This is a genomic window from Ramlibacter aquaticus (genome assembly GCF_015159745.1).
Classification (GTDB): domain Bacteria; phylum Pseudomonadota; class Gammaproteobacteria; order Burkholderiales; family Burkholderiaceae_C; genus Ramlibacter; species Ramlibacter aquaticus.
Genome location: NZ_JADDOJ010000001.1, coordinates 53682 through 108084, shown reverse-complemented (window position 1 = coordinate 108084; position 54403 = coordinate 53682). Strand labels below are relative to the sequence as shown.

The following is a 54403-nucleotide window of genomic DNA, read 5'->3' as shown; positions in this document are numbered from 1 at the left end:
GTCGCAATGGAAACTGCCCGCCAGGCGGGGGGCCGGCATGAAAAAAGGCCCGCCGGTGGGCGGGCCTTTCGGGGCCGGAAGGGGCCGTTCAGCGTTGGGCGAGCGGCTGCACGTCGCGGCGGGCGGAGCCGGTGAACAGCTGGCGCGGGCGGCCGATCTTGTACTCCGGGTCGCCGATCATCTCGTTGAGCTGGGCGATCCAGCCCACGGTGCGGGCCAGCGCGAAGATCGCGGTGAACAGGCTGACCGGGATGCCGATCGCGCGCTGCACGATGCCGGAGTAGAAGTCCACGTTCGGGTAGAGCTTGCGGGAGACGAAGTATTCGTCTTCCAGGGCGATCTTCTCCAGCGCCTGGGCCAGCTTGAGGATGGGGTCGTTCTCCACGCCCAGGTGGCCCAGCACCTCGCGGCAGGTCTCCTGCATCAGCTTGGCGCGCGGGTCGTAGTTCTTGTACACGCGGTGGCCGAAGCCCATCAGCTTGACGCCGGAGTTCTTGTCCTTGGCCTGCTTGATGAAGTCGCCGATCTTGTCAATGCCGCCGTTTCGCTGGATGTCCTCCAGCATGTTCAGCGCGGCTTCGTTGGCGCCGCCGTGGGCCGGGCCCCAGAGGCAGGCCACGCCCGCGGCGATGGCCGCGAAGGGGTTGGTGCCGGAGGAGCCGCACAGGCGCACCGTGGAGGTGGAGGCGTTCTGCTCGTGGTCGGCGTGCAGGATGAAGATGCGGTCCATGGCGCGCACCAGCACGTCGTCGGGCTCGTAGTCCTCGCAGGGCGTGGCGAACATCATCTGCATGAAGTTGGCCGTGTAGCTCAGCTTGTTCTTGGGGTACATGTACGGCTGGCCGGCGCTGTACTTGTAGGCCATGGCGACCAGCGTGGGCATCTTCGCGATCAGGCGGATCGCGGAGATCTCGCGGTGCTCGGGATTGTTGATGTCCGTGCTGTCATGGTAGAAGGCCGACAGGGCGCCCACCAGGCCGGTCATGACGGCCATCGGGTGCGCGTCACGGCGGAAGCCGCGCAGGAAGAACTGCATCTGCTCGTTGACCATGGTGTGGTGGGTCACGCGGCTGACGAATTCGGTCTTCTGCGTCTCGTTGGGCAGTTCGCCGTTGAGCAGCAGGTAGCAGGTCTCGAGGAAGTCGCACTGGGTCGCCAGCTGCTCGATCGGGTAGCCGCGGTACAGCAGTTCGCCCTTGTCGCCGTCGATGTAGGTGATGGCGGACTGGCAGGAGGCCGTCGACATGAAACCCGGGTCGTAGGTGAACATGCCGGTCTGTGCATACAGCTTGCGGATGTCGATCACGTCCGGGCCGATGCTGCCTTGATAGACCGGCAGGTCGACGCTGGGGCCGCCGTTGCTGAACGACAGCGTGGCTTTGTTGTCGGCGAGTTTCATCTCAGTTTTCCTCAAAAATCAGGGGCCAGGTGGGCGAGCCGCGGGCTCCCGCAGCATCGCCAGCACTTGCAGTACGTCACCCGTGGCCAACTCGCCCTCGGGCTCCCGGCGGCGCAGCAACAGGTCGAGCAGGTCGTTGTCCGCCAGGTTCATCAATTCATTCAGGGCCGCCGCCTGCCTGACGCTGAGGCTGGCGGTGTGCCGCTCGAAAAAGCGCTCGATGAACAGGTCATTTTCCAGCAAACCGCGCCGGCAGCGCCAACGCAGCTTGCTGAGCTCCCGCTCGCCGATGAGCTCCGCGTCCATCGGCCCTCAGACGGCCCGGCGGACCATCAGCTCCTTGATCTTGCCGATCGCCTTGGTCGGGTTCAGGCCCTTGGGGCAGACGTCGACGCAGTTCATGATCGTGTGGCAGCGGAACAGCCGGTACGGGTCTTCCAGGTTGTCCAGGCGGTCGGCGGTGGCCTCGTCGCGGCTGTCGGCGATGAAGCGGTAGGCCTGCAGCAGGCCGGCCGGGCCGACGAACTTGTCCGGGTTCCACCAGAAGCTGGGGCAGCTGGTCGAGCAGCTGGCGCACAGGATGCACTCGTACAGGCCGTTCAGTTCCTCGCGCTCCTCGGGCGACTGCAGCCGTTCCTTCTCGGGCGGGATGTTGTCGTTGACCAGGTAGGGCTTGATCGAGTGGTACTGCTTGAAGAACTGGGTCATGTCCACGATCAGGTCGCGGATGACCGGCAGGCCGGGCAGGGGCTTGAGGACGATGGGGTCCTTCAGCGTGCGCATGTTCGTCAGGCAGGCCAGGCCGTTCTTGCCGTTGATGTTCATGGCGTCGGACCCGCACACGCCTTCGCGGCAGGAGCGGCGGAAGGACAGGCTGGGGTCCTTGGCCTTGAGCTTCATCAGCGCGTCGAGCAGCATGCGCTCGTTGCCCTCGAGTTCGATCTCCACCGTCTGCATGTACGGCTTGGCATCCTTCTCGGGGTCGTAACGGTAGATCTGGAAAGTGCGTTTTTGCATGGAAGTGCTCGATTCGAATCTAGTCGCAGGCGATGGTTCGGGCTAGTACGTACTAGAACGTACGCACCTTGGGCGGCACGCTGTCCACCGTCAGCGGCTTGAGCTTGACGGGCTTGTAGTCCAGGCGGTTGCCCTCGCTGTACCAGAGCGAGTGCTTCATCCAGTTGGCGTCGTCGCGGCCCAGCGGTGCGACCGGGTCGTCGGCCGGGCGCTCGTAGTCGCTCACGGTGTGGGCGCCACGGCACTCCTTGCGGGCGGCGGCGGACACCATGGTGGCCTGCGCGCACTCGATCAGGTTCTCGACTTCCAGCGCCTCGATGCGGGCGGTGTTGAACACGCGGGACTTGTCCTTGAGCGCGATGGAACCCACGCGCTCGCGGATGTCGGCGATCTTGGCCACGCCCTCGTCCATGCTGGCCTGGGTGCGGAACACGCCCGCGTGGCGCTGCATGGTGGCGCGGATGTCATTGGCGACGTCCTGTGCGTACTCGCCGGAGTTGCCGGCTTCCAGGCGGTTCAGGCGCTCCAGCGAGCGGTCGGCGGCGTCGGCCGGCAGGGGCTTGTGGTTCTTGCTGCCCTTGGCGAACTCGACGATGTGGTTGCCGGCCGCGCGGCCGAACACCAGCAGGTCCAGCAGCGAGTTGGTGCCCAGGCGGTTGGCGCCGTGCACCGACACGCAGGAGCACTCGCCCACGGCGTAGAGGCCGTTGACGATGGCGTTGTTGTCGCCGCCCTTCTGGATCACGACCTGGCCGTTGATGTTGGTCGGGATGCCGCCCATCTGGTAGTGGATGGTGGGCACCACCGGGATCGGTTCCTTGGTGATGTCCACGTTGGCGAAGTTCACGCCGATCTCGTACACCGAGGGCAGGCGCTTGTGGATGGTCTCCGCGCCCAGGTGGTCGAGCTTGAGCAGCACGTAGTCCTTGTTGGGACCGCAGCCACGGCCTTCCTTGATCTCCTGGTCCATGGAGCGGGAGACGAAGTCACGCGGGGCCAGGTCCTTCAGGGTGGGCGCGTAGCGCTCCATGAAGCGCTCGCCATTGCTGTTCAGCAGGATGGCGCCCTCGCCGCGGCAGCCTTCGGTCAGCAGCACGCCCGCGCCGGCCACGCCGGTCGGGTGGAACTGCCAGAACTCCATGTCTTCCAGCGGGATGCCGGCGCGCGCCGCCATGCCCAGGCCGTCACCGGTGTTGATGAAGGCGTTGGTGGAGGCGGCGAAGATGCGGCCCGCGCCGCCGGTGGCCAGCAGCGTGGTCTTGGCTTCCAGGATGTGCAGGTCGCCGGTTTCCATCTCCAGGGCCGTCACGCCCACCACGTCGCCGTCGGCGTCGCGGATCAGGTCCAGCGCCATCCACTCGACGAAGAAGGAGGTCTTGGCCTTGACGTTCTGCTGGTACAGCGTGTGCAGCATCGCGTGGCCGGTGCGGTCGGCCGCGGCGCAGGCGCGCTGCACCGGCTTCTCGCCGTAGTTGGCGGTGTGGCCGCCGAAGGGGCGCTGGTAGATGGTGCCGTCCGGGTTGCGGTCGAAGGGCATGCCCATGTGCTCCAGGTCGTACACGACCTTGGGCGCTTCACGGCACATGAATTCGATCGCGTCCTGGTCGCCGAGCCAGTCGGAGCCCTTGACGGTGTCGTAGAAGTGGTAGTGCCAGTTGTCCTCGGACATGTTGCCCAGCGAGGCGCCGATGCCGCCCTGGGCAGCCACGGTGTGCGAGCGGGTCGGGAAGACCTTGGACAGCACGGCGACGTTCAGGCCGGCACGGGAGAGCTGCAGCGAGGCGCGCATCCCGGAGCCGCCGGCACCGACGATGACGACGTCGAACTTGCGGCGGGTGATGGAGTTGGCGGTGTAGGACATTCGGTTCAAAGCCTCCAGAGCACCTGGATGGCCCAGCCTGCGCAGCCGACCAGCCAGACGATGGTGAAGACCTGGGCAGCCAGGCGGATGGCGACGGGCTTGATGTAATCCATGAAGACGTCCCGCATGCCGACCCACACGTGCCACAGCAGCGCGGCGATCACGGCAAAGGTCAGGACCTTCATCCACTGGGCGGCGAAGATGCCGGCCCACTTGTCGTAGCCGATGGGGCCGCGCGAGAGCAGAACCTGCGCCAGCACCACGAGGGTGAAGAGCGCCATCAGGATGGCGGTGACGCGCTGGCTGAGCCAGTCGCGCAGGCCGTAGTGCGCGCCGACGACGATGCGCTTGGAGCCGTAGTTGACGGACATGGTGTTGTTGCCTTCTCGGGTTCTCGTTGTCAGTACAGGCCGAACAGCTTGGCGCCCAGCACCAGGGTGAGCAGCACGCTCAGGGCCAGCGTCGCCTTGGCGGTGTTGGCGCCGAATTCCTTGTTCACCGCATCGTGGCTCATGTCCATCCAGAGGTGGCGAACGCCGGCGATGATGTGGTGCAGGAAGGCCCAGATCAGGGCCAGGGCCACCAGCTTCACCAGCACGCCGGGCACGAAGCCCAGGCCGCTGTTGAAGGCGGCGCGAAAGCGCGCGAACGAGATCTCGGACGACAGCGAGGTGTCGAACATCCAGATGATGAAGGGCATCAGCAGGAACATCAGCACGCCGCTGACGCGATGCAGGATGGAGACCCAGCCGGCCGCGGGAAGGCGGTAGCTCGGCAGGTCGGAGATCGCGTTGATGTTGCGGAATTCAGGCCGCTTCGTGGCTGGGGTGGCAGTGGTCATGGAAGGCTTTCGATTCGGAAGGCTCGTGTTCTTGTTGCGCGGACAGCCCAAAATTCTATTGCAACGCAACAAGCTGACACCAGCTTTGCAGCATTCTTTCGGTTCGCGCTCGGGTTCAACTCAGCTCATTGCGGTAATGGTGTGTCTCCGTGCGGTAGAGGCCACGGCGCAGTTCCATGGGCGTGTCGTTGTACGTGTACGCGATGCGTTCCACCGACAGCAGAGGCGTGTGCTCGGCCACCCCGAGCAGCGCGGCCTGCTGCGCATCGGCCGCCACCGCGCGGATCTTCTCTTCCGCGCGCACCATGCGCACGCCGAATTCGATCTCGAACATCGCATAGGTCGGGCCATGGTAGCCCGCCATCTGCTCGGCGCTCAGGCCCTTGAACGCGACCCCTGGCAGCCACAGGTCTTCCAGGATGGTGGGCTCGCCGTCGAAGGAGAGCACGCGCCGCACCTGCACCACCGGGTCGCCGGTGCGCAGGGCCAGCGCGCGCGCCACCTCGGCGCCGGCGCGCACGCGCTTGCACTCGACCACGTTGCGCTGGGCCGGGCCCTCGGCATCGCGGTCGCCGGCATCGGGCACCAGCTTCAGGAAGCGGTACTGCACGTGCTGCTCGGCATGGGTGGCCACGAAGGTGCCCTTGCCCTGGCGGCGCACCACCAGGTTCTCGGCCGCCAGCTCGTCGATCGCCTTGCGCACGGTGCCCTGGCTCACGCGGTAGCGCGCGGCCAGGTCCATCTCGCTGGGAATGGCTTCGCCCGGCTTCCATTCGCCGGCCTGCAGGCTTTGCAGGATCAGCCCCTTGATCTGCTGGTACAGCGGGCTGAAGGCGGGCGTGCCGGCCTCCGGGAAGGACGGCTGCTCGGGCGGGGCGGAGGGCGGGACGGCCATGGTGCGAAGCCGCCAATCATATCTTATATAAGACATAAGACAAATTGACCCGCGAGGGTTTTCACGGGTACACTCGAGGGCTGTCACCCGTGGTGTCGCAGCACCCTGCACGCGGCCTGCACCCGACCCGTTTTCCAACCTTTCCATTCGGAGATTTCCATGAGCAAGAAGCCCGTCCGCGTTGCTGTCACTGGCGCCGCCGGCCAGATCGGTTATGCCCTGCTGTTCCGCATCGCCTCCGGCGAAATGCTGGGCAAGGACCAGCCGGTGATCCTGCAACTGCTGGAGATCCCCGACGAGAAGGCCCAGAAGGCGCTCAAGGGCGTGATGATGGAGCTCGAGGACTGCGCATTCCCGCTGCTGGCCGGCATGGAAGCCCACGCCTCGCCCGAGACCGCCTTCAAGGACACCGACTACGCCCTGCTGGTGGGCGCCCGCCCGCGCGGCCCCGGCATGGAACGCGCCGACCTGCTGGCCGCCAACGCCCAGATCTTCACCGCCCAGGGCAAGGCCCTGGACAAGGTCGCCAGCCGTGACGTCAAGGTGCTGGTGGTCGGCAACCCCGCCAACACCAACGCCTACATCGCGATGAAGAGCGCGCCCAGCCTGCCGCGCGAGAACTTCACCGCCATGCTGCGCCTGGACCACAACCGCGCCGCCTCGCAGATCGCTGCCAAGACCGGCGGCAAGGTCGGCGAGATCGAGAAGCTGACGGTGTGGGGCAACCACTCGCCCACCATGTACGCCGACTACCGCTTCGCCACCATCGGCGGCAAGAGCGTCAAGGACCTGATCAACGACCAGGTATGGAATGCCGACGTGTTCCTGCCCACCGTGGGCAAGCGCGGCGCCGCCATCATCGAGGCGCGTGGCCTGTCGTCCGCCGCCTCCGCGGCCAACGCCGCCATCGACCACATGCGCGACTGGGCCCTGGGCTCCAACGGCAAGTGGGTCACCATGGGCGTGCCCTCCAACGGCGACTACGGCATCCCCAAGGACGTGATGTTCGGCTTCCCGGTCACCACGGCCAACGGCAAGTACGAGATCGTCAAGGGCCTCGAGATCGACGCCTTCAGCCAGGAGCGCATCAACAAGACGCTCAAGGAACTGCAGGACGAGCAGGCTGGCGTCGCCCACCTGCTGTAAACCGAGCAGCACGCGCCACCCGCGCCCATGGCCGACTGGAACCCCGCGCTCTACCGCCGCTTCGAGGACGAGCGCACGCGGCCGGCGCGGGACCTGCTGGCCCGGGTGCCGCTCACGGCACCGGCGCGCGTGGTCGACCTGGGCTGCGGCCCGGGCAACTCCACCGAACTGCTGGTGGAGCGCTTTCCCGGCGCCCAGGTCCTGGGCGTCGACAATTCCCCCGCCATGCTCGAAGCCGCCCGCAAGCGCCTGCCGGGCGTGCGCTTCATGCTGGGCGATGCGCAGGAGTGGGTGCCCGAGGCGGCGCCCGACCTCATCTACAGCAATGCCGTGCTGCACTGGGTGCCGGGGCACGAGGCCCTGGTTCCGCGCCTGTTCTCGCTGCTGGCCCCCGGCGGCGTGCTCGCGGTGCAGGTGCCCGACAACCTGGCCGAAGCCAGCCACCGGGCCATGGCCGAGGTGGCCCGCCTGCCGCAATTCACGGCGTCTGCCGCCCGCGGCGATGAGCGCGCGGCGCTGCTGGGCGTGGACGGCTACTACGACCTGCTCGCGCCGGTCGCGGCCGCCGCCGATGTCTGGCGCACCGCGTACCAGCACCCCATGGAATCCCCGGCCGCGATCGTCGAATGGCTGCGCAGCACGGGCCTGCGGCCGCACCTGGACGCGCTGCCCGACGACGCCGCCCGCGCCGCCTACATCACCGAGTTCGAGCGCCGCATGGACGCCGCCTACCCGGTGCGCGCCGACGGCAAGCGCCTGCTGGCCTTCCCCCGTCTCTTCTTCGTCGCCCGCAAGGCCGCATGAGCACCACCGTCCATCCCCGTGAAGCCCTGATGGGCGCCCAGGGCGGGGCCATCGCCCTGCCCGTGTGCGACCACTACAGCGGCGTCGAGGCGCGCATGCGCAAGAGCCTGCAGTTGCAGGCCGAGATGGCCCAGGAATTCGGCGCCTGCGTGTTCGACGTCACGCTCGATTGCGAGGACGGCGCCCCCGTGGGCGCCGAGGCCGAGCACGCGGCGCTGGTGGTCTCGCTCGCGCGCGGCGCGGCCCTCGGCATGCGGGTGGCGGTGCGCGTGCACCCGGTGGACCACCCCGCCTTCGAGCAGGACATCGCCACCATCGCCGGCCAGGCCGGCGACCGGCTCTGCCACATCATGCTGCCCAAGGTGGAGACGCCCGCCGACGTGGAGCGCGCGAGCCGTGCCCTGCACGCGGCCGGCGCCCGCCAGCTGCCGCTGCACGCCCTGATCGAGTCGCCGGCGGCGGTGCACCGGGCGTTCGACATCGCCGCGCACCCACGCATCGAGTCGCTCAGTTTCGGGCTGATGGACTTCGTCTCCGCCCATGGCGGCGCGATCCCGGGCGAGGCCATGGGCGTGCAGGGCCAGTTCACGCACCCACTGGTGGTGCGCGCCAAGGTCGAGATCGCCTCGGCCTGCCATGCGAACGGCAAGGTGCCCTCGCATGGCGTGGTGACCGAATTCAAGGACCGTGAGGCCTTCGCCGCCGCGGCGCGACGCGCCAGCCGCGAGCTGGGCTTCACGCGGATGTGGAGCATCCACCCGGACCAGATCCGCACCATCGTCGAGGTGTTCGCACCCGGCGAGGGCGAGATCGAGACCGCAACAAGAATCCTCGAGGCGGCGGCGCAGGCCCAGTGGGCGCCGATCAGCTTCGGGGGCAAGCTGGAGGACAGGGCCAGCTACCGTTACCACTGGCAGGTGCTGGAGAGGGCGCACCGGACCGGAAGGCGGCTGCCCGACACCGCGCGCGCATGGTTCGCGACGACAACGACCCCGGAGACAAGCAGTACATGACATCCCGCATCCGCATTCTTTCCCTGTTGCTGGCCCTGCCCGCCGTGGCGCTCGCCCAGCAGGCCACGGCACCGGCCCAGCCCGCGTCCGCGGCCCGGCATGCCGCGCCCCACGCGACGGCCAAGAGCACCCATTCGAAGTCCAGGAGCACCCTGCACCCCGCCGCGCGCAAGGCGGTGGAGGAGGCCACGCCCATCGAGGACGATCCCGACATGATCCTCACCGACGAGGAGAAGGCGCTGGCGCGCGAGGTGTTCGTGGGCGAGATGCCCTGCGAGCTCGGCGCCAAGGTCAGGATCCGCCCGGGCCGCCGCGAGGGCATCTTCGTGGTCACCACGAAGAACTACCGCTTCATCATGCACCCCGTGGCCAGCCGCACCCACGCCGTGCGCCTGGAAGACCCCCGCCGCGGTGCGATGTGGCTGCAGCTGGGCAACAAGTCCATGCTCATGAGCCAGAAGCTGGGCCAGCGCCTGGCCGACGAATGCCAGAGCCCGGAGCAGATCACCTTCGCCGACGCCCTCAAGAAGCACCCGCAGCCCAGCATCCTGGACCCGCTGCCCGCAGCCTCCGCCACGGCGACCGCGACGGCCGCCACCGCGAACACGCCCGCGCCTGCGCCGGCCGCCCCGGCATCGGCCGGCGCCCCGGCCGCAGCCGCATCGGCCGCACCCCCGAGCACCCCATCCAAGGCCCCCTGAGGAGGGGACCGCACACGCGAATTTGAACGGAGAAAGCCATGTTGCAAGCCTATGTTGACCATGTCGCCGAGCGCGCCGCGCAAGGCATCCCGCCGCTGCCCCTGTCGGCCAAGCAGACCGCTGAGCTGATCGAGCTGCTGAAGAACCCCTCCACCGGCGAGGCCGACTTCCTGGTCAACCTGATCACGCACCGCGTGCCGGCGGGCGTGGACGATGCCGCCAAGGTCAAGGCCAGCTACCTGGCCGCGGTGGCCCATGGCACCGAGAAGTGCATGGTCATCAGCCGCCAGAAGGCGACCGAACTGCTGGGCACCATGCTGGGCGGCTACAACATCAGCCCGCTGGTCGACCTGCTGGACGACCCCGAGGTCGGCCAGGTCGCTGCGGACGGCCTCAAGAAGACGCTGCTGATGTTCGACCAGTTCCACGACGTCAAGGAAAAAGCCGACAAGGGCAACGCCAACGCCAAGGCCGTGATCCAGAGCTGGGCCGATGCCGAGTGGTTCACCAGCCGCCCCGAAGTGCCGCAGAGCATGAAGCTCACGGTGTTCAAGGTGTCCGGCGAGACCAACACCGACGACCTGTCGCCCGCGCCCGACGCCTGGAGCCGCCCCGACATCCCGCTGCACGCGCTGGCCATGCTGAAGAACCCGCGCCCGGGCATCGTGCCCGAGGAAGAGGGCAAGCGCGGCCCGGTCAAGCTGCTGCAGGAGCTCAAGGCCCGCGGCAACATCGTTGCCTACGTGGGCGACGTGGTGGGCACCGGCTCCTCGCGCAAGTCGGCCACCAACAGCGTGCTGTGGTGGACCGGCGAAGACATCCCCTTCGTGCCGAACAAGCGCTTCGGCGGCGTCTGCCTGGGCTCCAAGATCGCTCCCATCTTCTACAACACCATGGAAGACGCGGGCGCGCTGCCCATCGAGCTCGACGTGAGCCAGATGGAGACCGGCGACACCATCGAGCTGCGCCCCTATGAAGGCAAGGCCCTGAAGGACGGCAAGGTCATCGCCGAGTTCAAGGTCAAGAGCGACGTGCTCTTCGACGAGGTGCGCGCCGGCGGCCGCATCCCGCTGATCGTCGGCCGCGGCCTCACCGCCAAGGCGCGCGAGGCCCTGGGCCTGCCCGCCTCCACGCTGTTCCGCCTGCCCCAGGCCCCCAAGGACAGCGGCAAGGGCTTCTCGCTGGCGCAGAAGATGGTCGGCCGCGCCTGCGGCCTGCCGGAAGGCCAGGGCGTGCGCCCGGGCACCTACTGCGAGCCGCGCATGACCTCGGTGGGCTCCCAGGACACCACCGGCCCCATGACCCGCGACGAGCTGAAGGACCTGGCCTGCCTGGGCTTCTCGGCCGACCTGGTGATGCAGTCCTTCTGCCACACGGCCGCCTATCCCAAGCCCGTGGACGTCAAGATGCACCACGAGCTGCCGGACTTCATCTCCACCCGGGGCGGCGTCTCGCTGCGCCCGGGCGACGGCGTGATCCACAGCTGGCTGAACCGCTTCCTGCTGCCCGACACCGTGGGCACGGGTGGCGACTCGCACACCCGCTTCCCGATCGGCATCAGCTTCCCGGCCGGTTCCGGCCTGGTGGCCTTCGCGGCCGCCACCGGTGTGATGCCGCTGGACATGCCCGAGTCGGTGCTGGTGCGCTTCAAGGGCCAGATGCAGCCTGGCGTCACCCTGCGTGACCTGGTCAACGCCATCCCGCTGTACGCGATCAAGCAGGGCCTGCTGACGGTGGAGAAGAAGGGCAAGAAGAACATCTTCTCCGGCCGTATCCTCGAGATCGAGGGCCTGCCGGACCTGAAGGTGGAACAGGCCTTCGAGCTCTCCGACGCCTCGGCCGAGCGCTCCGCCGCCGCCTGCACCGTGAAGCTGAACAAGGAACCGATCATCGAGTACCTCAACAGCAACATCACGCTGATGCGCTGGATGATCGCCAACGGCTACGCCGACGCCCGCACCCTGGGCCGCCGGATCGCCGCGCAGGAAGCCTGGCTGAAGAACCCGCAGCTGCTGGAAGGCGACAAGGACGCCGATTACGCCGCCGTGATTGAGATCGACCTGGCCGAGATCCACGAGCCCATCGTGGCCTGCCCGAACGACCCCGACGACGTGAAAACCCTCTCCGACGTCGCCGGCGCCAAGATCGACGAGGTCTTCATCGGCTCGTGCATGACCAACATCGGCCACTTCCGTGCCGCGTCCAAGCTGCTGGAAGGCAAGCGCGACATCCCGGTCAAGCTGTGGGTCGCGCCGCCGACCAAGATGGACCAGCGCCAGCTGACCGAGGAAGGCCACTACGGCGTGCTGGGCACCGCCGGTGCGCGCATGGAAATGCCGGGCTGCTCGCTGTGCATGGGCAACCAGGCACAGGTGCGCGAGGGCGCGACGGTGATGTCCACCTCCACCCGCAACTTCCCCAACCGCCTGGGCAAGAACACCAACGTGTACCTGGGTTCGGCCGAGCTGGCCGCCATCTGCTCGCGCCTGGGCCGCATCCCGACCAAGGAAGAGTACATGGCCGACATGGGCGTGCTCAGCGCCAACGGCGACAAGATCTACCAGTACATGAACTTCGACAAGATCGAGGACTTCAAGTCCGTGGCGGACACCGTGCTGGCCTGACGCCGCGCACGCGAGCAACGAGAAGCCGGGCTTGCCCGGCTTTTTTCATGGGGCGCCGCTTGCTCGTCCGTGCGACGGCCGGACCATGGCCCCCGCACGGATGGGCAGAGGCCCACGGCGGGTGTTCTCCGGCATCAAGCATAGGCGTCTTCCTATGAACGCCAGCCTGCCCCAGGCGTAGCGTCGGCGACTGCTCGGCATCAGGCGGCATGGAACTGACTTCGATCTACGACACGGCCCCGGTTGGCTTGGCCGTGCTCGACACGAACCTGCGGTTCCTGCGCATCAACCAGCGGCTGGCCGAAATCAACGGCCTGTCGGTCGAGAAGCACATCGGCCGCACGGTCGCCGAGGTCATTCCCGACATCGCACCGCAGGCCGAGCAGATCCTGAAGACCATCCTGCGCACCGGCGAGCCCCTGCACGACGTCGAGGTGCGCGGCTCGGTGCCCTCCCAGCCGGGGGTCGAACGCATCTGGCTGGAGCAATTCAGCCCGCTGCTCGACGAGGCGGGCGGCATCGTCGGCATCAGCGTGGTGGCCGAGGAGATCACCGAGCGCCGGCGGCTGGAGGAGGCGGTGCGCAGCGGGCAACGGCGGCTGGCGCTCGCGCTGGGCGCCGCACGCATCGTGATGTGGGAGTGGAACATCGCGAGCGGCGAAGTCCGCTTCACCTTCGGCGACTGGCTGAGCCCGGCGCCGGGAACCCGGCAGGTGACGATCGAGGACATCCGGGACAGCATCCACCCGGACGACCGGGAGCGCGCCAGCGCAGCCCTGGACACGCACCTTGCGGGCGGCACCCCGGTGTTCGAGTGCGAGCTGCGCATACGCGCACCGGACGGGGCCTACCGCTGGAGCCTGACCCGCGGCAGCGTGACGGCGCGGGACGCGCACGGCCTGCCGTCCGTGTTCACCGCCTTCCACCAGGACATCACGGAACGCCGCCAGGCCGAGGCCGACCGGCGCGAGCAGGCCCAGCTTCTGGAACTCGCCTCCGACGCCATCTTCGTCTGGGCCCTGGACGGCGGCATCGAGCGCTGGAACCGGGGCGCGGAACTGCTCTACGGCTACGCCGCCGGTGAGGTGCGCGCCGTGCCCACGCATACCCTGCTGCAGACCGAGTTCCCCACGCCCTGGGCGCGCATCCTGGCGCAGCTGGAGGGCCACGGCCAGTGGCGCGGCGAGCTCGTCCACCGGACCAAGGACGGGCGCAGGCTGCGCGTGCAGGCCCTGATGCAGCGCGTCGAGGGCCAGCCCGGGCGCATCCTCGAGATCACGCGCGACGTGACCGCCGAACGGCTGGCCCAGGACCGGCTGGCCGACCGCGAGCACCAGCTGCGCATCTACAGGGACCGGCTGGAGGTGGCGCTGGCAGCGGGCCGCATGGGCGTGTGGGAGTGGCGGCCCAAGGACGAGACCGGGTACTGGAGCCCGCAGATCTTCGACCTGCTGGAAGTCGAGCGGGCCGCCGACGGGCGCGGCAGCATCAACGATTTCATGGCCCGGGTGCTGGTGCAGGACCGCGCCGCACTGGATGCGCAGATCGCGCGCGTGCTGGAGCGCGGCGGTGATTTCGAGGCGCAGTTCCGCATCCGCACCGCCAAGGGCCGCGAGCGCTGGATCCTCAGCCGCGGCTGCGTCATCCACGACGAGCGCGAGCAGGTCTCCCGTCTCGTGGGCGTGAACCTGGACATCACCGACCACAAGCGCCTGGAGCAGGCCTTGCGGGAGACCGACACCCGGCGCAACGAGTTCCTCGCCATGCTGGGCCACGAGCTGCGCAATCCGCTCGCGCCCATCACGAACGCGGTGCGCCTGCTCGAGAAGGCCGGCCACGAGGAGGACCGCCGTGCCACGGCCGTGCAGATCATCAAGCGCCAGGCCCAGCACATGGCCCGCCTGGTGGACGACCTGCTGGAGGTCAGCCGCATCACGCAGGGGCGCATCGAGCTGCGCATGCAGAACGTGCTGGTCGCCACGCCCGTCTACGCCGCTATTGAAGCCTCGCGGCCGCTGGCGCGCGACAAGCAGCAGCACATCGACGTCCACATCGAGCCCGGCGATCTCGACGTGGTCGCGGACCCCGCCCGCCTGACGCAGATCATCTCGAACCTGGTGATGAACTCGGTGAAGTACACCCCCCGGGACGGACGCATCCAGGTCAGCGCCCGGGCGGCGGAGGATGGCCACCTGGAGCTCAAGGTCGAGGACAACGGCGTGGGCATCTCGCAGGAGCTGATGCCCGAGGTCTTCGACATGTTCACGCAGGACAAGCGCACCATAGACCGTTCGGAGGGCGGGCTGGGCCTGGGGCTGGCGCTGGTCAAGCGCCTGGTGGAGCTGCACGGGGGCACGGTGGACGCGCAGAGCGCAGGCTCCGGGCGCGGCGCCACCTTCACCGTCCGCCTGCCGCAGCACGGGCGGCGGCAGGAGCTGCGGCCCACGGCCCTGCGCAAGGAGGCCGTGGACCTCACGCCCCTGTCCATCCTGGTGGTCGACGACAACCGCGACGCCGCCGACACCCTGGCCGCGCTCCTGGCCATCGACGGCCACCGGCTGTCCGTCGCCTATGACGGCACGCAGGCCCTGGACATGGCCAGGCGCGAGGCGCCGGAGGTGGTGTTCCTGGACCTGGGCCTGCCGGGCATGGACGGGTTCGAGGTGGCCCGGCAGCTGCGCAAGATGCCCGGCGCCGGGTCCGCCCTGCTGGTGGCCCTGAGCGGCTACGCCCAGGCCGCCGACCGGGCCGCTACCCAGGGGTCCGGCTTCGACGACCACCTGGCCAAGCCGGCCGACCTGGGCCAGGTCTATGCGGTGCTCGCGCGCAGGTCGGTTCGTTGAAGGCCGGGCCGGGGCCGTGGCGGATGCCGCCGCGAACCGCGCTCAGGCCGTCTCGGTGACCAGCCGGTAGCCCACCCCGGTCTCCGTGAGCAGGTGGCGCGGCTGGGCGGGGTCGGCCTCCAGCTTCTGGCGCAGGTGGCCCATGTAGATGCGCAGGTAGTGCGCCTGCCCCGCATGGCTGGGGCCCCACACCTCCTGCAGCAGGTGGCGGTGCGTCAGCACCCGGCCGGCGTTGGCAATGAGCAGGGCCAGCAGGCGGTACTCGATGGGCGTCAGGTGCACCTCGGCGCCGGCCCGGCGCACCAGGCGCGCGCGGGTGTCCACGGCCACGTCGCCGAAGCGGAACAGGGCCTCGGTGCCGGCTTCGTCGGCGGCGAGGCGGCGCGGCCGGCGCAGGTTGGCGCGCACACGCGCCATCAGCTCGGCCACGCCGAAGGGCTTGGTCAGGTAGTCGTCGGCCCCGGCGTCCAGGGCCTGCACCTTGTCCGACTCGCCGACCCGGGCCGACAGCACCAGGATGGGCACCGAGGACCAGGTGCGCACGGCGCGTATCAGGTCCAGCCCGTCGCCATCGGGCAGGCCCAGGTCGAGCACGATCAGGTCCGGCTTGCGGGTGCCGGCTTCGATGCGGCCGCGCTGCTGCGTGCCCGCCTCGTGCACCTGCCAGCCGCCGGCCTCCAGCGCATCCCGCACGAAGCGGCGTATGGTGGGCTCGTCCTCGACGATGAGCGCGACGGGCATCTGGCTCATTCCACGTCCGTGGGCAGGGGCGGGGGCTCGCGCCGGGGCAGGCGCAGTTCGAACAGCGCGCCACCGCCTTCGGCATTCGCCGCGCGGATGCTGCCATGGTGGGCGTCGGCCACCGCCTTGCAGATCGCCAGCCCCAGGCCCACCCCGGGCGTGGCCGATTCGCTGGCGCCGCGCGTGAACTTGCCGAACAGGTCCTGGTCGGTCGCCGGCAGGCCGGGCCCGTGGTCCCGCACGGTGATCGCCAGCCACCCCGGTTCGGTGCGGACGCGTATCACCAGCGGCGGCGCACCGTGCCGCACGGCGTTCTCCAGCAGGTTGGCCAGCGCGCGCTCGACCAGCGTGGCGTCGAAATCGGCCAGCGGCAGGGCCGCGGGCACGTCGACCTCCAGCGGCCAGCCGGCCAGGGCGGGCCGCAGCAGGCGCAGGGTGCTGCCCACCACCTCCTCGACCGACTGCCAGTCGGTCTGCAGCGGCCGTTCGCCGCTTTGCAGCCGCGCCATCTCCAGGAGCTTGTTGACCAGCGTCGCCAGCTCGCGCGCCTGCGACGCGAGGGCGAGTGCGGTGCCGGCCTGCGCCGGCGCGAGCGGCGGCGCGGAGGCGGCGAGCGATTCGGCCAGGCCCACCAGGGCGGTGAGCGGCGTGCGAAGGTCGTGCGAGATCGACGCCAGCAGCGTGTTGCGAAGCCGCTCGGAGGCGATCGAGAGCTGGGCCTCCTGTGCCACCTCCACGTAGTGCACCCGCTCCAGCGCGATCGCGACCTGCCGCGCCAGGGTCTGCAGGTGCTGGGCCTGCTCGGGCAGGGCCAGCCAGCGCGCGTCGGCCGGCCGCAGCGCCAACACGCCGCGCACGCGCACCGGCGCCTGCAGGGGCAGGTAGTGCCAGCCCGGCTGCGCACCGTGGGCGTGCAGCGGTGGGGCGCCGGCGGCCACCGGAAGCGCGAACGCCGCCTCGGCGGCGGCCCGTTCGTAGCCGGCGGCGGGCTGTACGGGATGCTGCAGGTGGTCGTCGCGGCCGCTCACCACCACTTCGGCCTCGCCGCCGAAATGCTGGCGCACCGCCTGCCGGCCGATGGCCGCCACCTGGTCGGCCAGCAGGGCGCCCGAGAGTTCGCGCGAAAGCTCGAACAGCGACTGCGCCCGCCGCTCGCGGGCCGCCGCCACTTCAGCCTGGAAGCGCAGGCCGGCGGTGAGCTGGCCGGTGATCAGGCCCACGCCCAGCATGACGCCGAAGGTGAGCAGGTACTGCAGGTCGGTGACCGCGAACGAGAGCTGGGGCGGCACGAACACGAAGTCGAAGGCGCCGACGTTCAGCACCGCCGCCAGCGCGGCCGGCCCCCGGCCGTGGCGCAGGGCGACCAGCACCACCACCAGCAGGTACAGCATCACGATGTTCGCCAGCTCCAGGCGACCGCGCAGGGGCAGGGCGGCCAGGGTGAACGCGGCCGCGGCGACCGCCGCCACGGCGTAGCCCAGCCACGGCGGGGGCGTGGCGGCGGACGAGGCCGGACCGCCGGGCGGCGGCGCGGCGAGGGCGGGGAAGGCAGGCGGGGCAGGCACGGCCGCAGGTTACAAGCCTGGCCATAAAGAATCCATAAAAAGCGCACAGCACCCACACGGCGCGCCCGTGGCTGGTCACAGAATCCGCCGCATGAACACTGCCACCCACGACCTCGTCGCCCCGCCGGCCCGCGGTGCCCGCGCCGCCCTCGCGCTGGCCGCGCTCGGCGTGGTCTACGGCGACATCGGCACCTCGCCCCTGTATGCCCTGCGCGAATGCCTGAGCCCCGCCCACGGCGTCACGCTGACGCCGGCGGCCGTGCTGGGCATCCTCTCGCTGATCTTCTGGGCGCTGACCCTGGTCGTGACGGTGAAGTACGTGGTCTTCGTGCTGCGGGCCGACCACGACGGCGAGGGCGGCATCATGGCGCTGCAGGCCCTGGCCCGGCACGCCGTCGACGCGCCCGGCTGGCGCCGCCTGCTGCCGCTGGTGGCGGCCATGGGGCTGACCGGCTCGGCCATGTTCTACGGCGACAGCCTGATCACGCCCGCCATCTCCGTCATGTCGGCGGTGGAGGGCCTGAACGTGGTGACGCCGGTCTTCGAGCCCTACGTGGTCCCGCTCACGCTGGTCATCCTGGCCGGCCTGTTCGCGGTGCAGAAGCTGGGCACGGGCGCGGTCGGCAAAGTGTTCGGCCCGGTGATGCTGCTGTGGTTCGCGGTGCTGGCCCTGCTCGGGCTGTGGCACATCGCGGACGCACCGCAGGTGCTGCAGGCGCTCAGCCCGGCCTGGGCGGGCGCCTTCCTGGCCGACCACCCGGCGCAGTCCCTGGCCGTGCTGGGATCGGTCTTCCTGGCCGTCACCGGCGGCGAGGCGCTCTATGCCGACATGGGCCACTTCGGCGCGCGGGCGATCCGCCAGGCCTGGTTCTTCGTCGCGCTGCCAGCGCTGGTGCTGAACTACTTCGGCCAGGGCGCGCTGGTGCTCAAGGACCCGTCGGCCATCGACAACCCCTTCTACCGGCTGCTGCCCTCGTGGGGCGTGCTGCCCATGGTGGTGCTGGCCGCCGCCGCCACGGTGATCGCCTCGCAGGCGGTGATTTCGGGCGCCTTCTCGCTCACCGCCCAGGCGATCCGCATGGGCTACCTGCCGCGGCTGCGCATCGTCCAGACCTCCGGCCAGGCGATGGGCCAGATCTACCTGCCGGCGGTGAACGGCCTGCTGGTGCTGGGCGTGCTGGCCCTGGTGCTGGGCTTCCGCAGCTCCAGCGCGCTGTCCTCGGCCTACGGCATCGCGGTGTCCGTCACCATGGTCACCACCAGCGTGCTGGCGGCGCTGGTCGCGCTGCGGCTGTGGCGCTGGCCCCCGGCGGCGGTGCTCGCAGGCGCCACGGTGTTCGTCGTCATCGACATGCTGTTCGTGGTCGCGAACAGCCTGAAGATCGCCGAGGGCGGCTGGCTGCCGCTGGCGGTGGCGGCCCTGGTGATGGGCGTGTTCACCACCTGGGCCAAGGGCCGGCGGCTGATCCACGAACGCTCGGCGCCCGACCGCATCGAGCTGCGGCCCTTCGTCGCCGCCCTGGCCGGGGATGCGGTGCACCGCGTCAACGGCACCTCCGTCTTCCTCACTGCCGACCCGGACTACGTGCCGCACGCGCTGCTGCACAACCTCAAGCACAACCAGGTGCTGCACCAGCGCGTGATCATCCTGCAGGTGCGCACGGCCGACATGCCGCGGGTGCCCCCGGCCCAGCGCCTGCAGGTGCAGGACCTGGGTGGCGGCTTCCTGGAGGTGGTGGCCACGCACGGCTTCATGGAGCCGCCGGACGTGCCGGAGTTCATGAAGCTGCTGTCCTACCAGCGCGGCATCGGGCTGGAGACCATGAACACCTCGTTCTTCATCTCGCGCGAGACGGTGGGCACGGCGCGGCTGCAGGGCATCACGCGCGCGCGCCAGGCGGTCTTCGCGTGGCTGCACCGCAATGCAGGCCGCGCCTCCGACTGGTTCATGCTGCCGCCCAACCGGGTCGTCGAATTCGGCCGACGCCCCTGAGCCGGGGCCTCGGGCCCCCGGGCGGTCGCCCTCAGGTGGTGTGCAGCTCGCGGTGCTCGCCCATGTGCGGCGGCTTGCCGCTCACGGCCGCGGCCGCCATCTTGAACAGCTGGGTGGTCTTGCTTTCCTTCACGTCCCAGTATTCGGCGTGGTGGATGCGCACCTGCACCAGCTCCAGGTCCGGGTCTTCCACGCCGCCCGGGAACCAGGCCTTGGCCATGGCGTTGAACAGGTGGCGCTTCTTGTCCATGTCCTCGTTCACCGTCGCCTCGCCCGAGACGGAGACGTAGCGGTCCTTGTCGGTGTTGGCGTAGGCCACGTTCACGTTGCCGTCCGCGCGCAGGCGCTGGCCCAGCTCGGTGCGCTTGCTGACGAAGAAGTACAGCAGCATGTCGTCTTCCAGCGACTTGTTCTGCGTGGTCAGCGGGTGGGAATGCAGACCGCCGTCGGGGTGGCGGTGGGTCAGCATGCCGAATCGGGTCGACTTGATCATCTCCCACAGGGTCTGGTGCGGGTCGGTCTTGTGCGTGCTCATGGTCGGGCTCCTTGTTGCCTGCGCATGCTGGACGGGAAAGCGCGTGGGCGGAGTCGTCCGCCCGCGCCTCGCGCTGTGCGGCGCCGACTACAACCGCGCCCGGATGGGCTGCACCGCCGCTGGTATGCTCGAGACCATGTCTCGCGTCTTCAATTTCAGCCCTGGTCCCGCCACCCTGCCCGAAGCCGTCCTGCGCCAGGCGGCCGAGGAGATGCTCGACTGGCAGGGCAGCGGCATGTCCGTGATGGAGATGAGCCACCGCGGCAAGGAATTCATGGGCATCCACGCCGAGGCCGTGGCGCTGGTGCGCGAGCTCATGGGCGTGCCCGACCATTACAAGGTGCTCTTCGTGCAGGGCGGGGCCATCGGCGAGAACGCCATCGTGCCCATGAACCTGATGGGCCGCAGCGGCCGCGCCGATTACGTCAACACCGGCGAATGGTCCACCCGCTCCATCGCCGAGGCCGCGAAGTACGGCCGGGTGCAGGTGGCCGCCTCGGGCGAAGCCTCGGGCTTCACCGCGATCCCGCCGCGCGCCAGCTGGCAGCTGGATCCCGGCGCCGCCTACGTGCACATCTGTTCGAACGAAACCATCGGCGGCGTGCAATACCACCAGCTGCCCGACGTGGGCGATGTGCCCCTGGTGGCGGACATGTCCTCGGACATCATGTCGCGGCCCATCGACGTCAGCCGCTACGGCCTGATCTACGCCGGCGCGCAGAAGAACATGGGCCCCTCGGGCGTCACCGTGGTGATCGTGCGCGAGGACCTGCTCGGCCATGCGCTGGCGATCACGCCCTCGGCCTTCAACTACCAGTTGCAGGCCGAGAACGACTCCATGTACAACACGCCGCCCACCTACGCGATCTACATCCTGGGGCTGGTGCTCAAGCACACCCGGGCGCACGGCGGCCTGGCGGCCATGGAGGCGCACAACCGCGCCAAGGCGCAGCTGCTCTACGACTTCCTGGATCAGAGCCGTTACTTCTCCAACCGCGTGGCGCGCGAGGACCGGTCCCTGATGAACGTGCCCTTCCACCTGAAGGACGCGGCCCTGGATGCCGAGTTCCTGAAGGGCGCGCAGGCGCGCGGCATGGTCCAGCTCAAGGGCCATCGGCTGGTGGGCGGCATGCGCGCCTCGCTGTACAACGCGCTGCCCCTGGAGGCGGTGCAGGCCCTGGTGGCCTACATGCAGGAATTCGAGGCCGCGCACGCCTGACGGCCCCATGGGATTGGCGGGCGGGGCAGAATGTCCCTGCACGTCCATCCCATCAATGAGGCCGAGATGACCCATGCGTTCGCGGACACGCTGAAGACCTTCAAGACCGGGTCCGGGCAGTCCGGAAAGTTCTATTCCCTGCCGGCGCTGGCCCGGCGATTCCCCCGCATCTCCCGCCTGCCGATCTCCATGCGCATCGTGCTGGAGTCGGTTCTGCGCAACTGCGACGGCCGCAAGGTCAATGAAGAGCACGTGCGGCAGGTGGCGAACTGGTTCCCGCAGGCCGACCGCACCGAGGAGATCCCCTTCGTCGTCGCCCGCGTGGTGCTGCAGGACTTCACCGGCGTGCCCCTGCTGGCCGACCTGGCCGCGATGCGCAGCACCGCCGCGCGCCTGGGCAAGCGGCCGGGCGCGGTGGAGCCCCTGGTGCCGGTGGACCTGGTGGTGGACCACTCCATCATGGTCGACCACTACGGCACGCCCGACGCGCTGGACCTGAACATGAAGCTGGAGTTCCAGCGCAACCGCGAGCGCTACCAGTTCATGAAGTGGGGCATGCAGGCCTTCAGCACCTTCGGCGTGGTGCCGCCCGGCTTCGGCATCGTGCACCAGGTGAACCTGGAGTACCTGGCGCGTGGCGTGCACAGCACGCAGGACGGCGTCTTCTATCCGGACACGCTGGTGGGCACCGACAGCCACACCACCATGATCAACGGCGTGGGCGTGGTGGGCTGGGGCGTGGGCGGCATCGAGGCAGAGGCCGCCATGCTGGGCCAGCCCGTCTACATGCTCACCCCCGACGTGGTCGGCTTCGAGCTCACCGGCCGCCTGCGCGAGGGCTGTACCTCCACCGACCTGGTGCTCACCGTGACCGAGATCCTGCGCCGCCACAAGGTGGTGGGCAAGTTCGTCGAATTCTTCGGCGAGGGCACGCGCACCCTCTCGGTGCCCGACCGCGCCACCATCGGCAACATGGCGCCCGAGTACGGCGCGACCATGGGCTTCTTCCCGGTCGACGAGAAGACCCTCGCGTACTACCGGGGCACCGGCCGCACCGAGGAGCAGCTGGCCACGCTGGAAGCCTACTTCCGCGCCCAGGGCCTGTTCGGCGTGCCGCAGGCGGGGGAGGTCGACTACTCGCAGGTGATCTCGCTGGACCTGGGCACGGTGACGCCCAGCCTGGCCGGCCCCAAGCGCCCGCAGGACCGCATCGAGCTGGGCGAGGTGGCGCGCAGCTTCACCGGGCTGTTCAGCGCACCTTCGGCGGAGAACGGCTTCAACCAGCCGGCCGAGACCCTGCTCACGCGCCACCTGCTGCACCTGGGCGGCAAGGAACCCGATCCCAAGGTGCCGGCCAACCCGCCCACGCCGCCGGCCGCCGAGCGCAACCTGATGGAGATGGAGGCCAACAAGCCCACGCTGGCGGCCGCCAAGTCCGACGCGCCCGACCTGGCGCACGAGGCCGTGGACGCCGGCGCCGAGAGCGTGGCCCCGCCGCACGTGGAGAACGTCACCATCGGCAACGGCGACGTGCTGATCGCGGCCATCACCAGCTGCACCAACACCTCCAACCCCAGCGTGCTGCTGGCGGCCGGCCTGCTGGCGAAGAAGGCCGTGGAGAAGGGGCTGCGCGTGCAGCCGCACATCAAGACCTCGCTGGGCCCGGGCTCGCGCATCGTCACCGAGTACTACCGCAAGACCGGGCTGCTGCCCTACCTCGAGCAGCTGGGCTTTTCCGTCGTCGGCTACGGCTGCACCACCTGCATCGGCAACTCCGGCGACCTCGCGCCCGAGATCAACGAGGCCATCACCGCCAGCGACCTGGTGTGCGCGGCCGTGCTCTCGGGCAACCGCAACTTCGAGGCCCGCATCCATCCCAACATCAAGGCCAACTTCCTCGCCAGCCCGTCGCTGGTGGTGGCCTACGCGATCGCCGGCACCGTGCTGCGCGACCTGATGACCGAGCCGGTGGGCAAGGGCACGGGCGGCCGCGACGTCTACCTGGGCGACATCTGGCCGACCAGCGAGGAGGTGCACGCCCTCATGAAGTACGCCATGGACGGCGAGGCCTACCGCGCCAACTACGCCAAGGTGCGCACCGAGCCCGGCGCGCTGTGGCAGGGCATCCAGGGCATCGCGGGCGAGACCTACACCTGGCCCGAGAGCACCTACATCGCCGAGCCGCCCTTCTTCCAGGATTTCGCCCTGGCGCTCAAGGCGGGGCAGGGCGACAACGCGGTGCGCGGCGCGCGCATCATGGCCCTGTTCGGCGACTCGATCACCACCGACCACATCTCGCCGGCGGGCTCCATCAAGGAAAGCTCACCGGCCGGCCAGTGGCTGCTCGCGCACGGGGTCAAGAAGCCGGACTTCAACAGCTATGGCTCGCGGCGCGGCAACCACGAGGTGATGATGCGCGGCACCTTCGCCAACGTGCGCATCAAGAACCTGATGATCCCGGCCCGGCCCGACGGCTCGCGCGAGGAGGGCGGCCTCACGCTGTACCGGGACGCGCGCGGCCGCACCGAGAAGCTCGCGATCTACGACGCCGCCATGCGCTACATGGCCGAGGGCCGGCCCACGGTGATCTTCGCCGGCGAGGAATACGGCACCGGCTCCTCGCGCGACTGGGCCGCCAAGGGAACGCAGCTGCTGGGCATACGCGCCGTCGTGGCGCGCAGCTTCGAGCGCATCCACCGCAGCAACCTGGTCGGCATGGGGGTGCTGCCCTTGCAGTTCCAGGGCTCGGACACCTGGCAGACGCTGCGGCTGGACGGCAGCGAAACCGTGGACATCGTGCCCGACCCGCAGCTGCGCCCGCGCAGCGACGCCCAGCTGGTGGTCACCCGGGCCGACGGCAGCCGCACCGAGCTCACGGTCACGCTGCGCATCGACACGCCGATCGAGGTGGACTACTACCGCCACGGCGGCATCCTGCCCTTCGTGTTGCGCCAGCTGCTCGAAGGCTGAAGGCGCCAGGAGCGCCCGTGGCTCAGGACGCGCCTGGGCGGGCCGGCGGGGCCAGGCCGGCCAGGCTGCGTTCGAACACATGGTCGGTGGACTGCGCGTCCTCGACCGTGCGGACGAGCACGAAGCCCAGGCGGTGCAGCACGGCGAGCGAGGCGGTGTTGCGCACGTCGACCTGCGCCTGGGCCCGTGCGATGTCGCCGCGTGCCGCCAGGGCCTGCAGCAGCCAGCCCAGGGCCTCGGTCGCGTAGCCCTGGCCCCAGTGCCGGGGCGCCAGCAGGTAGGCCACCTCCGCCATCGCCTGGGCGGGCCTGAGCGTGGCCTGCACGAAGCCCAGGGGTTCGTCCGTGCCAGTGCGAAACAGGATGAAGTTCCACCAGGTTTCATCGGGGGAGGGCGACCCGGCCGCCAGCCGGCGGTAGCGCGCCTGCAGCGCCTGCACGCTGGGATAGCGCGGCTCGGTGATGTAGGCATAGAGGCGCTCGTCCGACAGCGCCGCCCACATGGCCGCCGCGTGGTCCTCGGTCAGTGCTTCCAGGCGCAAGCGCCCCGTGTGGCCCATCACGTCGCGTTCCTTCCCCATGGCGAGAGCGCCAGGCGCCGGTTATACCCGGCGCGGGTCCGCCCGGCATCCCGTCCCGAAGGCGTCGTGCATGCATCGTCCGGCGCACCGCCCTGCGCCGGGCGCCCGCCGCGCCGGGCGAGTCGCTTCGCTGCCGGGGCACAATCCTGCCCATGAGCGCGCAGCTACTGATTGCCGGTGGGGGGCTGGGGGGCCTGGCCGCCGCCGCCGCCCTGCAGCGCGCGGGCTGCGAAGCCCGCCTGTTCGAGCATTCCCGCGTGTTCTCGGAAGTGGGCGCGGGCATCCAGCTGGCGCCGAACTCGACCCGGCGGCTTCGGGCCTGGGGCCTGGAGGAGGCGCTGCGCGAGGTGGCCGTGTTTCCGCAGGCGCTTCGGGTGCGCGACACCGGCAACGACCGCCTGCTGGGCGAACTGGCGCTGGGCGACGCCATCGCAGCCCGTTACGGCGCTCCCTATGCCACGGTCCACCGGGCCGACCTGCAGGCCCTGCTGCTGGCGCATGCCCGCCGCGAGGGCGTCCGGCTGGAGACCGGCTGCCGTGTGGTCGGTGTCTCGCAGGAGGACAGCGGCGCCACGCTGCGCTTCCAGGGCGGCGACACAGCCACGGGCGACGCGGTGGTGGCCGCCGACGGCGTCTGGAGCGTGCTGCGCGCGCAGCTCTGGCAGGACGGTGCGGCCCCGGCCTCGGGCCACCTGGCCTACCGGGCGACCGCGCCCGTGGCCGCGGTGCCCGCGCCACTGCGCGCCGCCCAGGTCACGGTGTGGATGGGCCCGGGCGTCCACGTGGTCGCCTACCCGGTGCGGGCGGGGCAGCTGCTCAACGTCGTCGCCATCGTCGAGAGCCGCCGTGCCCTGCGCGAGCGCAGCTGGGACCTCGAGGGTGCGTCCGAGGACCTGCGGGCCGCGGCCGGTCCGCTGTCCGCCGGCCTGCGCGGCCTGCTGGACGCGATGCCGTCCTGGCGGGTCTGGCCCGTCCATGACCGGGCACCGCTGCGGGGTCCGCAGGACCTGGTGCGCGGCCGCGTCGCGCTGCTGGGCGATGCCGCGCATCCGATGCGGCCCTATCTCGCCCAGGGCGCGGGCATGGCGCTGGAGGACGCGGCGGCCCTGGCCACCGGCCTGCGCGGCATCGCACCGGCCCAGGTGGCGGGGGCGCTCCAGGCCTATGCGCAGGCCCGCTGGGCGCGCTGCGCCCGCGTGCAGGCCACGGCGCGGCGCAACGGCCGGGTGTTCCATGCCCAGGGCCTGGTGCGCTGGGGCCGGGATGCCGCGATGGGCCTGCTGGGCGAACGGTTGCTGGACCAGCCCTGGCTCTTCGGCGGCTGAAGGCCCGCCACGCGCCGCGCGCTCAGAGGTCCGTGCGCAGCCGCCAGATCTCCGGGAACAGCACCACGTCCAGCATCTTGCGCAGGTAGCTCACGCCCCCGGTGCCGCCGGTGCCGCGCTTGAAGCCGATCACGCGCTCCACGGTGGTGACGTGGCGGAAGCGCCAGAGCCGGAAGGCGTCCTCGAGGTCGGTGAGCTCCTCGCCGAGCTGGTACAGGTCCCAGTGCTGGCGCGGGTCGCGGTAGACGGTCAGCCAGGCCTGCTCCACCTCGGCGCTTTCCACATAGGGCTGGGTCCAGTCGCGTGCGGTGTGGCTGGCGGGCACTGGCAGGCCGCGCCGGCCCAGCAGGCGGATCGCCTCGTCGTACAGCGAGGGCGATTCGTACGCCCGGCGCACCAGGGCCAGGCGCTGCGGGTGGTGGGCATGCGGCTGCAGCATGGCCGCGTTCTTGTTGCCCAGCGCGAATTCGATGCAGCGGTACTGCGCGCTCTGGAAGCCGCTGGAGTGGCCCAGGTAGGGGCGTATGGCGCTGTACTCCGAGGGCGTCATCGTCGCCAGCACATCCCAGGCGTGCACCAGCTGCTCCAGGATGCGCGAGACGCGCGCCAGCATCTTGAAGGCCGGCGGCAGCGCGTCCTGCGCAATGGCGGCGATCGCGCCGCCCAGCTCGTGCAGCACCAGCTTCATCCACAGCTCGCTGGTCTGGTGCTGGATGATGAACAGCATCTCGTTCGCGTCGGGCGAGCGCGGATGCTGCGCGCCCAGGATCTCGTCCAGGTGCAGGTAGTCGGCGTAGCTCATGTCGCGGCTGAAATCGAGCTGCGCGCCCTCCTGGCGCACCACGTTCTCCGGCGTGGCGGGGGTGCCTGCTTCGGGCGTCCTGTCGGCCATGTCAGGTGACGGCGTGGCGCCGGTTGAACTCGGGTCGGCGCCATTCGCCGCCCTCCAGCACCTCGCGCAGCTGCTGCGCCGCCTGCCACACGTCCTCGAAGCGCAGGTAGAGCGGGGTGAAGCCGAAGCGCAGGATGTCGGGCAGCTGCGCGTCGCCGGCGCGGAAGTCGCCGATCACGCCGCGCGCGATCAGCGCCTGCACGATGGCGTAGGCGCCCTCGCTGCGCGTGAGGCAGACCTGCGAGCCGCGCCGCGCATGCGCGCGCGGCGTCACCAGCGACAGGCCGTGGCCCGCGCAGCCGTCCTCGACCAGGGCGATGAACAGGTCCGTGAGCGCCAGCGACTTCGCGCGCAACGCCGCCATGCCGCCCAGGGGCTGCGCGGCGAGCACGGTCTCCACCCCGCACTCCAGCGCGCGCAGGCTCAGCACCGGCTGGGTGCCGCACAGGTAGCGGGCGATGCCGGGGGCGGGCCGCCAGTCGGGCGTGAACTCGAAGGGAGCGGCATGGCCCCACCAGCCCGAGAGCGGCTGCTCGAAGGCCCCGGCATGGCGCGGGTGCACCCAGGCGAAGGCGGGCGCCCCCGGCCCGCCGTTGAGGTACTTGTAGCCGCAGCCCACGGCGAAGTCGGCGCCGGCCGCGTGCAGGTCCACCGGCACGGCCCCGGCGCTGTGGGCCAGGTCCCAGACCGCCAGCACCCCGGCCTCGTGCGCGGCCCGGCTGAGGGTGGCCATGTCGTGCATTTCGCCGGTGCGGTAGTTGACGTGCGTGAGCATGAGCACGCCCACCTCCGGTCCCAGCGCCGCGGCGATCGCGCCCGGCTCGTCCACCAGCCGCAGCTGCGCGCCCTGCAGGCGACCCAGGCCCTGCGCGATGTACAGGTCGGTGGGGAAGTTGCTGCGCTCGCTGAGGATCACGCGGCGGGCGGGCGCGGCGGCCTGGGCAATGGACAGCGCGGCGCTCAGCACCTTGAACAGGTTGATGGAGGTGGAGTCCGTCGCGACCAGCTCGCCCGGGCCCGCACCCACCAGCGGGGCGATCATGTCGCCGATGCGCTGCGGCAGGTCGAACCAGCCGGCCTCGTTCCAGGAGCGGATCAGGCCCTGGCCCCATTCCTCGCGCACGGCGCGCGCGATGCGTGCTGGCGTGGCGGCTGGCAGCACGCCCAGCGAATTGCCGTCCAGGTAGACGGTGCCCGGCGGCAGCTCGAACAGCGCGCGCAGGGGCGCCAGCGGGTCGGCCGCGTCCATCGCGCGGCAGTCTTGCAGGGTGGTCATGGGCGTCGCAGCACCGCGCGCACGGGGGACGCGTCGGCGGTCATGAGTTTCAGGGGCAGGGCGATCAGCTCGTAGTCGCCCTCGGGCACCTCGTCCAGCACCAGGTTCTCCAGCACGCGCAGGCCGCGCCGGCGTATCGCCTGGTGGCTGTCCAGGGTCTTGCTGTCGGCCGGGTCGATGCTGGCGGTGTCGATGCCGATGAGCTGCACGCCCAGGTCGGCCAGGCGCTCCACCGTGGCCGGCGCCAGGGCCGCCAGGTCCGGGTCCCAGCGGTCCACCGGCATGCGCTCGTAGGTGCGCACCAGCACGCGCGGCGGCAGCGCCTCCAGCGCGTGCGCGAGGTGCCGCCACTGCACCAGCGGGCCGCAGCCGATCGCGTGGATCACGCGGCAGGGGCCGAGGAAGGGCGCCAGCGGCAGCGCGCCCACCGGCGCGCCCTGGGCGTCGTAGTGCAGCGGCGCGTCGGCGTGGGCGCCCACGTGCGGCGACAGCGTGATCGCGCTGACGTTGACCGGGCAGCCCGGCCCCAGCATCGCGCTCCAGTGCTGGGCGTAGGGCGTGTCACCGGGGAAGACCGGCGAGGCGGGCGACACAGGCGGTGAGATGTCCCACAGGCTTGGCATGCGCGCAGTGTGTGGCGATTGCGCGGGCCGTGGTGTCGGTTGGCTGCAACAGCGGCCAAAAATTGCTTGAGGCTTCAAGCAGTGGCCCGCAAGCGCGCGCCGCGGCCCGTGGGCAGCGCGGCCTAGGGCCCAGCCAGCACCTTCCGCGCGCCTTCGACCGGCTCTTCCCGCACGACATCGCCGGCGCGCACCAGGTAGCGTGCGGCGGCGCCTGGCACCCAGGAATAGTTCACCCGCGGGCGTCCGGATTCGAAGAGCACGGCCGCGAAGTCATCGATGGCCAGGGTCCGTGGCATCTCGCCGCTGCGGATGGCCTGGATCAGGCAGGCCGTGCGCTCCGAGCCGTCGCGGTGGTGGGCGCTGCAGCCGCCTTCCAGCACGCCCAGGCCCTGCAAGGGCGCATACCCGTCACCGAAGGAGTCCGTGAAGCCCGCCTCGAACCAGCAGAGGGCGCCTGCGCTCATGCCGGCGAGCAACACCCCGGCTCGGTGGGCTGCCCGCAGGGCCTCGTCGATGCCCCACTCGCGCCAGACGCCCAGCGCAGACCGGGTGTTGCCGCCGCTCACGAACACGGCGTCGAAGCCCAGCAGTTCGTCGGCGAAGCTGCGCAAACCCAGGGCCCGCGGGCCCGGCTTGCGGAAGGGCGTGAGCTGCCAGGCCTCGCAGCGCTCGCCGTAGGCGGCATGGAAGCGCTGTATGAGCTCCTCGGCGTCCCCGGCCGGCGTAGGGATCAGGCAGACCCGCGGGCGGTCCCGGCCGGTCAGGCGCAGCAGCTCGCGGTCTATGCTGGAAAAACGGCCCTCCATCAGGAAGCCGCCGCCGCCGATGGCCAGGATGCGTGGCGTGCGGGTCATGGCGCTGCGCCCTGCGTGCGACGGCTAGAGGACCAGCCCCGCCGGCAGGGGCGGCAGCCCATGCCGCGCCCGCGCCTTCTCGCAGCCGTAGCTGCCGGGCTCCAGCTCGCGGCAGGGGTTGGGGCGCCATTCATAGACGCCGCAGGCGGCGCGCTGCCCCACGGTGCCGGTGAGCGCGATGCAGCGCACCGGCACGTGGTCGGTGCCGCGCATGCGCACGGTGGCGCCCGCCACCTCGACGGTGAGGCTGGCCGGCAGGCGGCCGCCGCAGGCGTCGGTCTCGTAGACCGAGAAATCGACCCGGTAGGCGGCGCAGCAGGCGCCGCAGGCCAGGCAGGGATGCTCAGCCTGCGACACGGCCCAGCAGCAGGTATTCCATCAGGGCCTTCTGCGCGTGCATGCGGTTCTCGGCCTCGTCCCAGACCACCGATTGCGGCCCGTCGATCACCTCGGCCTCGACCTCCTCGCCACGGTGCGCCGGCAGGCAGTGCATGAAGAGCGCGTCGGGCTTGGCCACCTTCATCATGTCGGCGTCCACGCACCAGTCGGCGAAGGCCTTCTTGCGCTGCTCGTTCTCGGCCTCGTAGCCCATGCTGGTCCACACGTCCGTGGTCACCAGGTCGGCGCCGCGGCAGGCCTCCATCGGGTCGGCGAAGACCTTGTAGCTGGCATTGCTGCGCACGCCCGCCACGCTCTGGTCCACCTCGTAGCCCGACGGCGTGGAGACGTGCACGGTGAAGCCCAGCAGCTCGGCCGCCTGCAGCCAGGTGTTGGCCATGTTGTTGCCGTCGCCTACCCAGGCCACCACCTTGCCCGCGATGGAGCCGCGGTGCTCGATGTAGGTGAACAGGTCGGCCAGGATCTGGCAGGGGTGGAACTCGTTGGTCAGGCCGTTGATCACGGGCACGCGCGAGTGCGCGGCGAAGCGCTCGATCTTCTCCTGGCCGAAGGTGCGGATCATGACCAGGTCGACCATGCGGCTGATCACGCGGGCACTGTCCTCGATCGGCTCGGCCCGGCCCAGCTGGCTGTCGCCGGTGGTCAGGTGCACCACGCTGCCGCCCATCTGGTACATGCCGGCCTCGAAACTCACGCGGGTGCGCGTGGAGGCCTTCTCGAAGATCATGGCCAGCGTGCGGTCGGCCAGCGGGTGGTACTTCTCGTAGGCCTTGAACTTCTTCTTGATGACCGCGGCGCGCTCGAACAGCCAGGCGTACTCCTCGGCCGTGAAGTCGGTGAACTGCAGGTAATGACGGATCGCCATGGTCAGCCCGCCAGGAACTGCTTGACCAGGGGCGCCAGCCGCTCGACCAGCTCGTCGGCCTCGGCCGGGGTCATGATGAGCGCGGGCAGCAGGCGGATGACGCTGTCGGCGGTGACGCTGATCAGCAGGCCGTTGTCGCAGCAGATCTGCGTCAGCGCGCCGCAGGGGCGGTCCAGCTCCACGCCCACCATCAGGCCGCGGCCGCGGATCTCCTTCACGCCGGCGACGCCGGCCAGCGCACGGCCCAGCCCGGCCTGCAGGTGCGCGCCCACGCGGGCGGCGTTGTCCAGCAGCCCGTCCTCTTCCATGATGCGGATGGTCTCCACGCCGGCGCGCATGGCCAGCGGGTTGCCGCCGAAGGTGGTGCCGTGGTTGCCCGGCTGGAAGATGTGGGCGGCCTTGGGGCCGGCGACGACGGCGCCGATCGGCACGCCCGAGCCCAGGCCCTTGGCCAGCGGCATCACGTCGGCGTGGATGCCGGCCCACTGGTGGGCGAACCATTTGCCGGTGCGGCCCATGCCGCACTGCACCTCGTCGATCATCATCAGCCAGTCGCGCTCGTCGCACAGCGCGCGCACCTGCTGCAGGTACTCCAGGCTCATGGGGTTCACGCCGCCTTCGCCCTGGATGGTCTCGAAGAACACGGCCACCACGTCCTTGTCGCCGGCGGTGGCGGCCTTGAGCGATTCGATGTCGTTCACCGGCACGCGCACGAAGCCTTCCACCAGCGGGCCGAAGCCCTGCTGGATCTTGGTGTTGCCGGTGGCCGAGAGCGTGGCGATGGAGCGGCCGTGGAAGGCCTTCTCGTACACCACGATCTTGGGATGGGTGATGCCCTTGTCGTGCCCGTACTTGCGCGCCAGCTTGAGCGCCGCTTCGTTGGCCTCCAGGCCGGTGGAGCAGAAGAAGACGTTGGTCATGCCCGACAGTTCCACCAGCTTGGCGGCCAGCTTCTCGGCGTTGGGCACGTGGTAGTAGTTGGAGACGTGGATCAGCTTGGCGACCTGGTCCTGCAGCGCGGGCACCAGCTTGGGGTGGTTGTGGCCCAGGGTGTTCACCGCGATGCCCGCCAGCGCGTCCAGGTACTCCTTGCCGTTCACGTCCCACACGCGCACGCCCTGGCCGCGCTCCAGCGCGATCGGCAGCCGGCCGTAGGTGTTCATGGTGTGCGGGGAAGCAGCCTCGATATGCGCCATCAGGATCTCCGGAAAAGAAAATCGGCCCACGCGTGAGCCGTTGGAGCCCGATTTTAGGCACAGGGCCTGCAGGCCCTGCTTGAGGATTGCGCATCACTGCGATGCGCCGCGCGCAGGGGGCCGGAGCGGCCGCAAGTCTTATATAAGATACAATACTTGCTGCGCTGCCGCATCGGGGTGATCCTCCGCGCGGGCACCGCAAGGTTCCGGCACCCATCCATGGTTTCGAGCAGCGCCAAACAAGTCTTCATCCAGGGCATCACCCTAGCGGGCCGCACCTTCCGGCCCAGCGACTGGGCCGAGCGCCTGGCCGGCGTGATGAGCTCGTTCCGCCCGGGCGGCGCGCAGCCGGGCAGCCACCTGAGCTACTCCCCCTGGTGCATTCCGACCGTGGTCAACGGCATCAAGTGCGTCGTGGTCAGCGCGGAACTGCGTGACCACGAGCCCATGGCCTGGGACTTCGTCATGAACTTCGCCAAGGACAACGAACTGCAGGTGGGCGAAGCCTGCCTGCTGCCGGACACGCCGCCGCCCTGAGCTGGGCGTCTGGCACCGCGGGCGTTGTCTAGACGTCCCTGGCAGCATGCCTGACGTGCACCCGGGACCCGCAGGTCCTGTGGCTCGCCCGGAGCGGGCCGGGCGCGGCTCATTCCGCGGATGTCCCCCGCTTTGCCGCGCGCGGCAAAGCTCCTCCTTGATTCCGCTCCATGAGCCACGCCCACCCCGCTCCTCGAGGTGCGGGCGCGCGCAGGCCGGACTCCGGCCAGACGGCCGAGCACCTCCCCGACCGACAGGGGAGGCGTGGGCGTGGCTTCGCGCGGGCGTGCCAAGGTTTCCAGGGCCGGGGCCGGGGCGGCTCATGGAGCGGAATCAAGGAGGAGCGTTGCCGCTTGCGGCAACGCGGGGGACATCCGCGGAATGAGTCGTCCCTGTCCCGGCCCGGGCGCGAACCATTGGTCGCCGCGCGGCACTCCGTATTCCGCACGGTGCGCCAATCGCGAAACCCGCGGGAGCCCCCGGACCTGGCGTGAAAGACCTGCCTCAGCGCCCAGCGCCCAGATCAGTCCCCGGGGCGCCAATACGCGTACACCCACTGCGTCTCGAACCCGAGCCGCCCGTACAACGCCAGCGCCGGGGCGTTGTCCACCTCCACCTGCAGGAACAGGCGGGTCACCCCCCGCGCCATGGCTTCCCGGGCCAGGGCACCCACCACCCGGGCGGCATGGCCCTGGCCGCGCTGGGCCCGTGCGGTGCGCATGCCGTGGATGCCGCCCCAGCCCGCGTGGCAGGCCAGCGCGCCGGCGGCGGCCGGCCGGCCCTCGTGGTCATAGAGGGTCGCGAACAGCGAGGCCTGGCCCCGCCGCAGGCTCGCGACCCGGCCGGCGCCCTCCACCGGGTCGAAACCTTCGCCCAGGAACAGCGACGCCCAGTCCTCGCCCGCGTCCCGGGCGACCTCGATCCGCGCCGGCGCATCGGGCGGGGCCGGCGCGCGTGCGGCCACGTCGGCCGCCGGGGCGCACTGCAGGCAGGTGGGCTGGCTGGGACGGTAACCCCGGGCCGCCAGGTCGGCGCGCAGAGGGTCGAAGGCGGGCAGGGCGGGCAGGCGGAACGCGGGCGCCAGGCCACGGGCACGGTAAGCCGCCGCGATGCGGCTTGAAATGTCTTCCGCCGGGGCTTCGTGCGACAGTGGCGCCGCGCTTTTCGCCCGGCCTATGGGACCGCTGTCGAAGGGCAGCAGCCAGCCGGGCCAGGCCTCCACGGCCTCGGGCGAGACGGCAGCGAGCGTGGCCTGTTCGATGGCGGCGATGTCTTCAGGGCTCATCCGGTCCGATTGTGCCGCCCAGAAAGCACAAAAGCCGTCTTTCGACGGCTTCTGGCTTTTTGCTTTGCTGGCAGCGCACCCGGTTCAAACGGCGGGCGCCGGGGCGGCACCCGTGCTGTTTGCCTGAGGCGTCAGGCGGCGGCTTGCGCCAGGGCCTTGACCTTGGCGGCGAGGCGGCTCTTGTCGCGAGCGGCCTTGTTCTTGTGGAAGATCTGCTTGTCGGCCACGGTGTCCAGCACGGACTGGGCCTTGGCGAACAGTTCGGCCGCCTTGGTCTTGTCGCCGGCGGCAACCGCCTTCTCGACGTTCTTGACAGCGGTGCGGTACTTGGAACGCAGCGAGGTGTTCGCCGAGTTCAGCTTCACGTCCTGGCGGGCGCGCTTGCGGCCGGACGCGAGGCGGGGGTTCTTCTTCTTGGGTTTGGCAGAGGCCATGTTTTCAGATCCTTGTGTTTGGGGATGATGCCAGCAAAGCCCTCCATTATAGGCCAGCCGGGCCAGGGGCGACAAAGGGCTTGCACGGCCGGGCTACACTCGCCCCGTGACCCTGTTCAAAGCCGCCTCCACGGTGTCGCTGCTGACGCTCGCGTCGCGCGTCACGGGCCTGGTGCGGGACATGCTGATGAGCTCCGTCTTCGGCGTCAGCGCCCTCACCGACGCCTTCTACGTCGCCTTCCGCATCCCCAACCTGTTCCGCCGCGTGTTCGGGGAGGGCGCGTTCAGCCAGGCCTTCGTGCCGGTGCTGGCCGCCACCCGGGCCAAGGCTGGCGACGGCGGCGCCCGCCGCATGGTGGACGACGTCTCCACCATCCTGCTCTGGACGCTGGTGCTGCTGTGCCTGGCCGGCGTGCTGGGCGCGCCGCTCTTCGTCTGGGCGCTGGCCAGCGGCCTGCGCAAGACGCCGCACGCCTACGACGCCGCCGTCGTGATGACGCGCATCATGTTCCCCTACATCGGCTTCATGTCCATGGTGGCGCTGGCGGGCGGCATCCTCAACACCTGGAAGCGCTTCGCCATCCCCGCCGCCTCGCCGGTGCTGCTCAACCTGTGCCTGATCCTGGCGCTGGTCGTGGGCGCGCCCGCCTTCGCCCGCTGGGGGATCGAGCCGATCTATTCGCAGTGCGTGGGCGTGATGGCCGGCGGCATCCTGCAGCTGGCGATCCAGGTGCCCGCCCTGCGCCGCATCGGCATGTGGCCGCGCCTGGGCGCGACCCGCACCGCCCTGCGCGCCGCCTGGGCCGACGAGGGCACCCGCCAGGTGCTGCGCCTCATGCTGCCGGCCCTGCTGGGCGTGAGCGTGGCCCAGGTGTCCCTGCTCATCAACACCCAGATCGCCTCCTACCTGCAGCCCGGCAGCGTGAGCTGGCTCAACAGCGCCGACCGGCTGATGGAGTTCCCCACGGCCCTGCTGGGCGTGGCCCTGGGCGTGGTGCTCATGCCCCAGCTGGCGGCGGCACGCGCCAGCGGCGACGTGGCCCGCTACTCCGCCATGCTGGACTGGGGCCTGCGCCTGGTGGTGCTGCTGGCCATCCCCTCCTCGGTCGCACTGCTGGTGTTCGGCGCGCCGCTGGTGGCCACGCTGTTCCACTACGGCGCCTTCAAGGACAGCGACGTGGGCCAGGTGGCGGTCGCGCTGTCGGGCTACGGCGTGGGTCTGCTGGGGCTGGTGGCCATCAAGGTGCTGGCGCCCGGCTACTACGCCAACCACGACATGAAGACGCCCATGCGCATCGCGGTGCTGTCGCTCGCGGCCACGCAGGGCCTGAACCTGCTGCTGGTGCCGCGCCTGGCCCATGCCGGCCTGGCGCTGTCCATCGGCCTGGGCGCGCTGCTGAACGCCGGCCTGCTGCTGGCCGGGCTGCTGCGGCGCGGCAGCTTCAGGCCGCTGCCGGGCTGGGGCCGCTTCCTGCTGCAGGTGCTGGCGGCCAGCGCGCTGCTGGCGGTCTTCCTGCTGTGGGGGGCCCAGGCCTTCGACTGGACCGCGCTGCGGGCCCAGCGCTGGCTGCGTGCCGGGCTCATGGCGGGCATGCTGGCGGGCTCGGGCGTGCTGTACTTCGCCGCGCTCTGGGGCGCGGGCCTGAAGCTGCGCCAATTCGTCACGCGCTGAAACCGGCCCCGGCTTGACGCTGGCGGCCCCGCTCCCTTACAAAGTGCCATGCGACTTTCCCTGTCCGCGCCCACGCCGCTGGAGTACTTCGCGATGCTGGTGCGCGAGGACGACGAGTTCCCGCTGCTGGAGGCGGCCGCCTGCCTGGCGCAGGACGAATACCCCGAGCTCGACCCCCAGCAGGTGCTGGGCGACGTGGACCAGCTGCTGGCCCGCCTGAAGCGCCGCATTCCGGCCGATGCCGCCGCGCTGGCCCGGCTGCGCGCGCTCAACCAGTTCTTCTTCCGCGACCTGGGCTTCGGCGGCAACGTCAACGACTACTACGACCCCGACAACAGCTACCTCAACGTGGTGCTGCGCACCCGCCGCGGCAACCCCATCTCGCTGGCGGTGCTGTGGATCGAGCTGGCCCAGGGCCTGGGGCTGCCCGCCCGGGGGGTGAGCTTCCCCGGCCACTTCATGGCCAAGGTGAACCTGCCCAAGGGCCAGGTGGTGATCGACCCCTTCACCGGGCAGTCGCTCTCGCGCGAGGAGCTGGCCGAGCGGCTGGAACCCTACCGCCGCCACAGCGGCCTGGTGGACGAGTTCGAGGTGCCGCTGGGCCTGTACCTGCAGGCCGCCTCGCCGCGCGAGATCCTGGCGCGCATGCTGCGCAACCTGAAGGAGATCCACCAGTCCCAGCAGGACTGGGTGCGCCTGATCGCGGTGCTGGACCGCCTGCTCGTGCTCCAGCCCGAGGGCTGGGACGAGTTCCGCGACCGGGGCTTCGCCCACGCCGAGCAGGGCCACATCCTGCAGGCCGTGGCCGACCTGGAGACCTACCTCACCCACGCGCAGGACGCGATCGACAGCGACCTGGTCGAGGCGCGCCTGGCCAGCCTGCGGCGCGAACGCAGCCGCCGCTGAGCGGAGCCCGCAGGCGCGCTCAGTAGAGCAGGCGCCCGTCGGCGCGCACGACGCCGAGGTCCACGTAGCGGCCGCCCTGGTTGCCGCCCTGGAAGTCCAGCAGGTAGCCGCCCAGGTCCACCCGCAGGGCGCGCAGCGCGGCCTGCAGGCGCGCCGGGGTCGCCGGGCCGCTGATGCGCTGCAGCCCTTCCACGACGGTGCGGCAGTTGAGGTAGCCGATCAGGTGCTGCTGCGACTGCACCGCTTCGTTGGGCGCGAAGCGGGTCATGGCCGCGTGGAACTGGCGCACCAGGCCGGTGTTGCCCGTGAACGGGTTGGGCGTCACCTGCGCCAGCGCCACGCCGTTGGCGGTGCGGGCCCCCACGACATCGACCATGCGCTGGACCTCGACATAGGACATGCTGTAGATCGGGGTGGGGTCGCCGCCGCCGCGGACATCGCGCACGAACGAGATGCCGCTGTTGGACACCAGCACGAGCACATAGGCCTGGGCCCGGGAGGCGCGCAGCTGGGCGGCCTGGGCCCGCAGGTCGTTCGCGGCCGATGGCACGGCCACCCGCGCCACCACGCGCAGCTTGAGCTCGGCGGCGATCTCCTCGATCAGGCGCAGCCCGTCCTCGCCGAAGGGAATCTGCTGGTACACCACCCCCAGGCGCTCCATCCCGACCGTGTGCAGGTGGGTGAGGATGCGCCTGAGCTGGGCGGTGTCGCTGGCCTGGGTGTGGAAGATCCAGGGGTGGCGCAGCCGGTCCGAGCCGGGCGTGATGCCGACGACCGGGATGCGGATGGCGTCCAGGGTGCCGTCCTTGAAGACGGCCTGCATGTTGGCGGAACCCAGGAAGTTGAGGAAGGCGACCGGATGCTCGCGCGCGGCCACGGCACGCAGGGCGAGCACCGTGTCCGCGGGCTGGTAATGGTCGTCCTCGCGCACCAGCCGCAGCTTCTGGCCGTTCACGCCGCCGCTGGCGTTCGCCTCGCCCACGCAGGCCTGCGAGCCGGCGCTGTTGGCCCGCCCGTTGGGGCCCACGGGGCCCGACAGGGGGCCCACGTGCGCCAGCACGATCTCGGCCTCGGCGGGAAGAAGATGCAGTGCGCCGCACAGCAGCAGGGCGTGGCAGGCGGCGCGGAGGGGGCGGTTGCGGGGCATCCGCCCACTGTCGGCCGGCCCGCCCGGCGCATCAACAGTCGCAGTTCACAAGCGGGGTGATTCACCCCCGGTGGCCGGCCCCAGCAGCAGCAGCGCCAATGCGGTGGCTGCGAAACCCGCGCCAGTCCAGAAGGTGAAGGCCGGGCCCCAGCCGTCCCAGAGCCAGCCGGCCAGCGCGCTGGCCGCCAGCAGGGCAACCCCGCTGGCCAGGTTGAAGACGCCGAAGGCGGTGCCCCGCAGCTCGGCCGGCGCGCTGCGCGCCACCATGGCCGCCAGCAGGCCCTGCGTCAGCGCCATGTGCAGGCCCCAGGTGGCGATGCCCAGCCAGAGCAGCCAGCCGGTCCCCGCCAGCGCCAGGATCGCGTCCGCCACCGCCAGCGCCACCATGCCCCAGGCCAGCAGGCGCCGCGGTGGCATCCGGTCGGACAGCTTGCCAAAGGGGTAGGCGCCGGCCGAGAAGACCAGGTTGACCACGATGAGCACCAGCGGCGCCAGGGCCAGGGGCAGGCCGCCCTGCTGCGCGCGCAGCACCAGGAAGGCCTCCGAGAACCGGGCCAGGGTGAACACTGCGCCCACCGCGACCACCCAGGCGTAGGCCCCGCCCAGCCGGCGCAGGCTCTCGCGCCGGAAGGGGTGGTGCAACGGCCCCTCGCGCGGCTTGTCCGCCGGCTCGCGCACGCCGAAGGCCAGCAGGGCCACGCACAGGAACGCCGGCAGCACGGCGATCCAGAACACGCGCCGGAAGTCGTCGTTCCACAGCAGCATCAGCCCCATGGCCAGCAAGGGGCCCAGGTAGGCCCCGGTGGTGTCCAGCGCCTGGCGCAGGCCGAAGGCGGCGCCTTCCATGCCGTGCGGCGCGAGGTCGGCGATCAGCGCGTCGCGGGGCGCGCCCCGCAGGCCCTTGCCCACGCGGTCCAGCAGCCGGGCGCCCAGCACGCCGTCCGCGCTGGCGGCGAGCGCGAACAGCGGCTTGGACAGGGCCCCCAGCCCGTAGCCCGCCAGGGCCAGCGGCTTGCGCTTGCCCCACCAGTCGCTGGCCGGGCCCGACAGCACCTTGACGAACAGGGCCGTCGCCTCGGCCAGCCCCTCGATGGTCCCCACCGTGAGCATGCTGGCGCCCAGCACCGTGGTCATGAAGACGGGCAGCAGGCTGTGGATCAGCTCGGAGGAGACGTCCATCAGCAGGCTGACGAAGCCCAGGGCCCAGATCGAGGTCGGCAGGCGTTGCACCCGGGCCATTCTAGGGAGGGGCGCCACGGCGGAGATAATCTCGGGATGAATTCCAAGCCGTCGGCCGATCCCGCAACGCTCAGCTACGAACAGGCCGGGGTCAATTACGACCTCATCGACCCGCTCAAGGTGGCCGCCCAGCGCGCCGCCGCCGCCACCGCCGCCAACCTGGCGGGCCACGGTTTCACGGAGGTGCCCGCCTCGCGCGGGGAGTCCGCCTACGTGCTGGACGTGGGGCCCTTCTACCTCGCCTCCATCGTCGAGTGCCTGGGCTCCAAGGCCCTGGTGGCCGACGAGATGTCGCGGCTCACCGGCCGCAGCTGGTACGAAGGCATCGCCCAGGACACCATCGCCATGGCCATCAACGACCTGATCACCGTGGGCGCCACGCCCCTGGTGGTGCAGGCCTACTGGGCCGCCGGCGGCTCCGACTGGTTCGGCGACGCCGCCCGCGCCCAGGCGCTGGTGGCCGGCTGGAAGCGCGCCTGCGACGTCTGCGGCGTGGCCTGGGGCGGCGGCGAGACGCCCGCCCTGACCGGCATCGTGGAGGCGGGCCGCATCGACCTGGCCGCGTCCTGCACCGGCCTGGTCAACCCCAAGTCGCGCCTCACCCTGGGCGACAAGCTCGGTGCGGGCGACGCGATCGTGCTGCTCGCCTCCAGCGGCATCCACGCCAACGGCCTGTCGCTGGCGCGCAAGCTGGTGGAGCGGCTGCCCCAGGGCTACCTGACGCCCCTGCCCAGCGGCCGCAGCTATGGCGAGGCCCTGCTCGACCCGACCACGCTGTATGCCCCGGTCACCGAGGCCCTGCACCGGGCCGGCATCACGCCGCACTACAGCGCCAACATCACCGGCCACGGCTGGCGCAAGCTGCTGCGCCACCCCTCCACGCTCACCTACCGCATCCACACCGCGCCGCCGGTGCCCGAGGTGCTGGCCTTCATCCAGCGCGAGGCGCGCCAGGACGACCACGAGGCCTACGGCACGCTGAACATGGGCGCGGGCTTCGCGCTCTTCGTGCCCGCCGCGGAGGCGCAGCGCACGGTGGAGGTCGCCCGCGCCCAGGGCGTGCCGGCCTGGGTGGCCGGCAGCGTCGAGGCCGGTCCCAAGCGCGTCGTCATCGAGCCCCTGGGCGTCGAATTCGGCGGCGAGGAACTGCAGCTGCGCTGAGGCGGGGACCGCACTCCATCCATGGACTTCACGCCGACCCAGAGACGCTTTGCCGCCTGGCTGGGCATCGCGTTGCTGGCCGGGCTGGTGCTCTGGCTGCTCGGGCCCGTGCTCACGCCCTTCGTGGTGGGTGCGGTGCTGGCCTATGCGCTGGCTCCCCTGGTCGACCGGCTGGACCGGCTCTGGGGCGTGCGGCTGCGCGTGCTCTCGGTGCTGGTGGTGGAACTGGTGGCCATCACCATCCTCGTGCTGATCGCGCTGATGGTGGTGCCCATCGTCTCGCGCGAACTGCCCATGATCCGCGAGCAGCTGCCGGCGGCATTCGACAAGCTCAATGCCTCGCTCACGCCCTGGCTGCGCGACCTGGGCGTGCCGCTCACGCTGGATTTCGCCAGCCTGCGCGAGCAGCTGCTGGGCTACCTGCACGCCAACTTCCACAGCGCGATCGCCTCGCTGCTGGCCTCGCTGCGCCTGGGCGGCAGCGTCGCGCTGGTGGTGTTCGCCAACGCGTTGCTGATCCCGGTCGCGTTGTTCTACCTGCTGCTGGACTGGAAGCGCTTCACCCACCTGGTGCTGGAGTTCGTGCCGCCGCGCCTGCGCCCGGGCGTCGACTCCTTCACCGACGAGGCCGGCGCGGTGCTGGGCCAGTACCTGCGCGGCCAGCTGCTGGTGATGCTGACCATGGCCCTGTTCTATGCCGTCGGCCTGTCGCTGTTCGGCCTGGACCTGGCCGTGCCCATCGGCGTCTTCACCGGCCTGGCCATGTTCGTGCCTTACGTGGGCTTCGGCATCGGCCTGGCCCTGGCCCTGCTGGCCGGGCTGCTGCAGTTCGAGCCGGTGCGCGCCTTCGCCATGGTGGCCGTGGTGTACGGCAGCGGCCAGGTGGTGGAGGGCTTCTTCCTCACGCCGCGGCTGGTGGGCGAGCGCATCGGCCTGCACCCGCTGGCGGTGATCTTCGCGCTGCTCGCCTTCGGGCAGCTTTTCGGTTTCGTGGGCGTGCTGGTGGCGCTGCCCGCCAGCGCGGTGCTGCTGGTGGCGATACGCCGCGTGCGCGCCGGTTACATGGGCAGCCGGCTGTACCAGGGATGAAGCAGATCGCGCTCGACATCGGCCTGGGCGGCACGCCCACGCTGGCCAACTTCCTCGCCGGGCCCAACGAGGCGGCGCTGCGCCACCTGCAGCTGTGGGTGGGCAGCCCGACCCGCTCGCCCGTGCCCACCTACCTCTGGGGCCCGCCCGCCAGCGGCAAGACGCACCTGCTCAAGGCGGTGCGCGAGGCCCTGCGCGAGCAGGGCGCGGCCTGCGGCTGGATGGACGCCGGCACCGCCCAGCCGCCCGAGTTCGACGAGGACTGGGCCGTGGTGCTGATGGACGAGGTGCACCTGTACACCGCCGTGCAGCAGCACGCCGCCTTCAACTGGTTCGTCAACGCGCAGACGCTGCAGCGCGGCGTGCTGGCGGCCGGCGCGATCGCCCCCGCCGGCCTGGAGCTGCGCGAGGACCTGCGCACCCGGCTGGGCTGGGGCCATGTGTTCCAGCTGCAGGTGCTGACCGAGCCCGAGCGCCGCGCGGTGCTGCGCCAGGCGGCCGACGCGCGCGGCGTGTTCCTGAGCGACGAGGTGATGGACTTCATGCTCACCCGCTTCTCGCGCGACCTGGGCAGCCTGATGCAGTTGCTGGAGCACCTGGACGGTTACGCCCTGCAGACCCAGCGCGCCATCACCATCCCCCTCATCAAGTCCATGCTCGAAAGTGAATGACCGCGTGAAGCTCGCCCTGTTCGACCTGGACCACACCCTGCTGCCCATCGATTCGGACTACGCCTGGGGCGAGTTCACGCTGGCCCTGGGCTGGACCGACCCGGAGCACTTCAAGCAGCGCAACGACGCCTTCTACGAGCACTACAAGGCCGGCACGCTGGACATCCACGACTACGTGCGCTTCGCCACCGAGGCGGTGCGCCGCCAGGGCCCCGAGGCGGCCGCCGCGGCGCACGCGCGCTTCATGGACGAGGTGATACGCCCGGCCATCCGGCCCGAGGCGCTGGCGCTGGTGCAGGCCCACCGCGATGCGGGCGAGCCGGTGCTCATCGTCACCGCCACCAACGAGTTCATCACCGCGCCCATCGCCCGCCTGTTCGGCGCCGACGAGCTCATCGCCGTGCGGCTGGCGCGCGATGCGGCAGGCTGGATCACCGGCGAGATCGAGGGCGTGCCTTCGATGCGCGAGGGCAAGGTCCATCGCGTGGCCGACTGGCTTCGCAGCCGCGGGCTGGACTGGGACCGCGCCCACATCACCTTCTATTCCGATTCGACCAACGACCTGCCGCTGCTGGAGCGCGCGCAGGTGCCCGTCGCGACCAACCCCGACGAGCGCCTGCGCGGCATCGCCACGGAACGCGGCTGGCGCATACTCGACCTCTTCAGGCACCCATGATCAAGAAATTCATCGACAAGCTGCTCGGCAAGCCCGCGGCCACCGGCGGCCGCCCGAGCTTCGGCAAGCGCCAGGAAGTCGGCCCCCAGGAACACGGCATCGACCCGTCCCTGGTGGACGACCGGGCCCTGAACGTGGTCCACACGCTCAAGGAAGCCGGCTACGAGGCCTACGTGGTGGGCGGCGCGGTGCGCGACCTGCTGGTCGGCCTGCGGCCCAAGGACTTCGACGTCGCCACCAACGCCACGCCGGAGCAGGTGAAGTCGCTGTTCCGCCGTGCCTTCATCATCGGCCGGCGCTTCCGCATCGTGCACGTGGTGTTCGGCCGCGGTCGCGAGCACGAGGTGATCGAGGTGTCCACCTTCCGCGCCTACCTGGACAACGCCGCCGCCGAGCAGGTGGCCGGCAACGAGAAGACCAGCCGCAGCGAGCTCGCCGGCATGAAGCACGCCGTCGATTCGACCGGCCGCGTGCTGCGCGACAACGTCTGGGGCCCGCAGGACGAGGACGCCACGCGCCGCGACTTCACCATCAACGCGATGTACTACGACCCCGAGACGCAGGTCGTGGTCGACTACCACGGCGGCATCAAGGACGCGAAGAAGAAGCTGCTGCGCATGATCGGCGATGCCGCCACGCGCTACCGCGAGGACCCGGTGCGCATCATCCGCGCCGTGCGCTTCGCCGCCAAGCTGAGCCCGCTGGGCTTCACCCTGGACCCGAAGACGGCCAAGCCCCTGCTCACCTGCCTGCCGCTGCTGCAGGACGTGCCGCAGAGCCGGCTGTTCGACGAGATGCTCAAGCTGCTGCAGACCGGCCACGCGGTGGCCACGATCGCGCAGCTGAGGCAGCTGGGCCTGGCAAAGGGCATCTACCCGCTGCTGGACCTGGTGGTGGAACGCGCCGACCAGCCCTTCGTGAAGGCCGCGCTGCAGGACACCGACCGCCGCGTGGGCGAGGGCAAGCCGGTGGCGCCCAGCTTCCTGCTGGCCTGCGTGCTCTGGTCCGACGTGCGCGACGGCTGGGCCCGCCGCCTGACGGCCCGGCAGCACCCCTTCCCGGCGCTGCAGGAGGCGATCGACGAGGTCTTCGATTCGCGCATCGGCGATGTGTCCGGGCGTGGCAAGCTGGGCGCGGACATGCGCGAGATCTGGATGATGCAGCCGCGCTTCGAGAAGCGCACCGGCAGCACGCCCTGGGGCCTGGTCGAGCAGCCGCGCTTCCGCGCCGGCTTCGACTTCATGCGCCTGCGCGCCGACATCGGCGAGGTGGACGTGGTGCTGGCCGACTGGTGGCAGGAGTTCAGCCAGGCCAGCGACGCCGTGCGGGAAGACCTGCTGGCGCAGCTGCGCGACGAGCAGGGGCGCGGTGCCCGCCGCGTGCGCAGCACCAAGCCGGCAGCGCCGCGGCCCGATGCGGACGCGGCCCCGGCCGCGGCGCCGCGCGCCCCGGCCCCCGAGGGCGACGACGACACCCCGGCGGACGACACCCCGGCGGGCGAGGGCAGCGGCGCGCCGCGCAAGCGCCGCCGCAGGCGCCGCAAGCCCGCCGGCGAGGGCGGTGGCAGTGCCGGCCCGGCCGACGCCGCCTGAGGGGCCCAGGGTGGGCGAGCCGGTGCCAGGCGCCCGCCGCCGCGGGGCCGGCCCCGCCCGCTCCCGCCGCGATCCGGTGCGCGCGTACATCGGCCTGGGGGCCAACCTGGGCGACGCCGTCACGGCCGTGAAGGAGGCGGCGCTGGCGCTGGGTCGCCTGCGCGCCACCCGGCTGGTGGCGCGTTCCTGCCTGTACCGCAGCGCCCCGGTGGATGCGCAGGGGCCCGACTACGTGAACGCCGTGGCGGCCGTGGACACCGGCCTCACGGCGCCCGAGCTGCTGGCGGCGTTGCTGCGCATCGAACAGCGCGCCGGCCGCCTGCGGCCCTACCGCAACGCGCCCCGCACGCTGGACCTGGACCTGCTGCTGTACGGCAGCGCCCGCATCGACAGCGCCACCCTGACGGTGCCGCACCCGCGGCTGCGTGAGCGCGCCTTCGTCTTGCTGCCGCTGGCGGAACTCGCGCCCAACCTCGTCGCCGCGCGCGACCTGGAGGCGGTGCGCTCGCAACGGCTGGACAAGCTGGCGCCCTGAGCGGCGTCAGAACCAGTCGACGAAGCCGGACTGCACCGCGTTCTGCGGGTTGGAGCCGGCCTCGCGCACGCGCCGCAGCGCGTCCTGGGTGTCCAGCCCCAGGGCCTTGAGCACGCAGGCGGCGGCGCTGCCGGTGCGGCCCATGCCGGCCGCGCAGTGCAGCAGCACCCCCTCGCCATTGCGCAGCAGGGTGGCGACGTCGGCCACGGCCTTGCGGAAGGCATCTCGGTCGCGCGGCACGCCGAAATTGGGGATGGGCGAGAGCCACCACCGGCAGGGCAGCGTGCCCTGGCGCACCGCCGTCGCATAGGCGGGCGAGAGTTCGGCCAGTTCCTCGCGCGGCGTCAGGCAGAGCAGGGTCTGGATGTTGCGGTCTTCCAGGCGGGCGACGAAGTCGGCCCAGGGCTCCAGCCGGGCCGGCATGCCCGCCAGCCAGAGGCTGCCGGGGACGTGCGGCGGGAGTTCGACCTGGCGGGGCTGCATGGCGGGATTGTGTCAGCAGGGCGGGACGCTCAGGGGCTGCCGCGCTGCTGGGCCACGTCCAGCTCGCTCACGGCGCCGGCGCGGTTGCCCCAGGCGCTGCGCAGGTAGCTGATCACGGCGGCCACGTCGGCGTCGCTGAGCGCGGTGGCGAAGGGCGGCATGCCGAAGGGCCGGGGGTTGCCCGCCGTGGCGGGCGCGAAGCCGCCCCCCAGCACCACCTGGACCAGGTTGGCGCTGGAGGCCATGAGCACGGCCCGGTTGCCGGCCAGTGCCGGGTAGGCCCCGGGCACGCCGCGGCCGTCGTCGCCGTGGCACTGCGCGCAGTGCTGGCCGTACAGGCGCTCGCCGCGCTCCAGCGTGCCCGCGCCCGCGCGGCGCGGGGGCGGCGCCTCGGCCCCGGCGTCGCCCTGCGGCGGCGGCAGGTCCTTCAGGAAGACGGCCATCGCATGCGCGTCCTCGGGCGTGAGGTACTGCGTGCTCTCCAGCACCACCTCGGCCATGGGCCCCAGCACGCTGCCGCGCGGGGACACGCCGGTCACCAGCAGCTTCTCGACCTGTGCCGGCTCCCAGCCCGCGACGCCGGCCTCCTGCGGCGAGGCGAGCGAGGGCGCGTACCAGTTCTGCATGGGGATCAGGCCGCCGGAGAGGTCCAGCACGTCGCTGGTGGCGCCCAGGGCGTTGCGGTTGCTGTGGCAGGCGCTGCAGTGCCCCAGGCCGCGCACCAGGTAGGCGCCGCGCTGCCATTCGGCGCTCCGGCCCCGCTCGGGCCCGGGTGCGGCGCCGGCCGGGGTGAAGTAGAGCGCGCGCCACACGGCCAGCGCCCACTGCGTGCTGAAGGGCCAGCGCAGGTCGTGCGGCGTGTCGGGGCGGGCCACCGGCGGCAGGCTGCGCAGCCAGGCGAACAGCGCATCGCTGTCCTCGCGCGTCACCTGGGTGTAGTTGGGGTAGGGGAAGGCGGGGTAGAGCAGGCGGCCGTCGCGCGAGCGGCCGTTGTGCAGCGCGCGCCAGAAGTCGTCGGCCGTCCATCGGCCCAGCCCGTGCTCGGGGTCGGGCGTGAGGTTGCCGGCGTAGACCGTGCCGAAGGGCGTCGCGATGGCGTGGCCGCCGGCGAAGGCCGGACCGCCGCGCTCGCTGTGGCAGCCGGCGCAGTTGCCCACGCGGGCCAGGTAGGCGCCGCGCGCCAGCTGCTGGCGGGCGTCCGCGGGCGCCGTCACGGCCACGGCCGGAGCCGATTCGCCGCGCAGGTTCAGCCAGGCCACCCACCCGGCGGCCACGGCGAACAGCGCGGCCAGGACGGCCAGCCCGGTGAGGAGGCGGCGCTTCATCGCGGGCTCCCCGCCGGCAGGATGGCGCTGCCGCAGGCCTCGGGCGCGGGCTGGGGCAGGGCGGCCACGGGGTGCGGGTCGGCCGGCAGGGTCTGCGACGACAGCCAGTAGGCGGCGGCCTGCAGGTCTTCCGGCGTGAGCCGCTGGGCGATGCTGGCCATGCAGTCGGGCGCGTGCGCGTGGCGCTGGCCGGTGCGCCAGGCGCCCAGCTGCGCGCTCAGGTAATCGTGCGAGACGCCCAGCAGGCCCGGCGTGTTGGGCTGCACGCCGGTGAGGCGCTCGCCGTGGCAGCGCACGCAGGCGGGGACGCGGGCGGCTGCGTCGCCCTGCGTCACCAGCAGCCGGCCGCGCTCGAGCACCGTGGCGGGCACCTGCGGCCGGGACGGCGGCGGGTAGGGCAGGTCCAGCGCGGCGAAATGCTGCGCGATCTCCTGCAGGTAGGCGTCCGAGAGCGGCGCCAGCAGCCCCGCCATGAGGCCGTAGCGGCGCCGGCCGTCGCGGAAATTCAGCAGCTGGTTGTAGAGGTAGCCGGCCGGCTTGCCCGCAATGCGCGGGTAGAAACCGTCGGGGCCGGCCCGGCCCTGCTGGCCGTGGCAGGCGGTGCAGGCCAGCGTGCGCTGGGCCATGCTGTCTTCGAAGGGCGGGTGCTGGGCTGCCAGCGCCGCGACGCCGCACAGCGCCAGCAGCGCGGCAAGGAGGCGCTTGGGCATGCGGCGATGATGCCATCGCGGCCAAGGCCCCACGGCGGTGCGCCCCGCCCGCCGGGTTCGCGGGGTCCGCAAGGTCCGCGGGGGCTGCAGGGCGGCCCCGTCCTACGCCGCCGGCGCGCCCGGCGGGCTAGTGTCCCGTCATGACCATCCCCCGCAACACGCCGCCGCGCACGCCCCCGGGCCAGGAGCCGCCCGGGGAGACGGGTCCGCAGGCCGAGGACACGCCCGGCACCAACGCGACGCAGCACGAACCCAACCCGCGCGAACGGCCCATTCCGGACCCGGGCGCGGAGCACAAGTACCACCCGGAAAGCCCGTACACCGCCGGGAACTACTGAGACCGGGCCCTGGGCCGCGGAACAGGGCCGGGCGAGGCCAGGCGGTCAGCCCGCCGGGCTTGCCGGCCGCTCCAGCAGCAGCGGGCCGCGGGCCAGGGCCACGCAGGGCAGGATGAAGCCCTGCGCCTTCTCCTCGGGGATGAGCCCGGGCCACTCGACCGTGTAGGCAACCTCGCCGCGCAGGCAGCGCACCATGCAGCTGCGGCAGGTGCCGGCGCGGCAGGAACTGGGCCAGGCGATCCCGGCGCGTTCGGCCGACGCCAGCAGCGTCAGCCCCGGGCGGGCCTGGAAGACCTGGCCGTCCGGTGCCAGGGTCACGTCGAAGGCCTCGTCCATCGGCCCATGATAATCGGCGCATGGTGGCGGACGCGGCGATCGAAGGCAGGCAGGAGCACTGGCATTCCGAGGCCGGCGTGCCGGCGCCGCGGCGCATCCTGGAGGTCGACGACACGCTCACGGCCGACCGCGCGTGGCAGCTCGCCAGCGAAGGCACGGGCCTGCTCTGGCGCAGCGATTTCCACAACGCGCGCCAGCTGCTGCAGGCGCTCTCGCGCCGCGCCGAGCGGCGCTCGCAGCCGCGCGGCAAGTCGGCCGCGTCCCTGACCGAGGCCTTCCACGCCATGCGCATGGCGCAGGGGCAGCGTGCCCGAACCCTGGGGCGCCTGCTGGTGCGGGTGGAGGGTGACGGCCACATCGCCCTGCCGCGCGCGCCGGACCTGCGCGAAGCCCTGGCCGAGGCCTGGGGGCCGCCCGACGGCCGGCCGCGCCTGGTCGCGCTGCGCGAGCTGCAGGGCCTGGTGGGCGCGCACGAGTGGCGCCGCAAGGGCGTGGAGATCCCCGCGCTCGGGCCGGCGCCGGACAACCGCATCCACCCCCACTACGGTGTCTTCTCGCCGGTGCGCGGCGAATACCTGGACCTGGTGGCGCGTGCGCCCCTGCCCGGCGACAGCCTGGCCTTCGACATCGGCGCGGGCACCGGGGTGATCGCTGCGCTGCTGGCACGCCGCGGCGTGGCGCGCGTCGTCGCCACCGAGCTGCACCCCCGCGCGCTCGCCTGTGCCCGGGACAACATCGAGCGGCTGGGCCTGGCCGGCCGCGTCGAGCTGCTGCAGGCCGACCTGTTCCCGCCGGGGCGCGCGCCGCTGGTGGTGTGCAATCCGCCCTGGCTGCCGGGGCGGCCCGCCTCGGCACTGGAGCACGCGGTGTACGACGAGGACAGCCGCATGCTCCGCGGCTTCCTGGCCGGCTTGCCCGGCCACCTCGCGCCCGGCGGCGAGGGCTGGCTGCTGATGTCCGACCTGGCCGAGCTGCTGGGCCTGCGGGCGGAAGGCGCCCTGGCGCAGTGGATCGCCGAGGCCGGCCTCGAGGTGGCGGGCCGGGATGGCATCGCGCCGCGCCACCCCAAGGCGGCAGACCGCAGCGACCCGCTGCATGCCGCGCGCTCGCGCGAACGCACCTGGCTCTGGCGCCTGCGCGCGAAGTAGGCCTGCGCTGACGCTGGCTCAGGCATTCGCCCGATCAAGCCCGGCGGTCTTCCTGCCGAAGATGAGGCTGTATCGCTTGAAGGAGAAGCCCCATGGCCTGGTCACCCCTGTCCGATGTCCCGTCCCCGCGCCGCGAGCCGGCCGATGCCTCGGCCTGTGCCGCAGACGATGAGATCGTGCTCGGCTGGGAGTGCGCGGCACCGGCCCTGCAGGTGGAGGGCTGGGCCGCCGAAGCGGATCGCGATCCGGCCTCCGGGTTCCACTGAGCAGCAATTCGTGACAGTGGCGGTCCTACAGGCTGTGCCTGAAATGCCTCACTCCTGACCCCGCGAGGGGCCCCGATGCTTCGAAGCAGCTGGCCGCGTTGCCGGCTTTCTTCAACCTGCATCCCCGCATCGGGGTTTCGCTTCCAAGGAGTAGATATGACGACGACCAAGAAGACCCTGACCACCCTGGCTGCCGCTGCGGCGATGGCGATCGGCGGTGTGGCCCTGGCGCAGAGCGCGGGTTCGAGCGGCACCGGCTCGAGCGCCGGCACGCCGTCCACGGGCAGCACCACCAGCAACACGCCGAGCTCCAGCGCCGGCACCATGCCCAGCACCAGCTCGAGCAGCAGCAGCACCATGAACAAGGACAACGCCACCACGGGCGCCACCGGTTCCACGGACAGCAGCACCGGCAGCACCTCCATGGGCGCGGCCGGCACCGGCACCACCGGCTCCAGCAGCAGCACCACCACCTCGCCGAGCACCGGCTCCACCGCCGGCAGCACGGACACCACCACCAACAGCAGCAGCACGATGTCCAACACGGACACCACCACCAACAGCTCGGGCGCCAGCTCCGGCCGCGCTGCCCGCGCCGACCGCGGCTGATCCCGGCCTCTCCGGCCCAGCAGGTCCGCGGGTTCGCCCGGCGGGCCTTTTTTTCATTCAGGGAATCCCATGACGCATCCCGACGACGAAGACCCGCGCGCGAAGGACCGGCGCGAGACCCTGGACGCGCTGCGGCGCGGCGTGGTGCTGGGCGCCGTGACGCTGGCGCTGGTGCTGCCGCCCCTGCTGTGGCACCAGCACCACCAGGCCGGCGCGGCGGCGACGGCGTCCGCCCTGCGGGCGCCGGCCCGGCCCCTGCCGTCGTCGCATGTCGCGAGCTTCGGCGGCCAGGCGCCGTCCACGGACGTGCGACGGCTGGTCGACTGGGTCGCGCAGTCAGGGGACAACGGGCAGCGCGCCTTCGTGGTCATCGACAAGAAGCAGGCCCGCGTCTGGGTCTTCGATCCGCAGGCGCGGCTGCAGGCCTCGGCCCCGGCCGTGCTGGGCGCCGCGCACGGCGACGACACGGTGCCCGGCATCGCCGACAAGCCGCTGGCGCAGGTGCGGCCCGAGGAGCGGACCACGCCGGCCGGCCGCTTCATCGCCGAGCCCGGCACCAGCGCCAGCCGCGGCGAGGACGTGGTCTGGGTGGACTACGACGCGGCGGTGTCCATGCACCGCGTCATCAAGGCACCCGAGCGCCTGGCCGCGCTGGCCACGCCCGACCCGTCCGACAACCGGCTCTCCTACGGCTGCGTGAACCTGCCCGATGCCTTCTACGAGCAGGTGCTGCGGCCGGCGGTGCTGCGGCACGGCGCCGTGGTGTATGTGCTGCCCGAGACGCGCGGCCTGGCGCAGACCTTCGCCGGCTACCGCGAGGTGGATTCGCCGGTGCGCCTGGCCCGCGAGGGCGGCGAGCCGGCCCGGCCCTGAGCGCGCGCCGCCTCAGTCGCCGCTGAAGAAGGCCTCGAAGCCGCCCGGCGGTTCCAGCCGGCCGGCGCGCAGGTGCAGGCGGCTCGGCCCGGGGAAGGCGCGCTCGCGCACCGGGTGGCACGCGTCGCCCGGGTAGCACATGCCCCGCTCCGGGCCGTCCTGGAAGGGCTCGGGCTGCACCAGCGGCGGCAGGCGGCTGCGGGCCTCGGCCAGCGCGGCCTCCACGCGGCCGTGGCGCGCGAGGTGGGCCAGGCCCTGGATCTGCGGCGGCGCCAGCTCGATCTCGCGCGCCCAGTAGCGCTCCAGCGCCTCGCGCGGCCGCAGCCAGGCGCTGGCGTCGGCCTCGTGGTTGTCATGCACCGCGACCTGGTCTTCCGGGTGGGCGGCGAGGAAGAAGCGGGTGTCGAAACGCTTGCGCATCACCCCGCCGATGGGGGGCGTGATCCAGCGCGTCCAGGGCACCAGGGCGCTGGCGGCCAGCCGCACGCCGCATTCCTCGGCCATCTCGCGCAGGGCGGCGGCCACCACGGCCGCGGCCTGCGCGGGGCTGAGGGCCGCCTCGCCCAGGCTGGCGTGCAGCTGCGCGTCGGGCACGTCGAGCCGGCCCTGGGCCTGCGCCAGCAGGTCGGCCTCGTCCACCTTGCCGCCGGGGAAAACATAGGCGCCGCCCAGCACGTCCGACTGCGCGTGGCGGCGCAGCATGAAGACCTCCAGGCCGAGGGCGCCGTCGCGCAGCAGCACCACCGTCGCGGCATCGCGCACCGGCGCCTGCGAGCGCTCCAGGTTCAATTCCATGGGCAGAGCGTAGCAAAGGAGCGGCCGGGACCGGGTCGCCTGCGCGTCGCGCCCGCGCCCGGCGGACTCAGGGCTTGCGGCCCATGCGCCGCAGGATGGACTGGCGCGTGGCCCGTACCTCGGCCGAGAAGGGGCTGTCGGCGTCCGCCGCCGCCTGGTCGATCAGCGCCAGCGCCTCGTCCTGGCGACCCGCATCCGACAGCACCTGGGCCAGGTTGTTCATCACGATGACGGACTGCGGGTGCCGCTCGCGGGCCTGTTGCAGGGTGGCGATGGCGCCGGCCTCGTCGTGTTGCGCGGCCTGCGAATTGGCCAGGCCGATCGCGGCCGGGAGGTTGGCGGGCCAGCGCGACAGCAGCGTGGCGTAGGCCTGCGCGGAGGCTGCGGGCGGCGCCGTGCGCGCCATCGCCAGCACGGCGGCCAGCCAGCCCTGCTCGTCGTCCTGGGCGGTGGCGGCGATGCGGCCCGGCGGCAGGGCCACCATGGCCCAGTAGTCGCCCTTCATCCACTCGCGCTCGAAGGCGGTGAAGGGCTCCTCGCGCCTGCGCTGCGTGCCCGAGCGCAGGTACAGCGTGCCCGAGGGGTAGTCGAAGCCGACCACCACCGCGTAGTGCCACTGCGTCCACAGCAGGCCCACGTCCTGCAGCACGATGACCGGGTTGCCCGCGGCCACCTCGCGCAGCAGGGCGGTGTAGCGGGGCGGCAGCGTCCAGGCGACGCGGCCGTGGCGGCGCGCGGTGGCCAGCATCTCGACCTGCAGGCTGCCATGCCGCGCCGGCAGGTAGACCTCGGGCACCAGGGCGTCCGCGGTCACGGCCTCGCCGCCATGGGCCAGCACCGTGGCCAGCGCAGCAGGGCCGCACTGGTAGTCCTCCTGGGGGAAGAAGGGCACGTCGGCCAGTTCGACCGTGCGCGGCACGCCCGCGGGCCAGCCGCTGCGCAGCAGCAGCGTCTGCGGCACGAGTTCGGCGCAGCCCGCGAGTGCCGCGAGCGCGCCACCGGCCACGACGCTGCGCCTGCGGATCACTTGCGGTACGCGAAGTACCAGACCGCCGCGGCGATGATCACCACGGCGAGCACCACCCCGCCGCTCCAGGCGCCGGCGGGCGCGGTGCGGATGTCCTGGGCCAGGGCCTGCACCTCGGTGTCCGTCATGCTGGCGACGCGCTCGCGCGCCAGGGCCGGGTCCACGCCCAGGGCCTGCAGCTGCGCGCTGGCTTCGCTGCGAGAGAGCACGTCCATCACGGCGACGCGGTCGGCGGCGGCGTTGGCGGGCACCGCCTGCTCCGCGCCGATGAGCCCGGCACGGGCGGTCGTGAACGAGAACGCGAGCAGGGACGTGACCAGCACGCGGCAGGTCGTCTTCATCAGGCTGGATGTCATCGGTGTCTCCTGGAGTGGATTGTGCGGCGCGTCCGGCGTGTGCGCAGGGCGCCGGACCAATATACGCGCCGCTCCAGGGCCTGTGGGTCGCAGGGCGCGACTCTCACAAAGGGCTACACCTCGAGCCCATCCGTGGGCAGGTCGCGGCGCAGCGTCTCGCGGTCGCGGTGGTCGTGCCGGTCCAGCTTGCCCAGGGCATGGTCCAGCGCACGGATGAGCTTGTCGCTGGCGCCGCGGATGGCCAGGTCCTGCGAGGGGGCATCGTGGTGCACCACCACGGGCGCGTGGCCGTTCAGGCGCGCTTCCAGCGTGCAGCGCCTGTCCTGGGGGTTGCCCTTGCCGGGGTGTTCGCCCGCCAGCTGCAGCTCGACCCGCGTCAGCGCCTGGCGAAAGCGCGCCAGCGCGTCCTGCAGGAAGCCGTCGGCCCAGCGCTCCAGCGATTCATCGCCCTGGGCCCCGCTGCCCGTGTTCACCAAGATCTGCATGGCCCGTGTCCTTTTGTCGTTGATGGCCCGGGCAGTGTGCGGCGGCGGCGCCCGCCGGCCTGTAGGAGCCCGCGCCTGTGCCTGTCGGACGCCCCGTCTGGACGGCGGCGCTATGCTCGCGGCATGAACGCCCTGGAAACCCTGGAAATCGAGACCGGACCGCAACCGGCCGCCAGCTTCATCATCCTGCACGGCCTGGGCGCCGACAGCAGCGATTTCGCCCCCTTCGCCGATGAGCTGGACCTGGCCGCGGTGGGCCCGGTCCGCTTCGTGCTGCCCAACGCGCCCGTGATGCCGGTCACCATCAACAACGGCTACCGCATGCCGGCCTGGTTCGACATCCTGAGCCTGGAGCTGCCGCGGCGCGAGGACGAGGCCGGGCTGCGCCGCTCGCAGGCCGCCATCGAGGCGCTGATCGCGCAGGAGAACGCGCGCGGCATCCCCTCGCACCGCATCGTGCTGGGCGGCTTCTCGCAGGGCTGCGCGATGACGCTGATGACCGGCCTGCGCCACAAGGAGCGGCTGGCCGGG

General features: G+C 71.4%; 55 protein-coding genes (1 of these 55 running past the window's edge). 25 read left to right on the top strand and 30 right to left on the bottom strand.

Features of this window, described 5'->3' with window-relative positions; translation table 11 throughout:
* Positions 1 to 88: 88 nt before the first annotated feature.
* The 7 genes from IM725_RS00555 to IM725_RS00525 form a co-directional block, all read right to left on the bottom strand.
* The gene (locus tag IM725_RS00555; RefSeq protein WP_193778605.1) at positions 89 to 1399 is read right to left on the bottom strand and encodes a citrate synthase; all 1311 of its coding nucleotides are present in this window, start codon (positions 1397 to 1399) and stop codon (positions 89 to 91) included.
* Positions 1400 to 1417: 18 nt separating this feature from the next.
* Positions 1418 to 1705 (bottom strand): FAD assembly factor SdhE, encoded by a 288-nt coding sequence (locus tag IM725_RS00550; RefSeq protein ID WP_193778604.1) that lies wholly within the window; start codon positions 1703 to 1705, stop codon positions 1418 to 1420.
* 6 nt (positions 1706 to 1711) lie between these two features.
* Entirely contained in the window at positions 1712 to 2416 is a 705-nt protein-coding gene (locus IM725_RS00545; protein ID WP_193778603.1) for a succinate dehydrogenase iron-sulfur subunit, read from the bottom strand.
* Between the two features lie 52 nt (positions 2417 to 2468).
* Positions 2469 to 4277, bottom strand: coding sequence for a succinate dehydrogenase flavoprotein subunit (sdhA, locus tag IM725_RS00540; RefSeq protein ID WP_193778602.1), 1809 nt, complete (start codon positions 4275 to 4277; stop codon positions 2469 to 2471).
* Positions 4278 to 4282: 5 nt separating this feature from the next.
* A complete protein-coding gene (gene sdhD, locus IM725_RS00535; protein WP_193778601.1) occupies positions 4283 to 4648 on the bottom strand; it encodes a succinate dehydrogenase, hydrophobic membrane anchor protein in 366 nt (121 codons plus the stop codon).
* A 29-nt stretch (positions 4649 to 4677) separates the two neighbouring features.
* Positions 4678 to 5118, bottom strand: a complete 441-nt coding sequence (gene sdhC / locus IM725_RS00530) for a succinate dehydrogenase, cytochrome b556 subunit (RefSeq protein WP_193778600.1) — start codon at positions 5116 to 5118, stop codon at positions 4678 to 4680.
* A 115-nt stretch (positions 5119 to 5233) separates the two neighbouring features.
* The gene (locus IM725_RS00525) at positions 5234 to 6013 is read right to left on the bottom strand and encodes a GntR family transcriptional regulator (protein WP_193778599.1); all 780 of its coding nucleotides are present in this window, start codon (positions 6011 to 6013) and stop codon (positions 5234 to 5236) included.
* A gap of 159 nt (positions 6014 to 6172) precedes the next feature.
* Between IM725_RS00525 and IM725_RS00520 the strand changes: the two genes are divergently transcribed.
* From IM725_RS00520 to IM725_RS00495, 6 genes are all read left to right on the top strand, one after another.
* On the top strand, positions 6173 to 7159 hold the full coding sequence (locus IM725_RS00520) for a malate dehydrogenase (protein WP_193778598.1): 987 nt from the start codon (positions 6173 to 6175) through the stop codon (positions 7157 to 7159).
* A 27-nt stretch (positions 7160 to 7186) separates the two neighbouring features.
* Complete coding sequence (gene tam / locus IM725_RS00515) at positions 7187 to 7963, top strand: trans-aconitate 2-methyltransferase (RefSeq protein WP_193778597.1); 777 nt, start codon at positions 7187 to 7189, stop codon at positions 7961 to 7963.
* On the top strand, positions 7960 to 8976 hold the full coding sequence (locus IM725_RS00510) for an HpcH/HpaI aldolase/citrate lyase family protein (RefSeq protein ID WP_193778596.1): 1017 nt from the start codon (positions 7960 to 7962) through the stop codon (positions 8974 to 8976). The genes tam and IM725_RS00510 overlap by 4 nt, the downstream gene beginning before the upstream one ends.
* Positions 8973 to 9677, top strand: coding sequence for a hypothetical protein (locus tag IM725_RS00505; protein ID WP_321576176.1), 705 nt, complete (start codon positions 8973 to 8975; stop codon positions 9675 to 9677). The genes IM725_RS00510 and IM725_RS00505 overlap by 4 nt, the downstream gene beginning before the upstream one ends.
* A gap of 38 nt (positions 9678 to 9715) precedes the next feature.
* Complete coding sequence (locus IM725_RS00500; protein ID WP_193778595.1) at positions 9716 to 12301, top strand: bifunctional aconitate hydratase 2/2-methylisocitrate dehydratase; 2586 nt, start codon at positions 9716 to 9718, stop codon at positions 12299 to 12301.
* 209 nt (positions 12302 to 12510) lie between these two features.
* Complete coding sequence (locus IM725_RS00495) at positions 12511 to 15144, top strand: hybrid sensor histidine kinase/response regulator (RefSeq protein WP_193778594.1); 2634 nt, start codon at positions 12511 to 12513, stop codon at positions 15142 to 15144.
* Between the two features lie 42 nt (positions 15145 to 15186).
* Here IM725_RS00495 and kdpE read toward each other — a convergent pair whose 3' ends face one another.
* Both kdpE and IM725_RS00485 read right to left on the bottom strand, forming a co-directional pair.
* Positions 15187 to 15894, bottom strand: coding sequence for a two-component system response regulator KdpE (gene kdpE, locus IM725_RS00490; protein ID WP_193778593.1), 708 nt, complete (start codon positions 15892 to 15894; stop codon positions 15187 to 15189).
* The gene (locus IM725_RS00485) at positions 15891 to 17450 is read right to left on the bottom strand and encodes a DUF4118 domain-containing protein (protein WP_193778592.1); all 1560 of its coding nucleotides are present in this window, start codon (positions 17448 to 17450) and stop codon (positions 15891 to 15893) included. Before IM725_RS00485 ends, kdpE begins: the two co-directional genes overlap by 4 nt.
* 91 nt (positions 17451 to 17541) lie before the next feature.
* Between IM725_RS00485 and IM725_RS00480 the strand changes: the two genes are divergently transcribed.
* Positions 17542 to 19443 carry a potassium transporter Kup gene (locus tag IM725_RS00480; RefSeq protein ID WP_193778591.1) on the top strand — a complete coding sequence of 634 codons (1902 nt, stop codon included), beginning with the start codon at positions 17542 to 17544 and terminating at the stop codon, positions 19441 to 19443.
* Between the two features lie 31 nt (positions 19444 to 19474).
* Here the strand turns inward: IM725_RS00480 and IM725_RS00475 are convergent, their stop codons facing one another.
* Positions 19475 to 19978 (bottom strand): pyridoxamine 5'-phosphate oxidase family protein, encoded by a 504-nt coding sequence (locus tag IM725_RS00475; RefSeq protein WP_193778590.1) that lies wholly within the window; start codon positions 19976 to 19978, stop codon positions 19475 to 19477.
* Positions 19979 to 20114: 136 nt separating this feature from the next.
* Here IM725_RS00475 and serC point away from each other — a divergent pair, with 136 nt between their 5' ends.
* Positions 20115 to 21197 carry a 3-phosphoserine/phosphohydroxythreonine transaminase gene (gene serC / locus IM725_RS00470; protein WP_193778621.1) on the top strand — a complete coding sequence of 361 codons (1083 nt, stop codon included), beginning with the start codon at positions 20115 to 20117 and terminating at the stop codon, positions 21195 to 21197.
* 66 nt (positions 21198 to 21263) lie between these two features.
* Positions 21264 to 24167: an aconitate hydratase gene (locus IM725_RS00465; protein ID WP_193778589.1), complete on the top strand. Its 2904-nt coding sequence runs from the start codon at positions 21264 to 21266 to the stop codon at positions 24165 to 24167.
* 22 nt (positions 24168 to 24189) lie between these two features.
* Here IM725_RS00465 and IM725_RS00460 read toward each other — a convergent pair whose 3' ends face one another.
* Positions 24190 to 24747, bottom strand: coding sequence for a GNAT family N-acetyltransferase (locus tag IM725_RS00460; protein WP_193778588.1), 558 nt, complete (start codon positions 24745 to 24747; stop codon positions 24190 to 24192).
* 152 nt (positions 24748 to 24899) lie between these two features.
* On the opposite strand from IM725_RS00460, the gene IM725_RS00455 reads away from it, so the two are divergent.
* Complete coding sequence (locus IM725_RS00455) at positions 24900 to 26072, top strand: FAD-dependent monooxygenase (protein ID WP_193778587.1); 1173 nt, start codon at positions 24900 to 24902, stop codon at positions 26070 to 26072.
* A gap of 22 nt (positions 26073 to 26094) precedes the next feature.
* On the opposite strand, the gene kynA is transcribed toward IM725_RS00455, so the two are convergent.
* From kynA to IM725_RS00420, 7 genes are all read right to left on the bottom strand, one after another.
* On the bottom strand, positions 26095 to 26964 hold the full coding sequence (gene kynA / locus IM725_RS00450) for a tryptophan 2,3-dioxygenase (protein ID WP_193778586.1): 870 nt from the start codon (positions 26962 to 26964) through the stop codon (positions 26095 to 26097).
* A gap of 1 nt (position 26965) precedes the next feature.
* Positions 26966 to 28240: a kynureninase gene (gene kynU, locus IM725_RS00445; protein ID WP_193778585.1), complete on the bottom strand. Its 1275-nt coding sequence runs from the start codon at positions 28238 to 28240 to the stop codon at positions 26966 to 26968.
* Positions 28237 to 28863, bottom strand: coding sequence for an arylformamidase (gene kynB / locus IM725_RS00440; RefSeq protein WP_193778584.1), 627 nt, complete (start codon positions 28861 to 28863; stop codon positions 28237 to 28239). Before kynB ends, kynU begins: the two co-directional genes overlap by 4 nt.
* 122 nt (positions 28864 to 28985) lie before the next feature.
* Positions 28986 to 29717 carry a Type 1 glutamine amidotransferase-like domain-containing protein gene (locus tag IM725_RS00435; protein ID WP_193778583.1) on the bottom strand — a complete coding sequence of 244 codons (732 nt, stop codon included), beginning with the start codon at positions 29715 to 29717 and terminating at the stop codon, positions 28986 to 28988.
* A gap of 24 nt (positions 29718 to 29741) precedes the next feature.
* Entirely contained in the window at positions 29742 to 30074 is a 333-nt protein-coding gene (locus IM725_RS00430) for a YkgJ family cysteine cluster protein (protein ID WP_193778582.1), read from the bottom strand.
* Positions 30061 to 30981 (bottom strand): ornithine carbamoyltransferase, encoded by a 921-nt coding sequence (gene argF, locus IM725_RS00425; RefSeq protein ID WP_193778581.1) that lies wholly within the window; start codon positions 30979 to 30981, stop codon positions 30061 to 30063. Before argF ends, IM725_RS00430 begins: the two co-directional genes overlap by 14 nt.
* 2 nt (positions 30982 to 30983) lie before the next feature.
* Positions 30984 to 32177 (bottom strand): aspartate aminotransferase family protein, encoded by a 1194-nt coding sequence (locus IM725_RS00420; protein WP_193778580.1) that lies wholly within the window; start codon positions 32175 to 32177, stop codon positions 30984 to 30986.
* A 219-nt stretch (positions 32178 to 32396) separates the two neighbouring features.
* On the opposite strand from IM725_RS00420, the gene IM725_RS00415 reads away from it, so the two are divergent.
* Positions 32397 to 32714: a DUF3579 domain-containing protein gene (locus IM725_RS00415; RefSeq protein ID WP_193778579.1), complete on the top strand. Its 318-nt coding sequence runs from the start codon at positions 32397 to 32399 to the stop codon at positions 32712 to 32714.
* Between the two features lie 523 nt (positions 32715 to 33237).
* Here the strand turns inward: IM725_RS00415 and IM725_RS00410 are convergent.
* The gene (locus IM725_RS00410) at positions 33238 to 33999 is read right to left on the bottom strand and encodes a GNAT family N-acetyltransferase (protein WP_193778578.1); all 762 of its coding nucleotides are present in this window, start codon (positions 33997 to 33999) and stop codon (positions 33238 to 33240) included.
* 131 nt (positions 34000 to 34130) lie between these two features.
* A complete protein-coding gene (rpsT, locus tag IM725_RS00405; RefSeq protein WP_193778577.1) occupies positions 34131 to 34433 on the bottom strand; it encodes a 30S ribosomal protein S20 in 303 nt (100 codons plus the stop codon).
* Between the two features lie 106 nt (positions 34434 to 34539).
* Here rpsT and murJ point away from each other — a divergent pair, with 106 nt between their 5' ends.
* Positions 34540 to 36105: a murein biosynthesis integral membrane protein MurJ gene (gene murJ, locus IM725_RS00400; protein WP_193778576.1), complete on the top strand. Its 1566-nt coding sequence runs from the start codon at positions 34540 to 34542 to the stop codon at positions 36103 to 36105.
* Positions 36106 to 36153: 48 nt separating this feature from the next.
* Entirely contained in the window at positions 36154 to 37011 is an 858-nt protein-coding gene (locus IM725_RS00395; protein ID WP_193778574.1) for a SirB1 family protein, read from the top strand.
* Positions 37012 to 37030: 19 nt separating this feature from the next.
* Here IM725_RS00395 and IM725_RS00390 read toward each other — a convergent pair whose 3' ends face one another.
* Positions 37031 to 38158, bottom strand: a complete 1128-nt coding sequence (locus tag IM725_RS00390) for an ABC transporter substrate-binding protein (protein ID WP_193778572.1) — start codon at positions 38156 to 38158, stop codon at positions 37031 to 37033.
* 45 nt (positions 38159 to 38203) lie between these two features.
* Complete coding sequence (locus IM725_RS00385) at positions 38204 to 39397, bottom strand: MFS transporter (protein ID WP_193778571.1); 1194 nt, start codon at positions 39395 to 39397, stop codon at positions 38204 to 38206.
* Between the two features lie 36 nt (positions 39398 to 39433).
* On the opposite strand from IM725_RS00385, the gene IM725_RS00380 reads away from it, so the two are divergent.
* From IM725_RS00380 to folK, 6 genes are all read left to right on the top strand, one after another.
* Positions 39434 to 40558 carry an AIR synthase-related protein gene (locus tag IM725_RS00380; RefSeq protein ID WP_193778570.1) on the top strand — a complete coding sequence of 375 codons (1125 nt, stop codon included), beginning with the start codon at positions 39434 to 39436 and terminating at the stop codon, positions 40556 to 40558.
* A 21-nt stretch (positions 40559 to 40579) separates the two neighbouring features.
* A complete protein-coding gene (locus IM725_RS00375) occupies positions 40580 to 41647 on the top strand; it encodes an AI-2E family transporter (protein WP_193778569.1) in 1068 nt (355 codons plus the stop codon).
* Entirely contained in the window at positions 41644 to 42318 is a 675-nt protein-coding gene (hda, locus tag IM725_RS00370) for a DnaA regulatory inactivator Hda (protein WP_193778568.1), read from the top strand. Before IM725_RS00375 ends, hda begins: the two co-directional genes overlap by 4 nt.
* Positions 42319 to 42322: 4 nt before the next feature.
* Entirely contained in the window at positions 42323 to 42994 is a 672-nt protein-coding gene (locus tag IM725_RS00365; protein WP_193778567.1) for an HAD family hydrolase, read from the top strand.
* Positions 42991 to 44586, top strand: a complete 1596-nt coding sequence (gene pcnB, locus IM725_RS00360) for a polynucleotide adenylyltransferase PcnB (RefSeq protein WP_193778566.1) — start codon at positions 42991 to 42993, stop codon at positions 44584 to 44586. The genes IM725_RS00365 and pcnB overlap by 4 nt, the downstream gene beginning before the upstream one ends.
* 76 nt (positions 44587 to 44662) lie before the next feature.
* Positions 44663 to 45121: a 2-amino-4-hydroxy-6-hydroxymethyldihydropteridine diphosphokinase gene (gene folK, locus IM725_RS00355; RefSeq protein ID WP_321576174.1), complete on the top strand. Its 459-nt coding sequence runs from the start codon at positions 44663 to 44665 to the stop codon at positions 45119 to 45121.
* Between the two features lie 6 nt (positions 45122 to 45127).
* Here folK and IM725_RS00350 read toward each other — a convergent pair whose 3' ends face one another.
* From IM725_RS00350 to IM725_RS00340, 3 genes are read right to left on the bottom strand one after another with little or no spacing between them, the layout of a single operon-like run.
* A complete protein-coding gene (locus tag IM725_RS00350; RefSeq protein ID WP_193778565.1) occupies positions 45128 to 45604 on the bottom strand; it encodes a protein-tyrosine phosphatase family protein in 477 nt (158 codons plus the stop codon).
* Between the two features lie 29 nt (positions 45605 to 45633).
* Positions 45634 to 46929: a cytochrome c gene (locus IM725_RS00345; protein WP_193778564.1), complete on the bottom strand. Its 1296-nt coding sequence runs from the start codon at positions 46927 to 46929 to the stop codon at positions 45634 to 45636.
* The gene (locus IM725_RS00340; RefSeq protein ID WP_193778563.1) at positions 46926 to 47639 is read right to left on the bottom strand and encodes a c-type cytochrome; all 714 of its coding nucleotides are present in this window, start codon (positions 47637 to 47639) and stop codon (positions 46926 to 46928) included. The genes IM725_RS00345 and IM725_RS00340 overlap by 4 nt, the downstream gene beginning before the upstream one ends.
* A 140-nt stretch (positions 47640 to 47779) precedes the next feature.
* On the opposite strand from IM725_RS00340, the gene IM725_RS00335 reads away from it, so the two are divergent.
* On the top strand, positions 47780 to 47977 hold the full coding sequence (locus tag IM725_RS00335) for a hypothetical protein (RefSeq protein WP_193778562.1): 198 nt from the start codon (positions 47780 to 47782) through the stop codon (positions 47975 to 47977).
* A gap of 45 nt (positions 47978 to 48022) precedes the next feature.
* Here IM725_RS00335 and IM725_RS00330 read toward each other — a convergent pair whose 3' ends face one another.
* Positions 48023 to 48313, bottom strand: a complete 291-nt coding sequence (locus IM725_RS00330) for a 2Fe-2S iron-sulfur cluster-binding protein (protein ID WP_193778561.1) — start codon at positions 48311 to 48313, stop codon at positions 48023 to 48025.
* Between the two features lie 20 nt (positions 48314 to 48333).
* Here IM725_RS00330 and IM725_RS00325 point away from each other — a divergent pair, with 20 nt between their 5' ends.
* The 4 genes from IM725_RS00325 to IM725_RS00310 all read left to right on the top strand — a co-directional run bounded on the left by IM725_RS00325 (position 48334) and on the right by IM725_RS00310 (position 51209).
* The gene (locus IM725_RS00325) at positions 48334 to 49461 is read left to right on the top strand and encodes a methyltransferase (RefSeq protein WP_193778560.1); all 1128 of its coding nucleotides are present in this window, start codon (positions 48334 to 48336) and stop codon (positions 49459 to 49461) included.
* Between the two features lie 92 nt (positions 49462 to 49553).
* Positions 49554 to 49727 carry a hypothetical protein gene (locus IM725_RS00320; RefSeq protein WP_193778559.1) on the top strand — a complete coding sequence of 58 codons (174 nt, stop codon included), beginning with the start codon at positions 49554 to 49556 and terminating at the stop codon, positions 49725 to 49727.
* A gap of 156 nt (positions 49728 to 49883) precedes the next feature.
* Entirely contained in the window at positions 49884 to 50336 is a 453-nt protein-coding gene (locus IM725_RS00315; RefSeq protein ID WP_193778558.1) for a hypothetical protein, read from the top strand.
* 69 nt (positions 50337 to 50405) lie between these two features.
* Complete coding sequence (locus tag IM725_RS00310; RefSeq protein ID WP_227753464.1) at positions 50406 to 51209, top strand: L,D-transpeptidase; 804 nt, start codon at positions 50406 to 50408, stop codon at positions 51207 to 51209.
* Positions 51210 to 51221: 12 nt separating this feature from the next.
* On the opposite strand, the gene IM725_RS00305 is transcribed toward IM725_RS00310, so the two are convergent.
* The 4 genes from IM725_RS00305 to IM725_RS00290 form a co-directional block, all read right to left on the bottom strand.
* Positions 51222 to 52004, bottom strand: a complete 783-nt coding sequence (locus IM725_RS00305) for an NUDIX hydrolase (RefSeq protein WP_193778557.1) — start codon at positions 52002 to 52004, stop codon at positions 51222 to 51224.
* 67 nt (positions 52005 to 52071) lie between these two features.
* The gene (locus IM725_RS00300; RefSeq protein ID WP_193778556.1) at positions 52072 to 53031 is read right to left on the bottom strand and encodes a PA2778 family cysteine peptidase; all 960 of its coding nucleotides are present in this window, start codon (positions 53029 to 53031) and stop codon (positions 52072 to 52074) included.
* Positions 53028 to 53387, bottom strand: a complete 360-nt coding sequence (locus tag IM725_RS00295; RefSeq protein ID WP_193778555.1) for a PA2779 family protein — start codon at positions 53385 to 53387, stop codon at positions 53028 to 53030. Before IM725_RS00295 ends, IM725_RS00300 begins: the two co-directional genes overlap by 4 nt.
* Positions 53388 to 53500: 113 nt before the next feature.
* The gene (locus IM725_RS00290) at positions 53501 to 53872 is read right to left on the bottom strand and encodes an HPF/RaiA family ribosome-associated protein (RefSeq protein ID WP_193778554.1); all 372 of its coding nucleotides are present in this window, start codon (positions 53870 to 53872) and stop codon (positions 53501 to 53503) included.
* A gap of 123 nt (positions 53873 to 53995) precedes the next feature.
* Here IM725_RS00290 and IM725_RS00285 point away from each other — a divergent pair, with 123 nt between their 5' ends.
* A protein-coding gene (locus IM725_RS00285) for an alpha/beta hydrolase (RefSeq protein ID WP_193778553.1) crosses the window boundary here: on the top strand, positions 53996 to 54403 show its 5' portion. It continues 264 nt past the right edge of the window; the window shows 408 of its 672 coding nt (coding positions 1–408); it begins with the start codon at positions 53996 to 53998; its stop codon lies off the right edge, out of view.

What these genes read in the sequence shown, in the direction of transcription:
- IM725_RS00555 (WP_193778605.1), bottom strand. Translation starts at nt 1,399, where the DNA reads ATGAAACTCGCCGACAACAAAGCCACGCTGTCGTTCAGCAACGGCGGC.
- IM725_RS00550 (WP_193778604.1), bottom strand. Translation starts at nt 1,705, where the DNA reads ATGGACGCGGAGCTCATCGGCGAGCGGGAGCTCAGCAAGCTGCGTTGG.
- IM725_RS00545 (WP_193778603.1), bottom strand. Translation starts at nt 2,416, where the DNA reads ATGCAAAAACGCACTTTCCAGATCTACCGTTACGACCCCGAGAAGGAT.
- sdhA (WP_193778602.1), bottom strand. Translation starts at nt 4,277, where the DNA reads ATGTCCTACACCGCCAACTCCATCACCCGCCGCAAGTTCGACGTCGTC.
- sdhD (WP_193778601.1), bottom strand. Translation starts at nt 4,648, where the DNA reads ATGTCCGTCAACTACGGCTCCAAGCGCATCGTCGTCGGCGCGCACTAC.
- sdhC (WP_193778600.1), bottom strand. Translation starts at nt 5,118, where the DNA reads ATGACCACTGCCACCCCAGCCACGAAGCGGCCTGAATTCCGCAACATC.
- IM725_RS00525 (WP_193778599.1), bottom strand. Translation starts at nt 6,013, where the DNA reads ATGGCCGTCCCGCCCTCCGCCCCGCCCGAGCAGCCGTCCTTCCCGGAG.
- IM725_RS00520 (WP_193778598.1), top strand. Translation starts at nt 6,173, where the DNA reads ATGAGCAAGAAGCCCGTCCGCGTTGCTGTCACTGGCGCCGCCGGCCAG.
- tam (WP_193778597.1), top strand. Translation starts at nt 7,187, where the DNA reads ATGGCCGACTGGAACCCCGCGCTCTACCGCCGCTTCGAGGACGAGCGC.
- IM725_RS00510 (WP_193778596.1), top strand. Translation starts at nt 7,960, where the DNA reads ATGAGCACCACCGTCCATCCCCGTGAAGCCCTGATGGGCGCCCAGGGC.
- IM725_RS00505 (WP_321576176.1), top strand. Translation starts at nt 8,973, where the DNA reads ATGACATCCCGCATCCGCATTCTTTCCCTGTTGCTGGCCCTGCCCGCC.
- IM725_RS00500 (WP_193778595.1), top strand. Translation starts at nt 9,716, where the DNA reads ATGTTGCAAGCCTATGTTGACCATGTCGCCGAGCGCGCCGCGCAAGGC.
- IM725_RS00495 (WP_193778594.1), top strand. Translation starts at nt 12,511, where the DNA reads ATGGAACTGACTTCGATCTACGACACGGCCCCGGTTGGCTTGGCCGTG.
- kdpE (WP_193778593.1), bottom strand. Translation starts at nt 15,894, where the DNA reads ATGAGCCAGATGCCCGTCGCGCTCATCGTCGAGGACGAGCCCACCATA.
- IM725_RS00480 (WP_193778591.1), top strand. Translation starts at nt 17,542, where the DNA reads ATGAACACTGCCACCCACGACCTCGTCGCCCCGCCGGCCCGCGGTGCC.
- IM725_RS00475 (WP_193778590.1), bottom strand. Translation starts at nt 19,978, where the DNA reads ATGAGCACGCACAAGACCGACCCGCACCAGACCCTGTGGGAGATGATC.
- serC (WP_193778621.1), top strand. Translation starts at nt 20,115, where the DNA reads ATGTCTCGCGTCTTCAATTTCAGCCCTGGTCCCGCCACCCTGCCCGAA.
- IM725_RS00465 (WP_193778589.1), top strand. Translation starts at nt 21,264, where the DNA reads ATGACCCATGCGTTCGCGGACACGCTGAAGACCTTCAAGACCGGGTCC.
- IM725_RS00460 (WP_193778588.1), bottom strand. Translation starts at nt 24,747, where the DNA reads ATGGGGAAGGAACGCGACGTGATGGGCCACACGGGGCGCTTGCGCCTG.
- IM725_RS00455 (WP_193778587.1), top strand. Translation starts at nt 24,900, where the DNA reads ATGAGCGCGCAGCTACTGATTGCCGGTGGGGGGCTGGGGGGCCTGGCC.
- kynA (WP_193778586.1), bottom strand. Translation starts at nt 26,964, where the DNA reads ATGGCCGACAGGACGCCCGAAGCAGGCACCCCCGCCACGCCGGAGAAC.
- kynU (WP_193778585.1), bottom strand. Translation starts at nt 28,240, where the DNA reads ATGACCACCCTGCAAGACTGCCGCGCGATGGACGCGGCCGACCCGCTG.
- kynB (WP_193778584.1), bottom strand. Translation starts at nt 28,863, where the DNA reads ATGCCAAGCCTGTGGGACATCTCACCGCCTGTGTCGCCCGCCTCGCCG.
- IM725_RS00435 (WP_193778583.1), bottom strand. Translation starts at nt 29,717, where the DNA reads ATGACCCGCACGCCACGCATCCTGGCCATCGGCGGCGGCGGCTTCCTG.
- argF (WP_193778581.1), bottom strand. Translation starts at nt 30,981, where the DNA reads ATGGCGATCCGTCATTACCTGCAGTTCACCGACTTCACGGCCGAGGAG.
- IM725_RS00420 (WP_193778580.1), bottom strand. Translation starts at nt 32,177, where the DNA reads ATGGCGCATATCGAGGCTGCTTCCCCGCACACCATGAACACCTACGGC.
- IM725_RS00415 (WP_193778579.1), top strand. Translation starts at nt 32,397, where the DNA reads ATGGTTTCGAGCAGCGCCAAACAAGTCTTCATCCAGGGCATCACCCTA.
- IM725_RS00410 (WP_193778578.1), bottom strand. Translation starts at nt 33,999, where the DNA reads ATGAGCCCTGAAGACATCGCCGCCATCGAACAGGCCACGCTCGCTGCC.
- rpsT (WP_193778577.1), bottom strand. Translation starts at nt 34,433, where the DNA reads ATGGCCTCTGCCAAACCCAAGAAGAAGAACCCCCGCCTCGCGTCCGGC.
- IM725_RS00395 (WP_193778574.1), top strand. Translation starts at nt 36,154, where the DNA reads ATGCGACTTTCCCTGTCCGCGCCCACGCCGCTGGAGTACTTCGCGATG.
- IM725_RS00390 (WP_193778572.1), bottom strand. Translation starts at nt 38,158, where the DNA reads ATGCCCCGCAACCGCCCCCTCCGCGCCGCCTGCCACGCCCTGCTGCTG.
- IM725_RS00385 (WP_193778571.1), bottom strand. Translation starts at nt 39,397, where the DNA reads ATGGCCCGGGTGCAACGCCTGCCGACCTCGATCTGGGCCCTGGGCTTC.
- IM725_RS00380 (WP_193778570.1), top strand. Translation starts at nt 39,434, where the DNA reads ATGAATTCCAAGCCGTCGGCCGATCCCGCAACGCTCAGCTACGAACAG.
- IM725_RS00375 (WP_193778569.1), top strand. Translation starts at nt 40,580, where the DNA reads ATGGACTTCACGCCGACCCAGAGACGCTTTGCCGCCTGGCTGGGCATC.
- hda (WP_193778568.1), top strand. Translation starts at nt 41,644, where the DNA reads ATGAAGCAGATCGCGCTCGACATCGGCCTGGGCGGCACGCCCACGCTG.
- pcnB (WP_193778566.1), top strand. Translation starts at nt 42,991, where the DNA reads ATGATCAAGAAATTCATCGACAAGCTGCTCGGCAAGCCCGCGGCCACC.
- IM725_RS00350 (WP_193778565.1), bottom strand. Translation starts at nt 45,604, where the DNA reads ATGCAGCCCCGCCAGGTCGAACTCCCGCCGCACGTCCCCGGCAGCCTC.
- IM725_RS00345 (WP_193778564.1), bottom strand. Translation starts at nt 46,929, where the DNA reads ATGAAGCGCCGCCTCCTCACCGGGCTGGCCGTCCTGGCCGCGCTGTTC.
- IM725_RS00340 (WP_193778563.1), bottom strand. Translation starts at nt 47,639, where the DNA reads ATGCCCAAGCGCCTCCTTGCCGCGCTGCTGGCGCTGTGCGGCGTCGCG.
- IM725_RS00335 (WP_193778562.1), top strand. Translation starts at nt 47,780, where the DNA reads ATGACCATCCCCCGCAACACGCCGCCGCGCACGCCCCCGGGCCAGGAG.
- IM725_RS00330 (WP_193778561.1), bottom strand. Translation starts at nt 48,313, where the DNA reads ATGGACGAGGCCTTCGACGTGACCCTGGCACCGGACGGCCAGGTCTTC.
- IM725_RS00325 (WP_193778560.1), top strand. Translation starts at nt 48,334, where the DNA reads ATGGTGGCGGACGCGGCGATCGAAGGCAGGCAGGAGCACTGGCATTCC.
- IM725_RS00320 (WP_193778559.1), top strand. Translation starts at nt 49,554, where the DNA reads ATGGCCTGGTCACCCCTGTCCGATGTCCCGTCCCCGCGCCGCGAGCCG.
- IM725_RS00315 (WP_193778558.1), top strand. Translation starts at nt 49,884, where the DNA reads ATGACGACGACCAAGAAGACCCTGACCACCCTGGCTGCCGCTGCGGCG.
- IM725_RS00310 (WP_227753464.1), top strand. Translation starts at nt 50,406, where the DNA reads ATGACGCATCCCGACGACGAAGACCCGCGCGCGAAGGACCGGCGCGAG.
- IM725_RS00305 (WP_193778557.1), bottom strand. Translation starts at nt 52,004, where the DNA reads ATGGAATTGAACCTGGAGCGCTCGCAGGCGCCGGTGCGCGATGCCGCG.
- IM725_RS00295 (WP_193778555.1), bottom strand. Translation starts at nt 53,387, where the DNA reads ATGACATCCAGCCTGATGAAGACGACCTGCCGCGTGCTGGTCACGTCC.
- IM725_RS00290 (WP_193778554.1), bottom strand. Translation starts at nt 53,872, where the DNA reads ATGCAGATCTTGGTGAACACGGGCAGCGGGGCCCAGGGCGATGAATCG.